General features: G+C 54.9%; 55 protein-coding genes, 1 tRNA gene, 1 other RNA gene, 3 pseudogenes and 1 other annotated feature (2 of these 61 cut by a window edge). Of the genes and pseudogenes, 30 read left to right on the top strand and 30 right to left on the bottom strand.

The window, feature by feature from the left end:
• The 5 genes and pseudogenes from QMZ30_RS07990 to QMZ30_RS07970 all read right to left on the bottom strand — a co-directional run.
• A pseudogene (locus QMZ30_RS07990) lies at nt 1-276 on the bottom strand (hypothetical protein) (its annotated part extends 2214 nt beyond the left edge of the window); the annotation flags it as partial.
• Nucleotides 270-896 (bottom strand): annotated as a pseudogene (locus QMZ30_RS07985) (DEAD/DEAH box helicase family protein); the annotation flags it as partial. The pseudogenes QMZ30_RS07985 and QMZ30_RS07990, both read right to left, overlap by 7 nt.
• A 416-nt stretch (nt 897-1312) precedes the next feature.
• Nucleotides 1313-2512: pseudogene (locus QMZ30_RS07980) on the bottom strand (tyrosine-type recombinase/integrase).
• Between the two features lie 195 nt (nt 2513-2707).
• Nucleotides 2708-2784 (bottom strand) — tRNA-Arg (locus QMZ30_RS07975).
• A 163-nt stretch (nt 2785-2947) separates the two neighbouring features.
• Nucleotides 2948-3451: a DUF1198 family protein gene (locus tag QMZ30_RS07970; protein WP_283226955.1), complete on the bottom strand. Its 504-nt coding sequence runs from the start codon at nt 3449-3451 to the stop codon at nt 2948-2950.
• 177 nt (nt 3452-3628) lie between these two features.
• On the opposite strand from QMZ30_RS07970, the gene folD reads away from it, so the two are divergent.
• Entirely contained in the window at nt 3629-4495 is an 867-nt protein-coding gene (folD, locus tag QMZ30_RS07965; RefSeq protein ID WP_058973081.1) for a bifunctional methylenetetrahydrofolate dehydrogenase/methenyltetrahydrofolate cyclohydrolase FolD, read from the top strand.
• Nucleotides 4495-4707, top strand: a complete 213-nt coding sequence (gene ybcJ, locus QMZ30_RS07960; RefSeq protein ID WP_039330567.1) for a ribosome-associated protein YbcJ — start codon at nt 4495-4497, stop codon at nt 4705-4707. The genes folD and ybcJ overlap by 1 nt, the downstream gene beginning before the upstream one ends.
• A 162-nt stretch (nt 4708-4869) precedes the next feature.
• Here ybcJ and cysS read toward each other — a convergent pair whose 3' ends face one another.
• Complete coding sequence (cysS, locus tag QMZ30_RS07955; RefSeq protein WP_039330568.1) at nt 4870-6255, bottom strand: cysteine--tRNA ligase; 1386 nt, start codon at nt 6253-6255, stop codon at nt 4870-4872.
• A 218-nt stretch (nt 6256-6473) separates the two neighbouring features.
• On the opposite strand from cysS, the gene ppiB reads away from it, so the two are divergent.
• From ppiB to purK, 4 genes are all read left to right on the top strand, one after another.
• The gene (ppiB, locus tag QMZ30_RS07950) at nt 6474-6968 is read left to right on the top strand and encodes a peptidylprolyl isomerase B (protein ID WP_034828227.1); all 495 of its coding nucleotides are present in this window, start codon (nt 6474-6476) and stop codon (nt 6966-6968) included.
• Nucleotides 6968-7684, top strand: coding sequence for a UDP-2,3-diacylglucosamine diphosphatase (gene lpxH, locus QMZ30_RS07945; RefSeq protein ID WP_283226954.1), 717 nt, complete (start codon nt 6968-6970; stop codon nt 7682-7684). The genes ppiB and lpxH overlap by 1 nt, the downstream gene beginning before the upstream one ends.
• Nucleotides 7685-7814: 130 nt before the next feature.
• Nucleotides 7815-8324 (top strand): 5-(carboxyamino)imidazole ribonucleotide mutase, encoded by a 510-nt coding sequence (gene purE, locus QMZ30_RS07940; protein WP_039330570.1) that lies wholly within the window; start codon nt 7815-7817, stop codon nt 8322-8324.
• Nucleotides 8321-9385, top strand: coding sequence for a 5-(carboxyamino)imidazole ribonucleotide synthase (gene purK / locus QMZ30_RS07935; RefSeq protein WP_283226953.1), 1065 nt, complete (start codon nt 8321-8323; stop codon nt 9383-9385). Before purE ends, purK begins: the two co-directional genes overlap by 4 nt.
• Before the next feature lie 177 nt (nt 9386-9562).
• On the opposite strand, the gene ybbP is transcribed toward purK, so the two are convergent.
• Together ybbP and ybbA are read right to left on the bottom strand one after the other, a co-directional pair.
• Nucleotides 9563-11980, bottom strand: a complete 2418-nt coding sequence (gene ybbP / locus QMZ30_RS07930) for a putative ABC transporter permease subunit YbbP (protein WP_283226952.1) — start codon at nt 11978-11980, stop codon at nt 9563-9565.
• A complete protein-coding gene (gene ybbA / locus QMZ30_RS07925; RefSeq protein ID WP_058973086.1) occupies nt 11977-12663 on the bottom strand; it encodes a putative ABC transporter ATP-binding protein YbbA in 687 nt (228 codons plus the stop codon). The genes ybbP and ybbA overlap by 4 nt, the downstream gene beginning before the upstream one ends.
• On the opposite strand from ybbA, the gene tesA reads away from it, so the two are divergent.
• From tesA to QMZ30_RS07900, 5 genes are all read left to right on the top strand, one after another.
• The gene (gene tesA, locus QMZ30_RS07920; RefSeq protein WP_283226951.1) at nt 12631-13257 is read left to right on the top strand and encodes a multifunctional acyl-CoA thioesterase I/protease I/lysophospholipase L1; all 627 of its coding nucleotides are present in this window, start codon (nt 12631-12633) and stop codon (nt 13255-13257) included. The genes ybbA and tesA overlap by 33 nt on opposite strands.
• A 31-nt stretch (nt 13258-13288) precedes the next feature.
• The gene (locus tag QMZ30_RS07915; RefSeq protein ID WP_283226950.1) at nt 13289-14062 is read left to right on the top strand and encodes an SDR family oxidoreductase; all 774 of its coding nucleotides are present in this window, start codon (nt 13289-13291) and stop codon (nt 14060-14062) included.
• A 79-nt stretch (nt 14063-14141) separates the two neighbouring features.
• The gene (locus tag QMZ30_RS07910; protein WP_283226949.1) at nt 14142-14996 is read left to right on the top strand and encodes a thioredoxin family protein; all 855 of its coding nucleotides are present in this window, start codon (nt 14142-14144) and stop codon (nt 14994-14996) included.
• A gap of 64 nt (nt 14997-15060) precedes the next feature.
• Complete coding sequence (locus QMZ30_RS07905; protein ID WP_283226948.1) at nt 15061-15975, top strand: SPFH domain-containing protein; 915 nt, start codon at nt 15061-15063, stop codon at nt 15973-15975.
• Nucleotides 15975-16433, top strand: a complete 459-nt coding sequence (locus QMZ30_RS07900; RefSeq protein WP_283227103.1) for an NfeD family protein — start codon at nt 15975-15977, stop codon at nt 16431-16433. Before QMZ30_RS07905 ends, QMZ30_RS07900 begins: the two co-directional genes overlap by 1 nt.
• On the opposite strand, the gene cueR is transcribed toward QMZ30_RS07900, so the two are convergent.
• On the bottom strand, nt 16409-16825 hold the full coding sequence (cueR, locus tag QMZ30_RS07895) for a Cu(I)-responsive transcriptional regulator (RefSeq protein WP_039330578.1): 417 nt from the start codon (nt 16823-16825) through the stop codon (nt 16409-16411). The two genes, QMZ30_RS07900 and cueR, sit on opposite strands and share 25 nt — an antisense overlap.
• 223 nt (nt 16826-17048) lie before the next feature.
• Between cueR and copA the strand changes: the two genes are divergently transcribed.
• The 3 genes from copA (at nt 17049) to ybaK (ending at nt 21174) form a co-directional block, all read left to right on the top strand.
• Nucleotides 17049-19553, top strand: a complete 2505-nt coding sequence (copA, locus tag QMZ30_RS07890) for a copper-exporting P-type ATPase CopA (RefSeq protein ID WP_283226947.1) — start codon at nt 17049-17051, stop codon at nt 19551-19553.
• 71 nt (nt 19554-19624) lie between these two features.
• Nucleotides 19625-20425 carry a TraB/GumN family protein gene (locus tag QMZ30_RS07885; RefSeq protein ID WP_283226946.1) on the top strand — a complete coding sequence of 267 codons (801 nt, stop codon included), beginning with the start codon at nt 19625-19627 and terminating at the stop codon, nt 20423-20425.
• 269 nt (nt 20426-20694) lie between these two features.
• The gene (gene ybaK / locus QMZ30_RS07880) at nt 20695-21174 is read left to right on the top strand and encodes a Cys-tRNA(Pro)/Cys-tRNA(Cys) deacylase YbaK (protein ID WP_039330581.1); all 480 of its coding nucleotides are present in this window, start codon (nt 20695-20697) and stop codon (nt 21172-21174) included.
• On the opposite strand, the gene QMZ30_RS07875 is transcribed toward ybaK, so the two are convergent.
• On the bottom strand, nt 21171-22040 hold the full coding sequence (locus tag QMZ30_RS07875) for a LysR family transcriptional regulator (RefSeq protein ID WP_283226945.1): 870 nt from the start codon (nt 22038-22040) through the stop codon (nt 21171-21173). The genes ybaK and QMZ30_RS07875 overlap by 4 nt on opposite strands.
• 90 nt (nt 22041-22130) lie before the next feature.
• Here QMZ30_RS07875 and QMZ30_RS07870 point away from each other — a divergent pair, with 90 nt between their 5' ends.
• Entirely contained in the window at nt 22131-22562 is a 432-nt protein-coding gene (locus QMZ30_RS07870; RefSeq protein ID WP_283226944.1) for a multidrug/biocide efflux PACE transporter, read from the top strand.
• A 144-nt stretch (nt 22563-22706) separates the two neighbouring features.
• Here the strand turns inward: QMZ30_RS07870 and ushA are convergent, their stop codons facing one another.
• Complete coding sequence (gene ushA, locus QMZ30_RS07865; protein ID WP_502921469.1) at nt 22707-24401, bottom strand: bifunctional UDP-sugar hydrolase/5'-nucleotidase UshA; 1695 nt, start codon at nt 24399-24401, stop codon at nt 22707-22709.
• A 220-nt stretch (nt 24402-24621) separates the two neighbouring features.
• On the opposite strand from ushA, the gene QMZ30_RS07860 reads away from it, so the two are divergent.
• Together QMZ30_RS07860 and ybaL are read left to right on the top strand one after the other, a co-directional pair.
• A complete protein-coding gene (locus QMZ30_RS07860; protein WP_283226942.1) occupies nt 24622-25818 on the top strand; it encodes an MFS transporter in 1197 nt (398 codons plus the stop codon).
• Nucleotides 25819-26038: 220 nt separating this feature from the next.
• Nucleotides 26039-27727, top strand: a complete 1689-nt coding sequence (gene ybaL, locus QMZ30_RS07855; protein WP_283226941.1) for a YbaL family putative K(+) efflux transporter — start codon at nt 26039-26041, stop codon at nt 27725-27727.
• An 81-nt stretch (nt 27728-27808) separates the two neighbouring features.
• Here ybaL and QMZ30_RS07850 read toward each other — a convergent pair whose 3' ends face one another.
• The 4 genes from QMZ30_RS07850 to QMZ30_RS07835 form a co-directional block, all read right to left on the bottom strand.
• On the bottom strand, nt 27809-29110 hold the full coding sequence (locus QMZ30_RS07850; RefSeq protein ID WP_283226940.1) for an inosine/guanosine kinase: 1302 nt from the start codon (nt 29108-29110) through the stop codon (nt 27809-27811).
• A gap of 57 nt (nt 29111-29167) precedes the next feature.
• Entirely contained in the window at nt 29168-30127 is a 960-nt protein-coding gene (hemH, locus tag QMZ30_RS07845; protein WP_283226939.1) for a ferrochelatase, read from the bottom strand.
• Nucleotides 30128-30318: 191 nt separating this feature from the next.
• Nucleotides 30319-30963: an adenylate kinase gene (gene adk, locus QMZ30_RS07840; protein WP_039330101.1), complete on the bottom strand. Its 645-nt coding sequence runs from the start codon at nt 30961-30963 to the stop codon at nt 30319-30321.
• Nucleotides 30964-31115: 152 nt separating this feature from the next.
• Nucleotides 31116-31946, bottom strand: coding sequence for a DUF6024 family protein (locus tag QMZ30_RS07835; RefSeq protein WP_283226938.1), 831 nt, complete (start codon nt 31944-31946; stop codon nt 31116-31118).
• A 190-nt stretch (nt 31947-32136) separates the two neighbouring features.
• Between QMZ30_RS07835 and QMZ30_RS07830 the strand changes: the two genes are divergently transcribed.
• Nucleotides 32137-33006 (top strand): LysR substrate-binding domain-containing protein, encoded by an 870-nt coding sequence (locus tag QMZ30_RS07830; RefSeq protein ID WP_283226937.1) that lies wholly within the window; start codon nt 32137-32139, stop codon nt 33004-33006.
• 107 nt (nt 33007-33113) lie between these two features.
• On the opposite strand, the gene htpG is transcribed toward QMZ30_RS07830, so the two are convergent.
• From htpG to QMZ30_RS07800, 6 genes are all read right to left on the bottom strand, one after another.
• Nucleotides 33114-34988 carry a molecular chaperone HtpG gene (htpG, locus tag QMZ30_RS07825; RefSeq protein WP_283226936.1) on the bottom strand — a complete coding sequence of 625 codons (1875 nt, stop codon included), beginning with the start codon at nt 34986-34988 and terminating at the stop codon, nt 33114-33116.
• A 158-nt stretch (nt 34989-35146) separates the two neighbouring features.
• Nucleotides 35147-35752: a recombination mediator RecR gene (gene recR, locus QMZ30_RS07820; protein ID WP_007886897.1), complete on the bottom strand. Its 606-nt coding sequence runs from the start codon at nt 35750-35752 to the stop codon at nt 35147-35149.
• Complete coding sequence (locus QMZ30_RS07815; RefSeq protein WP_031377860.1) at nt 35752-36081, bottom strand: YbaB/EbfC family nucleoid-associated protein; 330 nt, start codon at nt 36079-36081, stop codon at nt 35752-35754. Before QMZ30_RS07815 ends, recR begins: the two co-directional genes overlap by 1 nt.
• 52 nt (nt 36082-36133) lie before the next feature.
• Nucleotides 36134-38113 (bottom strand): DNA polymerase III subunit gamma/tau, encoded by a 1980-nt coding sequence (gene dnaX / locus QMZ30_RS07810; RefSeq protein ID WP_282996864.1) that lies wholly within the window; start codon nt 38111-38113, stop codon nt 36134-36136.
• Nucleotides 36731-36792 (bottom strand) — a sequence feature (DnaX frameshifting element). It overlaps the preceding gene by 62 nt.
• A gap of 229 nt (nt 38114-38342) precedes the next feature.
• Entirely contained in the window at nt 38343-38894 is a 552-nt protein-coding gene (apt, locus tag QMZ30_RS07805) for an adenine phosphoribosyltransferase (protein WP_283226935.1), read from the bottom strand.
• 153 nt (nt 38895-39047) lie between these two features.
• Nucleotides 39048-39428 carry a DUF454 family protein gene (locus QMZ30_RS07800; RefSeq protein WP_283226934.1) on the bottom strand — a complete coding sequence of 127 codons (381 nt, stop codon included), beginning with the start codon at nt 39426-39428 and terminating at the stop codon, nt 39048-39050.
• Nucleotides 39429-39485: 57 nt separating this feature from the next.
• On the opposite strand from QMZ30_RS07800, the gene priC reads away from it, so the two are divergent.
• The 3 genes from priC to rsmS are packed head-to-tail and all read left to right on the top strand — an operon-like array spanning nt 39486 to nt 40453.
• The gene (priC, locus tag QMZ30_RS07795) at nt 39486-39998 is read left to right on the top strand and encodes a primosomal replication protein PriC (protein WP_283226933.1); all 513 of its coding nucleotides are present in this window, start codon (nt 39486-39488) and stop codon (nt 39996-39998) included.
• Between the two features lie 51 nt (nt 39999-40049).
• Nucleotides 40050-40295, top strand: coding sequence for a GlsB/YeaQ/YmgE family stress response membrane protein (locus QMZ30_RS07790; protein WP_039330093.1), 246 nt, complete (start codon nt 40050-40052; stop codon nt 40293-40295).
• A gap of 8 nt (nt 40296-40303) precedes the next feature.
• On the top strand, nt 40304-40453 hold the full coding sequence (rsmS, locus tag QMZ30_RS07785) for a pleiotropic regulatory protein RsmS (protein WP_283226932.1): 150 nt from the start codon (nt 40304-40306) through the stop codon (nt 40451-40453).
• A 56-nt stretch (nt 40454-40509) separates the two neighbouring features.
• Here rsmS and acrR read toward each other — a convergent pair whose 3' ends face one another.
• Nucleotides 40510-41148 carry a multidrug efflux transporter transcriptional repressor AcrR gene (gene acrR / locus QMZ30_RS07780; RefSeq protein WP_283226931.1) on the bottom strand — a complete coding sequence of 213 codons (639 nt, stop codon included), beginning with the start codon at nt 41146-41148 and terminating at the stop codon, nt 40510-40512.
• 142 nt (nt 41149-41290) lie between these two features.
• Here acrR and QMZ30_RS07775 point away from each other — a divergent pair, with 142 nt between their 5' ends.
• The 4 genes from QMZ30_RS07775 (at nt 41291) to ykgO (ending at nt 46211) form a co-directional block, all read left to right on the top strand.
• A complete protein-coding gene (locus QMZ30_RS07775) occupies nt 41291-42481 on the top strand; it encodes an efflux RND transporter periplasmic adaptor subunit (RefSeq protein ID WP_039330091.1) in 1191 nt (396 codons plus the stop codon).
• 17 nt (nt 42482-42498) lie between these two features.
• Complete coding sequence (locus tag QMZ30_RS07770; protein WP_283226930.1) at nt 42499-45648, top strand: efflux RND transporter permease subunit; 3150 nt, start codon at nt 42499-42501, stop codon at nt 45646-45648.
• A 150-nt stretch (nt 45649-45798) separates the two neighbouring features.
• The gene (locus QMZ30_RS07765) at nt 45799-46056 is read left to right on the top strand and encodes a type B 50S ribosomal protein L31 (RefSeq protein ID WP_039330089.1); all 258 of its coding nucleotides are present in this window, start codon (nt 45799-45801) and stop codon (nt 46054-46056) included.
• Nucleotides 46057-46070: 14 nt separating this feature from the next.
• Nucleotides 46071-46211: a type B 50S ribosomal protein L36 gene (gene ykgO / locus QMZ30_RS07760; protein ID WP_008103894.1), complete on the top strand. Its 141-nt coding sequence runs from the start codon at nt 46071-46073 to the stop codon at nt 46209-46211.
• A gap of 44 nt (nt 46212-46255) precedes the next feature.
• On the opposite strand, the gene QMZ30_RS07755 is transcribed toward ykgO, so the two are convergent.
• From QMZ30_RS07755 to QMZ30_RS07745, 3 genes are all read right to left on the bottom strand, one after another.
• A complete protein-coding gene (locus QMZ30_RS07755; protein WP_283226929.1) occupies nt 46256-47134 on the bottom strand; it encodes a metal ABC transporter substrate-binding protein in 879 nt (292 codons plus the stop codon).
• Between the two features lie 169 nt (nt 47135-47303).
• On the bottom strand, nt 47304-48143 hold the full coding sequence (locus QMZ30_RS07750) for a metal ABC transporter permease (protein ID WP_283226928.1): 840 nt from the start codon (nt 48141-48143) through the stop codon (nt 47304-47306).
• On the bottom strand, nt 48140-48796 hold the full coding sequence (locus QMZ30_RS07745) for a metal ABC transporter ATP-binding protein (protein ID WP_039330086.1): 657 nt from the start codon (nt 48794-48796) through the stop codon (nt 48140-48142). The genes QMZ30_RS07750 and QMZ30_RS07745 overlap by 4 nt, the downstream gene beginning before the upstream one ends.
• 341 nt (nt 48797-49137) lie before the next feature.
• Here QMZ30_RS07745 and QMZ30_RS07740 point away from each other — a divergent pair, with 341 nt between their 5' ends.
• The 3 genes from QMZ30_RS07740 to hha all read left to right on the top strand — a co-directional run bounded on the left by QMZ30_RS07740 (nt 49138) and on the right by hha (nt 50258).
• A complete protein-coding gene (locus QMZ30_RS07740; RefSeq protein ID WP_283226927.1) occupies nt 49138-49491 on the top strand; it encodes a hypothetical protein in 354 nt (117 codons plus the stop codon).
• 146 nt (nt 49492-49637) lie between these two features.
• Nucleotides 49638-50015, top strand: a complete 378-nt coding sequence (tomB, locus tag QMZ30_RS07735) for an Hha toxicity modulator TomB (RefSeq protein ID WP_021185827.1) — start codon at nt 49638-49640, stop codon at nt 50013-50015.
• Between the two features lie 24 nt (nt 50016-50039).
• Nucleotides 50040-50258, top strand: coding sequence for a hemolysin expression-modulating protein Hha (hha, locus tag QMZ30_RS07730; protein WP_034828137.1), 219 nt, complete (start codon nt 50040-50042; stop codon nt 50256-50258).
• A gap of 129 nt (nt 50259-50387) precedes the next feature.
• Here the strand turns inward: hha and ffs are convergent.
• Nucleotides 50388-50484, bottom strand: an RNA gene (ffs, locus tag QMZ30_RS07725) — signal recognition particle sRNA small type.
• A gap of 178 nt (nt 50485-50662) precedes the next feature.
• Here ffs and QMZ30_RS07720 point away from each other — a divergent pair.
• Nucleotides 50663-50974: an MGMT family protein gene (locus QMZ30_RS07720; RefSeq protein WP_283226926.1), complete on the top strand. Its 312-nt coding sequence runs from the start codon at nt 50663-50665 to the stop codon at nt 50972-50974.
• Nucleotides 50975-51235: 261 nt separating this feature from the next.
• Here QMZ30_RS07720 and QMZ30_RS07715 read toward each other — a convergent pair whose 3' ends face one another.
• A complete protein-coding gene (locus QMZ30_RS07715; RefSeq protein ID WP_039330083.1) occupies nt 51236-51793 on the bottom strand; it encodes a YbaY family lipoprotein in 558 nt (185 codons plus the stop codon).
• 205 nt (nt 51794-51998) lie between these two features.
• Between QMZ30_RS07715 and tesB the strand changes: the two genes are divergently transcribed.
• Nucleotides 51999-52862 carry an acyl-CoA thioesterase II gene (gene tesB, locus QMZ30_RS07710; protein WP_283226925.1) on the top strand — a complete coding sequence of 288 codons (864 nt, stop codon included), beginning with the start codon at nt 51999-52001 and terminating at the stop codon, nt 52860-52862.
• 71 nt (nt 52863-52933) lie between these two features.
• Here tesB and amtB read toward each other — a convergent pair whose 3' ends face one another.
• The 3 genes from amtB to QMZ30_RS07695 all read right to left on the bottom strand — a co-directional run.
• Nucleotides 52934-54223: an ammonium transporter AmtB gene (amtB, locus tag QMZ30_RS07705; RefSeq protein WP_039330081.1), complete on the bottom strand. Its 1290-nt coding sequence runs from the start codon at nt 54221-54223 to the stop codon at nt 52934-52936.
• A 33-nt stretch (nt 54224-54256) separates the two neighbouring features.
• Complete coding sequence (glnK, locus tag QMZ30_RS07700) at nt 54257-54595, bottom strand: P-II family nitrogen regulator (protein WP_007886947.1); 339 nt, start codon at nt 54593-54595, stop codon at nt 54257-54259.
• A 259-nt stretch (nt 54596-54854) separates the two neighbouring features.
• Nucleotides 54855-56441, bottom strand: partial view of a SmdB family multidrug efflux ABC transporter permease/ATP-binding protein gene (locus QMZ30_RS07695; protein WP_283226924.1) — the 3' portion only. The gene runs 189 nt beyond the window's last position; 1587 of the gene's 1776 nt are visible here — the last part of the coding sequence; its start codon lies off the right edge, out of view; the stop codon is at nt 54855-54857.

Genomic DNA, 56441 nt, shown 5'->3' with positions numbered 1-56441 from the left:
ATCTCCGGTAGCCTGTTCAGCGGCTTCAGTGACCCTTTCCGTGACGACAATACCGTCAAGCAGGGTTTCCATCTCGAACAACCAGGTGCCGCGATCCGGCAACTCATCCGCTTTGTCGATCGGCCAAAACCATAGCGCACACCAGTAGTCCATCACCCAACGTAGTTTCTGATAGGTACTGTTATCTTCGAGGCGACCGCTGAAGGTTTCATCTTTACTACTTAAAGAAGAGCGGAGATGAGCCGTATTTTCCGCAGGCCATACCGGGTAATGGTCTTATCGAAATAATGGAACGGGTTGTGGTTGGTTGGGATGCGGTTACGCACCTTTTGTAAACCAGCGGAGTCAAGTCGCGTCAACGGAATAGCAAAACGACTCCAGAACTCTTTCTGGAATTGCGTGAGCATGGATTTAACCGCCAGCACCAGAATGCGTTTGCCACGTCCACGGCGAATCAGCTCTGAAACCAGGATACCGGCTTCAAGCGTTTTACCCAACCCTACCGCATCAGCAATTAATATCCGCTGGCGCGGTTGCGCCAGTGCCATGCGCGTGGGATCGAGCTGAAAGGGCATGGAATCCATCGCAGCCTGATGTCCAAAATGGACTTTGCTGTCAGTCGGGACGCGTTGGCGTAGCTGGCTCTCTATGTACAATTGAGCCGCCTGGTAATTGGCTGACTCATCTTCCACCAGATTTGTTTTTGCTGGATCAAGAATCTCGACTTTTTGCTCCAGCTTTGTCAGAAACAGCCCTTCTTTACCGCGTACCAGCTCCGAAATGCCATCACAGGTCAGCAGGATGCCACCATCTCCACTGTCATCCGCCCGGCGAATGCGCCACTCTGCATCACGAATAACCACCCGCATTCCAGGTGCATAATTTTGCTTAATCATCGGTTTTTCTGTCTGTATGTGGCAGTGGTGATAACACTATCCCGAGCGATAATTCGCTGCACACTGCGATAAAAAAGAGGGCTTTAAAGATAACATGAAGGGTGGCGTCAGGGGGATAAAATGGAATGTAATACGCAGAAAACAAGTAGAAATTTTAAACATTGACAATTAAAGTATAAGCAACCCAGTTCCTTCTACATGGGTCGGTGGGGGGATCTTCTGCTAGCCATAAGATTTTACCGGACTAGGCTGGCCCCAAGTCGCCCTCTTACAACAATTTGGTCACAACTTGCTAGCGATCCTGTTCATCAAGCCATTAGTTATAGAATGAGTCGTGAATTTCAGGCAAAAAAAAGACGTCCGTCGACGTCTATTGATGTTTCGGTAGTGCGAAGACCCGTGTCAAACCGGCTTTGTTAACTTACTCTGGCAAAGTTTACATTCAATCGCAATCCATCAATATAATCCCCATACCACTGTAACATCTCCCTTCTCTGCTCAAGATACTGCGCATGATTATAGGTTCCGCGAATCGTATTCTTATCCACATGAGCCAACTGCAACTCAATCCGTGCCGTGTTGTACCCTTGCTCATGCAAGATGGTACTCATCGTGTGCCGAAACCCATGTCCTGTCGCTTTGCCATGATATCCAATCCGCTTTAACACCTGATTGATGCTCGCCTCACTCATCGGCTTAGTCGCATCGTTCCGACCCGGAAATACTAATGAATAACGCCCTGTAACAGCCCGTATCTCTCGCAACGCCTCAACGACCTGAGTAGACAAAGGAACAATGTGTGGCCGCCGCATCTTCATGCGCTCCTTTGGCACTTCCCAAATCCCTTTATCCAGATCAAACTCTCTCCACTCAGCTAACCTCAGCTCAATGGTTCGAACTCCAGTTAGCATCAGAATACGCGTAGCAAGTCGAGTAATTGGACTACCGGTGTAATTCTCCAATGCCTGTAAAAACGCTGGCAACTCATCAGCGAGTAAAAGAGGGAAGTGTTGAGGTTTTGGCGTTGCTAATGCACTTGCGAGGTCCGCGACTGGATTAATCTCAGCCCTGCCCGTCACGATGGCATAGGTAAACACCTGCTTGCAGGCTTGCCGAATTTTACGCAGCTTATCCAGCACACCGCGTCTCTCTAGCTTGCGCAATGTCGTCAACATCTCTAGTGGTTTGATTTCCGCTATGGGACGTTTGCCAAGATCCGGAAAGATGTCATTCTCAAACGCTTCCATCAGGTCATCAGCATAGCCTTTTGACCAGTTGGGACGCTTGTATTCATGCCACTCCAGAGCAAGGGCTTTGAAATTGTTCTCAATAGCAATTTTACGGGTTTGCTTATCAACCTTCTTCTGCTCACCCGGATCGATGCCGTTGGCAATCTTTCTCTTAGCTTCATCACGACGTTGTCTGGCTTCGGAAAGCGAGACCTCAGGATAAACACCTAGCGCCAACGTTTTCTGTTTGCCATCGAAGCGATACTGCAGCCGCCAGTATTTAGAACCATTCGGATGCACCATCAAATGCATCCCTTCTCCATCGGTAATTTTGAAAGCCTTGTTGCCAGGCTTCGCACTTCTGACTTATACATCTGTTAGCGCCATTAGCTGTTCTCCATCACTGAATGTTGGTACAAAAAGCCATTGAACGGGGTTGTACCAACACATATACCAACAAAGATTACTTGATGTGGGTTTATGTCGATAGACTCAGGTTGAATTTGAATGCTTACTGTAGTGCTAATTTACTGAATTTCCGGCATAAAAAAAGACGTCAGTTGACGTCTCTTGATATGAATTTGGCACGCCCTACAGGATTCGAACCTGTGACCTACGGCTTAGAAGGCCGGTGCTCTATCCAGCTGAGCTAAGGGCGCATAGTGGTTGCGTCGGATTATACGTTTGCACGCTCTGCCGTCAACGTTTTTGCCGTGCTGCGGCTCCAGAGTGTTGAATCATTGAACAATTCGTCCTGAATGTCTAACAGCAGGCTCCCTATGTCGAGCCATCCGTCCTCAATGCCCACCAATCCCTATGCCCTCAGTGCCGCTTACGCCACTCGCTCATCGACACCAGATTACTCGCCTCACCGGACTCCCCTTCAAGCTCAATCCCTTGCTGCGTAAACCGCGCATTGTACTGCTCACGCAACGCGTGCAGCTCGGCACTCTCTGGCTCCAGTTGCCTTAAGAATCCCAACGCCAGCAACAGCTGCTGCCGCGAAATCAGCCCGGAAAACCCGGCCTTGGTCAGAATGCCGTGCCAGCGCACCGCGTTCTCGTCACTGCCATCGACAATCAACACCTGCCAGATCAGCATCACCGCTGCGCCGTTCTGCAGATGGGTTTCATTGTCGCCCGCGATGTAATCGGTGAACTCTTTGGCCGCGTCTTTACCCATCAGTGACAGCATCGATTCGATATGCACCGGCGGCAGTTGCAGCCTTTTACTCAGCCCTTGCGCGGCATGGCGTGAACCGGCCGTCAGCAGTTGAAACCCTACAACAAACACCACCGCCAGCGTGGCGAGTATTAACCAAATCATCACGGCATCCACATAATTTCCTGAGTGGCATAATACGCGCTAAGGCGGGTTGCCGTCACTGCGAAAAAATCGCGAAACGCCCTGCCCGAACGAATCTCTACCTGACAGCCGCACGCGCTTCTGACAGAATAGGCGCCATTCCCCGATTTAACTTTCTACAGATGGATTTCCTCTCTGATGGCAGCAAAAATTATTGACGGTAAAACGATTGCGCAGCAGGTGCGCTCTGAGGTTGCCGAAAAAGTACAGCAGCGTTTAGCAGCCGGTAAACGTGCACCCGGTTTGGCCGTGGTTCTGGTGGGTGAAAACCCCGCGTCGCAAATCTATGTCGCCAGCAAGCGTCGTGCGTGTGATGAAGTGGGGTTCATCTCCCGCTCATACGATCTGCCTGCAACCACCAGCGAAGCCGAACTGCTGGAACTGATCGATACACTGAACAATGACAATGAGATCGATGGGATTCTGGTTCAGCTGCCGCTGCCAGCGGGCATCGATAATGTCAAAGTGCTGGAACGCATCGTGCCGGACAAAGACGTTGATGGCTTCCATCCTTACAACGTTGGTCGCCTGTGCCAGCGCGCACCTAAGCTGCGCCCTTGTACGCCGCGCGGTATCGTGACGCTACTGGAGCGCTATAACATCGACACCTACGGCCTGAACGCCGTGGTGGTGGGCGCATCGAATATCGTTGGACGCCCGATGAGCATGGAACTGCTGTTGGCCGGTTGCACCACCACCGTCACGCACCGTTTCACCAAAGATTTGCGTCATCATGTTGAGCACGCGGACCTGCTGGTGGTTGCGGTTGGTAAGCCGGGCTTTATTCCGGGTGACTGGATTAAACCAGGCGCAGTGGTGATTGATGTGGGTATCAATCGCCTGGAAAGCGGCAAAGTGGTGGGCGATGTGGAATTTGAGACGGCCTCTGAGCGCGCGTCTTACATTACGCCAGTGCCGGGCGGCGTTGGCCCGATGACCGTAGCCACACTGATTCAAAATACATTAGTCGCGTGTGAAGAGTATCACGACGCAGAGGAGGCATAATGGCCACGTTCTCTTTAGGTAAACATGCCCACGTTGATCTGTGTGACCTGCTGAAGCTCGAAGGTTGGGTGGAGAGCGGCGCGCAGGCGAAAGCCTTTATCGCTGACGGCGAAGTGCGTGTGGATGGCGCGGTTGAAACGCGTAAGCGTTGCAAGATTGTGCAAGGCCAGACGGTTGAGTTTGCCGGACAGCGTATTACCGTTGTCGCGTAAACGTTCAAGCAAATAAAAAGGGGCGAACATCGGTTCGCCCCTTTTTGCATTCTGCGGCCGGGGAATTCAGGTACGCATTAATGCGTACCCTACAATCGCAGGCTGAGATTCAAGTGCGCATCAATGCGCACCCTACGAGCAACAGCAAGCGCACCCGTTGATTTATTTACGACGCCAGCTCGAACCCTGCGGGCCGTCTTCGACGATCACGCCCAGCTCATTCAGTTTGTCACGCGCGACATCCGCCTGCGCCCAGTCTTTGGCTGCACGCGCATCGGCACGGGTTTTCACCCAATGCTCGATCTCTGCCACTTCTTCGTCATCCACCTGCGCACCACTCTGCAGGAACTGCTCTGGATCTTGCTGCAGAATCCCCAGCACGTTGGCTAACTGACGCAGTTTTGCTGCCAGCGCATCGGCTGCCGCGCTGTCTTCGGTTTTCAGACGATTCACTTCACGCGCCATATCGAAGAACACCGAGTAAGCTTCCGGCGTGTTGAAGTCGTCATCCATCGCGGTACGGAAGCGGGCTTCAAACTCTTCGCCGCCCGCTGCGGTCGCGTTGGCATCGGTGTGACGCAACGCGGTGTAGAGACGCTCCAGCGCCGCACGCGCCTGGTTCAGGTTATCCTCGCCGTAGTTGAGCTGGCTGCGATAGTGCCCAGACATCAGGAAGTAGCGCACGGTTTCAGCATCGTAATGCTTGAGGACGTCACGCACGGTGAAGAAGTTGCCAAGTGATTTCGACATCTTCTCGCGATCGATCATCACCATGCCGGAGTGCATCCAGTAGTTAACGTAATCGCCGTCGTGCGCACAAGTTGACTGCGCCACTTCGTTTTCATGGTGCGGGAACATCAGATCCGATCCGCCGCCGTGGATATCGAAATGCGAGCCCAACTGTTTGCAGTTCATCGCTGAACATTCGATGTGCCAGCCCGGACGACCGTTGCCCCACGGTGAATTCCAGGCTGGCTCATCCGGCTTGGACATTTTCCACAGCACGAAATCCATCGGGTTGCGTTTGATTTCAGTGATTTCGACGCGCGCGCCCGCCTGCAGCTGATCCAGATCCTGACGTGACAGCACGCCGTAACCTTTATCACTCAGCACATCGAACATCACGTCGCCGTTCGCCGCCACGTAAGCGTGCTTACGTTCGATCAAACGCTCAACCATTTCGATAATCTCAGGGATATGGCGTGTTGCGCGCGGCTCCAGGTCCGGCGGCAAAATGCCCAGCGCGTCAAAATCTTTGTGCATTTCGCCGATCATACGGTTGGTCAGCGTTTCGATGCTTTCGCCGTTCTCGTTTGCACGTTTGATAATCTTGTCATCAATATCGGTGATGTTACGCACATACTTGAGCTGATAGCCCACATAGCGCAGATAACGCGACACCACATCAAATGCCACGAAGGTACGCCCATGACCGATATGACAGAGGTCGTAAACCGTAATTCCACAGACATACATGCCGATCTGACCAGCGTGGATCGGTTTAAATTCCTCTTTCTGACGGCTCAGGGTGTTATAGATCTTCAGCATTGAACGATTCCGTTATTGACGTTTGCGGGATACGCCTTTCCAGCGTAGCTCGACATTGTGCCGTATTTTTCTCAGTTGTGCATCGCTCGCTTAGCTTCTGTGGCTGCCTTACTGACGAGCCATCGGAAATTGTGATATAAGAGGCGTCTACAAAAATGCCTCGCCGCTATGCAGGCGTGGCAGTTGATACTGACGACACCCGTAACAGGACGAATATAATGGTCACTTTCCAGACGAACCATGGCGACATCGTAATCAAAACCTTCGATGACAAAGCGCCGGCTACCGTGAAAAACTTCCTGGACTACTGCCGTGAAGGTTTCTACGACAACACCATTTTCCACCGTGTTATCAACGGTTTCATGATCCAGGGCGGCGGTTTTGAGCCAGGCATGAAGCAGAAAGACACCAAAGAAGATATTCGTAACGAAGCCAACAACGGCCTGAAGAACACTAAAGGTACGCTGGCGATGGCCCGTACTCAGGCACCACACTCCGCGACTGCTCAGTTCTTTATCAACGTAGCAGACAACGACTTCCTGAACTTCCGTGACGAAAGCCTGCAGGGCTGGGGTTACTGCGTGTTCGCTGAAGTGGTTGAAGGCATGGACGTGGTAGAAAAAATCAAAGCGGTGAAGACTGGCCGCAGCGGCATGCACCAGGACGTTCCGGTTGACGACGTTGTCATCCAGAAAGTGACTGTTAGCGAGTAATGTCGCGCACGCTGTTTATCGCAGATTTGCATCTGTGCACAGAAGAACCGGCAATTACTGCCGGTTTTCTGCATTTTTTGCAGGGTGAAGCGCAGCAGTGTGATGCGCTTTACATCCTCGGCGACCTGTTCGAGGCCTGGATTGGCGATGACGATCCCAATCCGCTGCATCAGCAAATTGCCGCAGCGTTACAAGCGCTGCCGGTGCCGAAATTCTTCATCCATGGCAATCGTGACTTCCTGCTCGGTAAACGTTTTGCTCGCGCAAGCGGCATGACGCTGCTGCCAGAAGAACAGGTGCTGACGCTTTACGGCCATCGCGTGCTGATTATGCACGGCGATACCTTATGTATCGACGATGAAGGCTATCAACGCTTCCGCGCGAAGGTGCATCAGCGCTGGTTGCAACGCCTGTTCCTTGCCCTGCCGCTACGCATCCGTATGCGCATCGCCGCACGTATGCGCGCGGACAGTAAAAACGCGAATCAGCATAAGTCGTTAAGCATCATGGATGTCAATCCGCAGGCCGTGGAAGCCGCGATGACACGTCAGCAGGTGCGGATTTTGATTCACGGGCATACCCATCGTCCGGCTGTGCATCAGCTATCCGTGCAAGGTGAAAGCGCCCAGCGCGTGGTGCTCGGTGCCTGGCATGAAAACGGTTCGATGATTCAGGTCGATGCCGATGGCGTGCAGCTGATCGAATTCCCCTTCTAATTTCGGGCATCATTGCCCGTTTTCCCCGTACGCAACCGTTTTCCTTGCTGCCATCTCATGCTATTCTCTGTGCCCTTCTTTACCTGCCCGCCCGGCCAGGTTCGTTCGACTATTCACAGGAGTTGACCACATGTCATCCAACGCCACCCCGGCTCGTATCGCCATCGTCATGGGTTCCAAAAGTGACTGGGCTACCATGCAGTTCGCCGAGGAAATTCTTAACAGCCTGGATGTTCCGTTCCACGTTGAAGTGGTCTCTGCTCACCGTACGCCAGATAAGCTGTTCAGCTTTGCCGAAACTGCCGCAGATAACGGTTTCCATGTGATCATCGCCGGTGCGGGCGGTGCAGCGCATTTGCCGGGCATGATCGCCGCCAAAACCCTGGTGCCGGTGCTGGGCGTGCCGGTACAAAGCGCCGCGCTGAGTGGTGTTGATAGCCTCTACTCTATCGTGCAGATGCCGCGTGGCATTCCTGTGGGTACGCTGGCAATTGGTAAAGCCGGTGCTGCCAACGCCGCCCTGCTGGCCGCGCAGATTCTGGCGGTGCATGACAAAGATCTGGCCGCGCGTCTCGCGACCTGGCGTCAAACGCAGACTGATGAAGTGCTGAACAACCCAGATCCGCGGGGGGATGCATGAAACCGGTTTGCGTACTCGGCAACGGTCAGTTAGGCCGTATGTTGCGCCAGGCGGGTGAACCGCTGGGCATCGCTGTCTATCCTGTGGGTCTGGATGCTGAACCTTCAGCGCTGCCTATCGCCCAAAGCGTGATCACTGCAGAGATCGAACGCTGGCCGGAAACCGCGTTAACGCGCGAACTGGCGAGCCATCCTGCTTTTGTGAACCGCGATATTTTCCCGCGTCTGGCCGATCGCCTGACGCAAAAACAGCTGCTCGATCAGCTGAACCTGGCGACCGCGCCGTGGCAGTTGCTGGCGGATAAAAGCGAATGGCCGCAGGTGTTCAACACGCTAGGTGAACTGGCGATTGTGAAACGTCGCACCGGCGGCTATGACGGCCGTGGTCAGTGGCGTTTACGCGCCAATGAAACCGATGCGCTGCCGGATGAGTGCTATGGCGAATGCATCGTTGAGCAGGGCATCAACTTCAGCGGTGAAGTGTCGCTGGTGGGTGCGCGCGGTCAGGATGGCACCACGGTGTTCTATCCGCTGACGCATAACCTGCATCAGGACGGCATTTTGCGCACCAGCGTGGCCTTCCCGCAGGCGGATGCGGCGCAGCAGCAGCAGGCTGAAGCGATGCTTAGCGCGATCATGCATGAGCTGAACTATGTTGGCGTGATGGCGATGGAGTGTTTTGTCACGCCAGAAGGTTTGCTGATCAACGAACTGGCACCTCGCGTGCATAACAGCGGTCACTGGACGCAGAATGGCGCGTCTATCAGCCAGTTTGAACTGCATCTGCGTGCGGTGCTCGGTTTAGCGCTGCCAAAACCGGTGGTGTTTGCGCCGTCGGTGATGGTGAATCTGATTGGCACCGATGTGAATGTCGCCTGGCTGCAACAGCCGCTGGTGCATCTGCACTGGTACGACAAAGAAGTGCGTCCGGGCCGTAAGGTTGGGCACTTGAATCTGACCGATAGCGATCAGACGCGCCTTGCGGCGGCGCTGAATGCGCTGGTGCCGCTGCTGCCGGAAGATTACGCCAGCGGGATTGCGTGGGCGGTTGAGAAGTTTTAGTTCTGAGTGGTTTTGGCCCTCACCCTGGCCCTCTCCCGCAAGCGGGAGAGGGGACTGATCGAGAGAGTTTGTCGGTTTAGGTTTGCCCTAAGCCTCGCTCGGGCAGCTCCTTCTCCCTGTGGGAGAAGGTTGGGATGAGGGCATCAGTCCGCAGAGCCCCCCATCAGGCCGCAGAAATCACGCCGCCTCAAATCGTCTGAACAGCGCCTTACCCTTCAGCAGCCGCACGCCCAACCAGCCACCGCACACTGACAGCAGCAGCGCCCCGCAGATCGGCAACGCGATCCACAACGTCCAGTCTGGCTCCCAAGGGAAATCAAAGATCTTGCGCTGTAAGCCCCACAACGCTGCTTCGGCACCCAACGCCGCCGCAATCCCCGACACCACGCCCAGCAACGCAAACTCACACCACAGCGTTCCGCGCAGCAGCCGTTTGCTGGCGCCCAAGGTGCGATACACCACCAGCTCCTGTCTGCGCTGGCGCATACCGACCTGAATCTGCGCCAGCAACAGCAGCACGCCGCAGGCAGTGACCAGCACCACCATGATCTCCAGCGCCTGGCTCACCTGCGCCAGCACCTGACCGATCTGCTTCAGCATGCTACCCACATCCAGCAAACTGAGCGTTGGGAATGCGCGGTTAAGCTGCGCCAGTAGCACCGGATTGTTATCCATGCGGAAGCTGGTGAGCCAGGTTTGCGGCTGTTGATCCAGCGCGCCCGGCGGGAAAATAAAGAAGAAATTCGGGCGCAGGCTTTCCCAGTCGACTTTACGCAGGCTGGTGATTTTAGCGCTGAACTGCTGCGTATCGCCGCTGAAAGTCAGAGTATCGCCCAGCTTCAGGCCCAGTCGGTCTGCCAGCTCTCCCTCCATCGACACTTCCCCCGCTTTCGGTGGCCAGGCACCGGCAAGCAACGGGTTGTGATCCGGGCGATCCGCCTGCCACGTCAGATTCAGCTCACGGTTAAGGGCATTATCCATTTTCGGATCGGCTTCTTTACCGTTCAGCTCAGTGAGACGCGCCCGCACAATCGGGTAGAAGGTTTCGGCTTTGACCTGATGCTGGCTGAGGAAATCGCGTACCTGCGGCACTTGCTCCTGCGTCATATTCAGCAGGAAGTAGTTTGGCGCATCCGGCGGCAACTGTTGTTGCCAGCGATCCAGCAGATCGCCACGCATGACCAGCAGAAGTGCCAGTAACATAAACGACAGCGAAAACGCCGACAGCTGGCTCAACGTCATGACGGGTTGCCGTAACAGACGATTGATCGCCAGCCGCATCGCGAGATTGCGCACCACCAGCTTACGCAGCAGCAAGAGCGTGCCCCAGCCGAGCAGTGACAGCAGCAGCGCCAGCATCACCACACCGGCCAGCAGCGCCCACAGCATTTTGCTGCCGCCCATCAGCAACGCCAGCAGCGCAATCACCACTAACGCCATGGCAGGCAGATAAATGCGCAGCGGCCAGACATTCGCCACCGCATCACGGCGCAGCACGCGCAACGGCTGCGTTGCCATCAACAAACGGTAGGGGCGCAATCCCACCAGCAGCGAAATCACAAACATCGCGCCAATCGCCCACAGCCACGGCCAGAAGCTGGCGGCGGGCAGCGCAGCGGGTAGCACCGGTTTGAGCATCACCAACAGGATGATTTCAATCCCCTGCCCCAGCACGCTGCCCGCAATCGCAGCCAGTAACAACACTGCCAGCCACTGGCCGATGATCAACCGCTGCAAGGCCTGGCGCGTGGCACCCAATGTTTTCAGCACCGCCACCAGATCATAGCGGCTTCGGCAGTAGTGGCTCATCGCCACCGCCACGGCAGCGATCGCCAGCATCAAGGTCAGCAGCGCCGAGAGCAGCAAGAATTGCTGTGCACGCTGCATCGAACGCCCGAGCGCATCCTCTGAGTTCTCTACGCTGATCCAGCGTTCACCGGCTTTTAACTGTGGCTGAATCCAGCTGTCATAGCGCGCCAGCGGGGCCGGATCGCCCGAGAATTTGTAGCGCCAGCTGAGTCGGCTACCGGGCTGGATCGCACCGGTTTTTTCCACGTCGGCCAGGTTCATCAGCAGGCGCGGTGCGGTCTGGAAGGGATTGAAGCCGCCATCTGGTTCCTGAATCACCTCACCGGCGATACGCAAGGTGGTGTCACCGACATCGACATTGTCACCGACTTTCAGATTGAGTAAGGCCAGCAAACGTGGCGCGGCTAATACCGTGCCCGCCTGAGGTTTTAAGCCTGGTGGATCGGTCTGCAAGGTGCCGAACATCGGATAGGCGTCATCAACGGCTTTGATGTCCGCCAACTGCGGCGTTTGATCGGCGAAGGTCATGGTCATAAAACTGAGCTGGCGGCTCACAGAGAGCCCCTCATCGCGCGCTTTATTCAGCCAGGCTTCCGGCGCGGGCGCACTGCTGCGTAAGGTGCGGTCTCCCGCCATAAAGTCACGGCTTTGCTGGCTGAGTCCCTTCTCCATACGATCGCTGATTGAACCCAGCGCCAGCACACAGGCCACCGCCAGCGTTAACGCCAGCCAGACAATCAGTAATGATGGCGAGCGCCATTCACGCCAGAACCAGCGCCAAATCATGACTCCTCCCACAGCTTGCCGTCACGCAATCGCAGCCGACGATCGCAGCGCGCCGCCAGCTGTTCATCGTGCGTCACCAGAATCAAGGTGGTGGCGAAATCGCGGTTGAGGGAGAAGAGGAGATCGGCAATGCGATCCCCGGTTTTACGATCGAGGTTACCGGTGGGTTCATCGGCAAACAGCAGGCCGGGGCGTCCGCTAAAGGCACGAGCCAGCGCCACACGCTGCTGCTCTCCCCCCGAAAGTTGCGCGGGCAGATGGTGTAATCGATCCTTGAGCCCCAGCTGCGTCAGCAGTTCCACCGCCTGGCTGCGGCTATCGCGATCGCTGTCGCCACGCAACAGCGCGGGCAGCTGCACGTTTTCCAGTGCATTGAGGGTCGGCACCAGCATAAAGGATTGAAACACAAAGCCCACTTCACGCGCGCGCAACGCGGCACGCTGCTCTTCGTTCATGCTGTGCAGTGGCTGGCCCAGCAGGTTCACTTCGCCGCTGCTGCCATCATCCAGCCCCGCCAGAATGCCCAACAGCGTAGACTTACCCGAGCCCGACTCACCAATCAACGCAATGGTCTCGGCTGGTTTGACAACCAGCTCAACTCCGGTAAGGATGGTCAGCTGATGCTCTCCTTGACCGACGGACTTAGTAAGATGATGAACTGCAACAATGTTTTCCGCTGGCATTATCCCTTCCTGTTGTTATTGCTTCTGCTGGTGTCTCGCATCGCCGCCGCCGATACCTTGCTGGTACTGGGCGACAGCCTGAGCGCCGGGTATCGCATGTCCGCTACCGCAGCATGGCCCAGCCTGCTCGATAAAACCTGGCAACAGCAGCCCAGAATTATCAACGCCAGCATCAGCGGAGATACCGCCGGACAAGGGCTGGCGCGTTTGCCGGGCCTATTAAAACAGCATCAACCCCGTTGGGTGTTAATCGAATTGGGCGGTAACGACGGTTTGCGCGGCTTCCCGCCACAGAACATCGCCCATGATCTGAGCAAAGTGATCGACGAGGTGAAAGCCGCCAAGGCACAGCCGCTGCTGATGCAAATTCGTCTACCCGCTAATTATGGACGTCGTTATACCGAGGCGTTCAGTGCGATCTATCCACACCTGGCACAGCAGTACAACATTCCTCTGGTGCCCTTCTTTATGGAGCAGGTCTATCTGAAGCCGGAGTGGATGCAGCAGGACGGTATTCACCCCAATCCGGATGCGCAGCCGTTTATTGCCAACCTGATGGCGAACGAACTGGCTCCGCTAGTAAAGCAGAATTAATGCAGGCGTGTGATTTTTAACAGGTAAAGAAATGCAAAAAACGATTCTTATCACCGGCTGCTCCAGCGGCATTGGCTTAGTGGCCGCGAACGATCTGCTGTCACGCGGGTATCGCGTAATGGCCGCCTGCCGACGTCCTGAGGATGTCGCACACATGGAAGCGCTGGGCTTTATTGGCATACAGCTCGATCTTGATGATGCGGAGAGCGTAGATGCCGCGGCGGATCGCGTGCTGGCATTATGCGACCACCGCCTGTACGGCCTGTTTAACAATGGCGGATTTGGTCAGTACGGGCCGCTCACCAGCGTGTCACGTGCACAGCTGGAGAAGCAGTTCTCCACCAACCTGTTTGGCACCCATCAACTAACGATGCGCCTGCTGCCCGCACTGCAAGCCAGCGGAAATGGGCGTATCATCAACACCAGCTCGGTGCTGGGGCTGATCTCCACGCCGGGTCGCGGCGCCTATGCCGCCAGTAAATGGGCATTGGAAGCCTGGAGCGATGCGCTGCGTATGGAAGTACGCGATTCTGGCGTGCGGGTGAGCCTGATCGAACCGGGCCCGATTGCCACGCGCTTCACCGACAATGTGCATCAGGGCGAGCAGGATAAACCGGTACGCAACCCTGGCATTGCCGCGCGCTTTACCCTGCCGCCGGAAGCCATTCTGCCGAAGCTGCGCCATGCGCTGGAGAGCAACCATCCGCGCCTGCGCTATCCCGTGACTCTGGTCGCGTGGATGATGAGCGTGCTGAAACGCCTGCTGCCGGGTTGGATGTTGGATCGCATATTGCGCAGCAACTAGGCGGCATGCCAGATTTAAACTTGAAGCGGGGCCGCTTGCCCCCATATCCTCAACACACTTTCTGCAAAGAGACGTATTCATGTCACAGGCTTTGATTATCGACATCAACGAATCCAACCTGCAACAGACGCTGGAGCAATCCATGCAGTTGCCGGTGCTGTTTTATTTCTGGTCCGATCGCAGCCAACACTGCCAGGAACTGACGCCGGTTCTGGAGCGTCTGGCGCAGGAATATGCCGGTCAGTTCATTCTGGCCTCACTGGATTGCGATAAAGAGCAGCGAGTGGCAGCACAGTTTGGTCTGCGTTCCATTCCCACCGTATACCTGTTCCAGAACGGCCAGCCGGTTGATGGCTTCCAGGGTCCACAGCCGGAAGAGGCGATCCGCGCTCTGCTGCAGAAAGTTCTGCCGCGTGAGGAAGAGCTAAAAGCGCAGCAGGCGATGCAACTGCTCGACGAAGGTAAACCCTTAGATGCCCTGCCACTGCTAAAAGATGCCTGGCAGCTCAGCAACCAGAACAGCGAAATCGGTTTCCTGCTGGCTGAAGTGCTTATCACCCTCAACCGCAGTGAAGAGGCCGAAACCGTGCTGGCGGTGGTGCCGTTGCAGGATCAAGACACGCGCTATCAAAGCCTGGTGTCACAAATTGAATTGCTGAAACAAGCTGCTGATACACCGGAGATCCAACAACTGCAGGAACAGCTGACCAGTGAGCCCGCGAATGCTGAGTTGGCTGCTAAACTTGCATTACAGCTGCACCAGGTAGGCCGCAATGAAGAAGCGTTGGATCTGCTGTTCAGCTTCCTGAAAAGCGATCTCAGCGCGGGTGAAGGTCAGGTTCGTAAGATGTTCCAGGAGATTTTAGCTGCCCTCGGCACTGGCGATGCCCTCGCGACTCGTTACCGCCGCCAGCTTTACTCGCTGCTGTACTGATCGGTACCGCGCGTTAAACGGGCCGAAGCGACTCGGCCCGAAAATCTGACAACCAGGAGGTTATATGTTGACTGTGATTCCCGTCATTATCGTGCTCGCGTTAGTGACAGTCTGGGCAGGCGTAAAAATTGTGCCACAAGGTTTTCAGTGGACGGTAGAGCGATTTGGTCGCTACACCAAAACCCTTCCGCCCGGTCTGAGTTTAGTGGTGCCCTTCATGGACCGTATTGGTCGTAAGATCAACATGATGGAGCAAGTCCTCGATATCCCTTCGCAAGAAATTATCTCCAAAGACAACGCCAACGTCACCATTGATGCCGTGTGCTTTATTCAGGTGGTGGACTCGGCGCGCGCCGCCTATGAGGTCAGCAATCTTGAGCTGGCGATCCTCAATCTCACCATGACCAACATCCGTACCGTGCTGGGTGGCATGGAGTTGGATGAGATGCTGTCGCAGCGCGATAACATTAATACCCGCCTGCTGCACATTGTGGATGAAGCCACCAATCCATGGGGCGTCAAAATCACCCGTATCGAAATTCGCGATGTGCGACCACCGCAGGAGTTGATTGCGGCGATGAACGCGCAAATGAAGGCGGAACGTACCAAACGCGCTGACATCCTGACGGCAGAAGGCGTGCGTCAGGCGGCCATTCTGCGTGCCGAAGGGGATAAGCAGTCGCAAATTCTTAAAGCGGAAGGTGAACGAACCTCAGCCTTCCTGCAGGCTGAAGCGCGTGAACGTCAGGCGCAGGCGGAAGCCAACGCAACACGCGTGGTGTCCGAAGCGATTGCCGCCGGGAACATTCAGGCGGTGAACTACTTCGTGGCACAAAAATATACCGATGCCCTGCAAAAAATTGGCGAGTCCCACAACAGTAAAGTGGTGATGATGCCACTGGATGCCAGCAGCCTGCTCGGTTCGATTGGTGGTATCAGTGAACTGCTGAAGGAGAGCCGTCAGGAGCGTAAACCGTGATCCTGATGGAACTGATTGCCCATCCACACTGGTTCTGGCTCACTCTCGGCGGCCTGCTGCTGGCGGCTGAGATGCTCGGCACCAGCGGTTACCTGCTGTGGAGCGGACTGGCAGCGGTGTTGGTCGGTCTGATCGAGTGGTTATTCCCCTTCTCGTGGACCAGCCAAGGGGCGCTGTTTGCCGTACTCACACTACTGTGCGTGTTTTTCTGGTATCGCTGGATGCGTTATCGGGAAGTATCGCAACAGCCAAATACCCTTAATCAACGCGGTTCTCAGCTGATCGGAATGCAGCTGACGCTGGATAACGCCCTGAAAGATGGCTTAGGCCATGTGCGCATTGGTGACAGCAGTTGGCGCGTACAGGCCAAGGAAGATCTTCCCGCCGGTACGCCGGTGATCGTGACCGGTGTGGTGGGCATTACGCTGCTGATTCAGCCACGTTTTCCTTCGGCCTGATGACAGCATCCCGCCAGATGATTGATGATTGGGCACTCGGCACTGTCATCACCCGGGCATGCCTCCGCCAGTTCCAGCAGCCGCGCGCGCATCGCATGCAGCTCTTCGATATGCGCGGCGATTTCATCGGCTTTCTTCAAGGTGCGGGCTTTCACATCCGCACTGTGGCGGGCAGGATTATTAAACAGCGTCACCAGCTCGCGGCACTCCTCCAGCGTAAACCCGACCTGACGCGCCTGGCGTAGTAGATTGAGTTCATCAATATGGTGCGCTGCATAGCTGCGATAACCGTTGTCACTGCGTAACGGGGCCGTCACCACGCCCTTCTCTTCATAAAATCGAATGGCTTTACTGCTCAGCCCGGTCTTTTTTGCTACATCGCTGATGTTCATTTTTCACCTCTTGACCTTCCCCTGAATGGAAGGTTTACGCTTATCTCCATCATAATTCAAGCCCCCTCATGGGGCCTACTCTTGGTACAGGTGCGTTAGCCGCGTGGCTTCACCTCAGTCACTTACATAAGTAAGCGCCTGGGGATTTATCCACTTGCTGCCCTCCTGCAACCCAAATATATGCAGGATGTAAATTTATCACCGACAGATGAAGAGGTTACCTATGTCACACACTCAATTACTGGCGCTGGACGGCTTGTCTTGCGGCCACTGTGTCAAACGGGTCAAAGAAGCGCTGGAGCAGCGCGACGATGTCGAACAGGCTGAAGTCACCCAGCAGGAAGCGCGCGTCATCGGTGCGGCCAGCGCTGACGATCTGATTGCAACTGTTGAACAGGCAGGCTATCACGCCACAGCGGTAGACAGCCCAAAGCCTAAACCGTTGCCAGCCGTAGCGCCGCCGCCGGAGGCACTGGCAACGGAGCCACATACCCAACCGGCAGCTGAAAACCTTCCTGTCCACCATATGCTGATTGGCGGCATGAGCTGTGCCAGTTGCGTCAGCCGGGTGGAACAGGCGTTACAAAAAGTGCCCGGTGTCAGTCAGGCACGCGTCAACCTCGGTGAGCGCAGCGCGCTGGTGCTGGGCGAGGCACCCGCTGATGCGCTGATGAGCGCGGTGACGTCGGCGGGATACTCTGCCGAAGTGATCGATGATGAACAAACGCGGCGTGAACGTCAGCAAGTGAGTGCGCAGCAAGCCATGCGCCGCTTTAGCTGGCAGGCCGCGTTGGCTCTGCTGTTTGGTGTGCCGCTGATGATCTGGGGCATGCTCGGCGACAACATGATGCTGAGCGACGCCAATCAAACCTTGTGGCGCTCGCTCGGCCTCATCACTCTGCTGGTAATGGTGATCGCCGGCGGCCATTTTTATCGCAGCGCCTGGCGCAGTTTGCGTCACGGCACGGCAACCATGGATACCTTAGTCGCCTTGGGCACCGGTGCGGCCTGGCTCTATTCCATGAGCGTGGCGCTGTGGCCCGAGTTTTTCCCGATGCAGGCGCGACACCTCTATTTTGAAGCCAGCGTAATGATTGTTGGTTTAATTAACCTCGGACATGCGTTGGAGCAGCGTGCACGCCAGCGGGCATCAAAAGCGCTGGAACGTCTGCTGGATCTGACGCCCGCGCAAGCTCGCGTCATTAGCGATCAGGGCGAAACCTTACTGCCCTTGAGCGAAGTCCAGCCCGGCATGCTGTTGAAACTGGTAACGGGCGATCGCGTACCGGTGGATGGTGAAGTCGAAAGCGGCGAAGCCTGGTTTGATGAAGCGATGCTGACGGGTGAAGCCGTACCGCAAGCTAAACAGCCGGGTGATAAAGTCTATGCCGGAACGCTGGTGCAAGATGGCACGCTGCGCTTTGTGGCGCGCGCTACTGGCAGCCATACCACTCTGGCGCGCATCATTAATCTGGTGCGTCAGGCACAAAGCAGCAAGCCAGAAATTGGCCGACTGGCGGACCGCATTTCGGCGGTGTTTGTGCCCGTGGTGGTCGCCATCGCCCTGTTGAGCGGTCTGGTGTGGTATCTGGTCGGCCCGCAGCCACAACTCGCCTACACCCTGGTGATCGTCACCACGGTGCTGATCATCGCCTGCCCCTGCGCCTTGGGCTTAGCCACGCCGATGTCAGTGATTGCAGGCGTCGGTCGCGCTGCGGAACTTGGCGTGTTAGTGCGGGACGCGGATGCGCTGCAGCGCGCCAGCGAAGTCGACACTATCGTGTTTGATAAAACCGGGACTCTGACGCGCGGCACACCAGAGGTCAGTGATGTGCTGTTGTATGGCGACTGGAACCGCCAGCAGGTGCTGAGCGCTGCCGCACAGTTAGAACAAGGCTCAAGCCATCCGCTGGCAAAAGCGATTCTGGCGGCAGCACCAGACATCAACGCGGAGCCATCAAAGCAATTTCGTACAATACGCGGCAAAGGCATTAGCGCTAAAGTCGCAGGCAGAACACTGTGGCTCGGCAATCAGGTGCTGCTGGACGAACAGCAGATCGATTATTCGGCCGCGCAGGCCGATATCGAACGCTTCGCGCAGCAAGGTGCTACGCCGGTGCTGCTGGCGGATAATCGTCAACTGCTGGGTCTTATCGCCCTGCGTGACAGTTTGCGCCCAGAGAGCAAAGCCGCGTTGCAGCGCCTGCATCAGTTGGGGTATCGGCTGATTATGTTGACCGGCGATCACCCGAAAACTGCGCAGGCGATTGCCGCAGAAGCCGGGATTGATGAAGTGATTGCCGGCGTGTTGCCCGAAGGTAAAGCGCAGGCGATTAGCCAGCTGCAGCAGCAAGGGCGCAAAGTGGTGATGGTTGGCGATGGCATCAATGATGCGCCCGCTTTGGCACAAGCCGATGTGGGGATCGCCATGGGCGGCGGCAGTGATGTGGCCGTTGAGACCGCCGCTATGACGCTGATGCGCAATGATTTGCACTGCGTGGCCGACGCGCTGGCGATGTCGAGCGCCACGCTGCGGAATATGCGTCAGAATCTGCTGGGGGCGTTTATTTACAACAGCTTTGGCATTCCGATTGCCGCTGGCGTGCTGTATCCCTTTACCGGAATGTTGCTCAGCCCGATTGTTGCAGGTGCGGCCATGGCGCTGTCGTCGATTACGGTGGTGAGCAACGCTAACCGTTTGTTGCGGTTTAAACCTTCACAACGGTAATCGCCCTCTCTGCCCTGTTTTTCAGCGAGTGAAATCGCTAGCATGGATTTTTGACTCTAAAAGGGCAGGGCATGAGACGCAGTCTGTGGCAAAGCCTTCAGCAACTGGCCGCTACCCTTTTCCCGGCGCGTTACAGCTGGCCGGCGATGGATATGCAATTAGGTGACCGCCGCCTGCATCTGGCTGGCAGCATTCACATGGGTACGCGCGATATGCAGCCGCTGCCCGAGGGGTTATTGCGGCAGCTCAACAAAGCCGATGCGCTGATTGTGGAAGCGGATATCACCCAAGGGGCATCGCCCTTCACCAATGACGATATGCATCCCCCGCTGGCCCTGCGCCTTGATGCAGACGTCCTGCAACGGCTGGATGCCCTGTGTGATGAGCTTTCACTGTCGATGGGCATGTTTGACATCCTGCCCTTTTGGCAAATCGCCTTGATGCTGCAAGCTCAGCAGGCGCAGCGCCTTGGATTACGCCCGCAATACGGCATTGATTATCAGCTGTTGATAGCGGCGAAAGCGGCCAATAAGCGCATTATCGAACTGGAAGGCCCAGAAACGCAGATCGCGTTGTTGAAATCATTGCCGCAGGATGGCTTGCCGCTGCTGCTGGATACGCTGGAACACTGGCATACCAATGCGCGGTTGCTGCAAACCATGATCAGCTGGTGGCTGGACGCCCCGCCCAGTCAGCAGCCGGTGGCGCTGCCCACAACTTTTAGCAGCGACCTTAATGACACTTTAATGCGTCATCGCAATCAGCACTGGCGTGAATTGCTGCTGGCGCTGCCAAAAGGCCGTTATGTGGTGGCCGTGGGAGCACTGCATCTGTACGGCGAAGACAATTTGCCGGGATTATTGAAATCGTAGCGACGTTGATAATAAGTGCGCATAAATGCGCACCCTACGACTCGCACGGATGTAGGGTTGCCATTTATGGCGACCTTCATAGCGAATGCTTCAGCTTGATGACAAAAAAAGAAGGCCAATATCGCTATTGGCCCGTCAAAGAGGAATTTGTTTATGATTTTGGTTATCACCAGGGTTACTGGCGCGGGCCAATTCTCGCGCAAAGTTCAGAATTTCGCCAGTAATTTTCGTCCAATCTGAATTAAGAATTTTTGTCGCAAGGAACGAATATGACACCCGCTGTAAAACTGCTGGAAAAACAAAAGGTCGCATTTACGCTGCATCCTTACGACCATGACAGCCATGAAACCAACTTTGGCGACGAAGCGGTGCGCAAGCTCAATCTGGATGCGCGACAGGTGTTTAAGACCCTGTTGGTGGCGCTAAACGGTGATGCTAAAGCGCTGGCGGTGGCCGTGACTCCGGTTTCTTCCCAGCTCGATCTCAAAAAAGTGGCGAAAGCGCTGGGAGCGAAAAAAGCCGATATGGCCGATCCACAGCTGGCACAGCGCGTAACCGGTTATCTGGTGGGTGGCATCAGTCCTTTAGGGCAGAAAAAGCGTCTTCCGACGGTGATCGATCATCAGGCGAGCGAGTTTGCCACCATCTTTATCTCCGGTGGCAAGCGCGGGCTGGATATTGAACTGGCCGCACAGGATCTGGCGCGTCTGCTGGATGCGAGTCTGGCGGATGTCGCACGTCGCGATTAACTGGGCTGCTGCGCGCACAGTTGATCGATCATCCAGCGTCCGGCCGGTCCGGGCGGATTGCGGCGCGACCAGATGACATCCACCGCAATGCGCTGCGGCCAGCCAGGTATCGGCAACTCTTTCAATACCTGATGACCAAACTGCTCCACCAGCCAACGCGGCAACACACTCCAGCCGAAGCCCTGCTCTGCCATTTCCAGCAACAGCAAATAGGAAGGGGCTGACCATACGCGCCCGGCAGGCAACGGTTCACGATTTTGCACCCAGGTATTCAGCCGCAGATGGCGTAACTCGCCCAGTTGCGCTTCACTAACCTGCTTTAACTGCGACAGCGCGTGATCCTGATGCAGATAGATCGCCATCTGCGCCCCCACCTGTAAACGTGCCACCGCCAAATCGGGCGGGAGCTGTGGTTGCGCCCGCACCACGCCCAAATGGACGCGCCCAGCCTGCAGCAGGTCGAGCGCATCGGCATCTTCAGCGATCATGCACTCAAATTCGATGTCCGGATAACGAGATTCGAAGCGGTTCAGCAGATTTTCATGATGATCCGCCTGCCAGAAATCTGAGATCGCCAGACTCAGCCGTGGCTCAACCCCTTGTGACAATCGCGCGGCCAGTTCATCCAGCCGCTGGCTGGCCGCCAGAATCTGCTGTACTTGAGCCAGCGCACGTTGCCCCTGTTCCGTCAGTACCGGCTGACGCCCGCTGCGATCAAACAGGGTGAAACCTAAGTCATCTTCCAGATTCGCCACCGCACTGCTGATGGTGGACTGACTTTTCGCCAGTGCGCGTGCCGCCGCAGAAAAAGATCCGCTGGCCACCGTCTGCACAAAGGCCTCAAGGGATTCTGGGGAGTATTTCATGGTGAACCATCGCTTTTATCGATAGGTAATCATTTTATCTTAGCATTTCACGGTGAGAAAATACGCGGCGTAACCAGAAAGGAGGTTTTTATGCGTACCCGTTCGCTGAAAGAACGTTTTTGTCATGCCGCAGGATTTGAAGTGCTGGCGATTTTAACTGTTGCACCGCTGGCTGCCTGGGTGATGGATAAACCGCTGTTTCAGATGGGCGCGTTGGCGATTATGTTATCCACCGTCGCTATGCTGTGGAACATGATCTATAACAGCGGTTTTGATCGCATCTGGCCGCCGCACGTGAAACGCGGTCTGGGTCTGCGTGCGGTGCACGCGCTGGGCTTCGAGGGGGGCTTTATCGTGATTGGCCTGCCGATTGCGGCATGGATGCTGAATATTACGCTGCTGGAAGCGTTCGTGCTGGAAGTGGCGTTCTTTCTGTTCTTCCTGCCTTATACCATGGCGTATAACTGGATGTGGGATAAGATGCGCCAGCGCTGGGTTGGGCAAAAGTCCTGCCAGGCATAATCCATCGGTGCGCATAAATGCGCACCGTACAATGGCACGGCGTTAACTGTTACCCATGTGCCCGGTTTGCCAATCAATGATCCCACGCCGAATCCGTATGACGTTGTCGGGTCGCCATTTATGGCGACCAGACGGCTTAGCGGTTTAATTATGCGCCGCGCGCGGCCAGATCCACGCCAGGATGGCCTGCGGATAGCTGCGCTTCCTTGGCTTCTCCTGCGCTTTATCTCGTTCCTGCACCTGCGCTTCCGTCAGATGCGTGATCCCTGTGGGTGCATAATCAGCCACTTTAAGCGGTGAGTGCTGGCTGACGTAATCACGCAGCACGTCAGCATCACGCAGCCCGGTGTTATTAAATCCTGGATGGCTCTCAATCTGCGGATATCCATCGCCGCCGCTGGCGTTAAAACTGTTGGTGGCCATGCGATAGGTTTTGTCCTTTTGCAGCGGTTCGCCATTGATCTTCACATCGCTGACCGCTTTACCATCCGCCACCAGACTGATGTTGCTGAACTGCGCAAAGCCGCCGGAGTTGGGTTTGATATTCGCCACGGTCGCGAGATAACTCAGCAGCTCGTTGCCGGTTAAGGTGACGGAAACCACCTGATTACCAAACGGCTGTACCTGTAACAGATCGCGCCAGCTCAATTTGCCTTCCGCTAATGAGGTGCGAATGCCGCCCCCGCTCATCACCGCAAAATCCGCTTGGGTCGCGGCCATCTGCGCACGCAAAATCAGCTGACCGAGATTGGTTTGTTCAAAGCGCACCTTGTCGCGCTCACCGACAAATACCCCATCGCTGCTGCCCACGCTGACATCCAGCTTCTTAGCGGCGCGCAGTTGATACGGCGTCAGCAGTTTCATCATGGCGCTGTTAGGCGGGATCTCTTCCTGCCAGGTCAGCCAGGAAACGCTGCCATCGAGGTTTTTCACCTCATGCTTGAGATTCACCGGGATCAGCTGATAGCTGTCCAGCGTCAGCTCACCGTTACGGAAAGTGAAGTCGCCACGCCCGACATACTTGCCCCACTCTTTCGCCTGCATGATCCACACGCCATTTTGCCGATCGGGTTGGCAAGGCTGGCCCGGCTGATAATCTTTGACGCTGACGTTCTCTTTTTCCATGCACACCGCATCTTGCGAGTGTCCGCCGATGATCACATTGATGGTGCCCGGCGGCAGGCTGCGCGCTAACTCCACATCGCCCGGCGCATTGCTACCATGCTGGCCATCGTCATAATGACCCATGTGGGTTAAGGCCACGATGACATCGGGTTTCTCGCTGGCGCGCAATTCTGCCACCGCTTTTTCTGTCTCTTTGACCGGATCGCGAATATCGATCTCAGCAATGTTTTCCGGGTTGGAGATTTTTAAGGTGTCGGTGGTGGTCAGTCCAATCACCGCAATTTTCAAACCCATGCGGTTAAAGATTGCCCACGGCTTGAACAAACGCTGATCGGTGCCTTTTTGATAGATATTGGCGGAGAGGAACGGAAATTTCGCCCACTTCTGCTGCTTTTGCAGCACGCTGAGCGGCTTGTCGAATTCATGATTACCGAGCGCCATGGCATCGTAACCAATCAAGTTCATGCCACGGATATCGGGTTCTGCGTTTAATAAATCAGACTCCGGCACTCCGGTATTCACATCCCCGGCGGAAAGGATCAATGCGCCACCGCCCCGCGCCTGCACATCATAACGCTGTTTATCCATCAGCGTTTTCTGCGCGGCCAGGCCGTATTCGCCCTGCGCATTTGGCCAGTAGCGACCATGATGATCGTTGGTGTGCAGAATACTAAAACGATAAGTTCGATCCGTTTGCCAGGCCTGCGCCAGCATCGGCAGTAACAGCACGATCAGCGCTAACCAGCGCCCTTTCCGCGGTAATGACAACAAAGCCGATCTCCTTATTCTGCGTTTTTCCACTTAGCCGTGGACTTAATGTGCTTTATCACTCATCTGTGTCGCACAGATGGCACTTTAACTCAAGACCAAAGGCTTATAGAGTCACTCAGGTATTAACAAACTGATAACGATAAACGCACTCTCAGGATTTTTTATGGCAAGTGAAATCGCAACCCCAGCGCGTGCGCCGGGACGCACTGCTTTTGGCATTTTAGGTGCCATCAGCCTCGCGCATCTGCTTAACGATATGCTGCAATCGCTGCTGCTGGCGATCTACCCAATGCTGCAAAAGGATTTTAGCCTTAACTTCGTGCAGATTGGTCTGATCACGCTGACTTTCCAGGTCACCGCGTCATTACTGCAACCGCTAATTGGCTACTACACGGATAAATACCCTAAGCCCTGGTCGCTACCGGTCGGCATGGGTTTTACCCTGTGTGGACTGGTGTTATTGACCTTCTCCTCAACCTATCCGCAGGTGTTGCTGGCGGCCGCGCTGGTGGGCAGCGGTTCCTCCGTGTTTCACCCGGAATCTTCTCGCGTGGCGCGTATGGCCTCTGGTGGACGTCACGGACTGGCGCAGTCGCTGTTCCAGGTGGGCGGTAACTTTGGAAGCGCATTAGGGCCACTGCTGGCGGCGATGATCGTCGCGCCTTACGGCAAAGGTCATTTGGGCTGGTTTGTGCTGGTGGCACTGCTCGGCATTATTGTGTTGTTGCAGGTGAGCCGCTGGTACAGCCACCAGCATCGTGCCAGCAAGGCGAAACCCGCCGTTGCACCGGTCAGTGTACTGCCGCGTAAGAAAGTCGCTTTTGCCATTAGCATCCTGCTGCTGCTGATTTTCTCCAAATACTTCTATCTCACCAGCCTGAGCAGCTATTACACCTTCTATTTAATGCAGAAATTTGGACTTTCGGTGCAAGCGTCCCAATTCCACCTGTTTGCTTTTCTCGGTGCAGTGGCGGCCGGCACCATTATTGGCGGGCCGATTGGCGATAAGATTGGGCGTAAATACGTGATTTGGTGTTCGATTCTGGGTGTCGCGCCCTTTACGTTGCTGCTGCCGCACGCCAACTTGATGTGGACCAGCGTATTAAGCGTCATCATTGGTTTGATTCTGGCATCGGCGTTTTCCGCTATCCTGGTCTACGCGCAAGAGTTGATGCCGGGACGTATCGGCATGGTTTCAGGGCTGTTTTTCGGTTTTGCCTTTGGAATGGGCGGCCTGGGTGCCGCCGTTCTTGGCGTGGTAGCTGACCACACCAGCATCGAATGGGTATATCAAATCTGTGCCTGGCTGCCTTTGATTGGCCTTTTGACCGCTTTCCTGCCTGATAACCGCCACGCCTGAACCGCTTTTGGGGGGCAACTTTTTTCCATCGCCCCCCCTTACTCTGCGTAAATCCTGCCGATAGCTTGAGATAACTGAGGAAAATGCTGCTTCAGCTGCGTTTTCTTCTCATTTTTTCAATTTTTTCGCTTTTCACCGCTCAAATGTTTAAACGCGGTGGAGGATTGTGCATTACACTAGGTTGTTACAAGCGGATACATTTGCATACAAGGAGACAGGCATGCATCACACCACACCGTTGATCACCACCATTGTCGGGGGCCTGGTCCTCGCCTTTCTCCTTGGTATGCTGGCGAATCGTCTGCGTATTTCTCCGCTGGTGGGCTATTTAATGGCTGGCGTGCTCGCCGGTCCTTTCACGCCAGGTTTTGTCGCCGATACCAATCTTGCCCCTGAGTTAGCCGAACTGGGCGTTATTCTGCTGATGTTTGGCGTTGGTCTGCACTTTTCCCTGAAAGATTTAATGTCGGTAAAGTCGATCGCCATTCCCGGTGCTGTCGCGCAGATTGCGGTCGCTACGCTGCTGGGGATGGGGCTTTCCTGGGCCATGGGCTGGTCCTGGATGACCGGCTTAGTGTTTGGTCTGTGCCTCTCGACCGCCAGTACCGTGGTGTTACTGCGTGCGTTGGAAGAGCGCCAACTGATTGACAGCCAGCGCGGACAAATCGCCATCGGCTGGCTGATTGTCGAAGATTTAGTGATGGTGCTGACGCTGGTGCTGCTGCCCGCGATTGCAGGCATGCTGGAGGAAGGGAACGCCAGCCCGTCGCTGCTGCTGTGGGATTTGATGCTGACCATCGGCAAAGTCGTCGCCTTTATGGTGTTGATGATGGTAGTTGGCCGCCGCGTGGTGCCGTGGATTCTGGCCAAAAGTGCCGCCACCGGCTCGCGTGAACTCTTTACCCTGTCGGTGTTGGCGCTGGCGCTGGGCATCGCCTTTGGCGCAGTGGAATTCTTCGATGTCTCCTTTGCGCTCGGCGCCTTCTTCGCCGGTATGGTGCTGAACGAATCTGAACTCAGCCATCGCGCCGCCCACGATACGCTCCCGCTACGCGATGCGTTCGCGGTGCTGTTCTTTGTCTCCGTCGGCATGCTGTTCGACCCGATGATTTTGGTCGAACAGCCACTCGCCGTGCTGGGTGCGCTGGCGATCATTGTGCTGGGTAAATCCATCGCCGCCTGGCTGCTGGTCACCCTGCTCGGTCACTCACGCCGCACTGCTATGACCATTTCCGTGAGCCTGGCTCAGATTGGTGAGTTCGCCTTTATCCTGGCAGGTCTGGGGATTTCGCTCGGCATGCTGAGTGATGAGGGCCGCAATCTGGTACTGGCTGCCGCGATTCTCTCCATTATGCTGAACCCGATTCTGTTCACCCTGTTGGAACGTTATCTCGAGAAGACTGAAACCATCGAAGAGCAGACGCTGGAAGAAGCCATTGAAGATGAGAAGCAGATTCCGGTGGATATCTGCAACCATGCGGTGATCGTCGGTTACGGACGCGTGGGAAGCTTGCTGGGGCAGAAATTATTGGAAGCGGATGTGCCGTTAGTGGTGGTGGAAAACTCTCGACCACGCGTCGAAGCGCTGCGCGAGCAAGGTATCAAAGCGGTGCTGGGCAATGCGGCACGTGTTGATACCATGGAATTAGCCCGACTCGATTGCGCCCGCTGGCTGCTGCTGACCATCCCGAATGGCTATGAAGCGGGTGAGATCGTCACCGCCGCCCGCGAGAAACGCCCGGATATCGAGATCATTGCGCGCGCGCATTATGACGATGAAGTGAATTACATCATTGAACGCGGAGCCAATCGCGTGGTGATGGGCGAACGTGAAATTGCCAACAGTATGCTGAACGTGTTGCAGGAAGAGATTGCCGAGCAACCGATTGTGCGTGAGTGCCCGATTTAACCAGCCAAATTTGGCGTGTAGCGGCGCGATTTATCGCGCGGTTTTAAAAGATACGCAATGAATTGCGCCGCTACACCAAGGTTATCGATCCCAATACGACTCTTCTAAACTGTCTTCCCTTTCCGGCAGGCCGCGCGTCAGGCGTGGAGAGTGCTGATTAAGCACCTGATAACTCACCCGGTTCGCATACTTACACACCTGCGCCAGCGACGAATAAGTGAGATATTCGCGCGCATGCTTGCTGGAGTTCGGAACTTTCTGGCGGTGGAAATTGTTGGCGGTGATATCGTGCAGCAGCGCCGCTAACGCACCATCACCCGCGCCGTTGGTGTTCATGATCTTCTCGGGTCCGCCCATGTATGGCGCGATATGCGAGAAAATACGCAGCGGCTGCTGGCAATCCTGGTGCCGCATCGCACGGCTGAATTCAAACTGGTTAAACTCAGCAATCGCTCCCGGCAGCAGCGGATGGTTGGTTTTACGCTTGAATGCTTCCTCGGTGAAACCCGCCATATACAAGCCGGTTGGTCCGGCGGTACACAGCACCAGATCCACCCAATCCAGCGCCATGTTCGACGCCAGCAGCGGATCTTGTTCACCGGTTAAGGCAAAGGCCTCCTCTTCGTTCATCGCCACAATCGAGACATGGTCGCGCAGGAAATCACGCCAGAACTCAGGGTTATCCTGAATCACGTATTTGGTGCCCAGCGTCAACACCACCGGCACGTTATACTTTTTCGCGTATTCAATGGCGCGCAGCGTCGCGTCAGGCATCGGTTCGCCGGGTTGGCAACGCACCAGATATGAGGTCAGTACCAGTGCTGAAGCACCGGCAATCATCGCTTCTGGAATGCTGTCAGCCTTGAGTTGGTTCATCAAGCCGGGGCTGATGGCAAAGGTGCGTTCGCCCTGCTCGCCAATCAGCGTAAAGCAGCGGCCAATCGCGCCATCGACGCCTTGCAGATAGTTGAGATCCATACGGCTGGAGGTATTGCACAGATAGCGATAGGCGTAGCCGCCAATCTGGATGTTATTACACATCACGCCAAGCAGCACCGAACGATCGTCCGCGAGAACAGAGTAGTTGTGTAGCGTATTGCCGATGGTGCCACCGGCAAATTGATGGCTGATCAGCCCTTCACGCATCAGTTCGTCATACAAGGCTTCGGCGGTGGCATCGTCAATCACCAATGAATGACCGGCGCTCAAGCCATAGCGCTGTAAGAAAGCGTCATCGACTTTAGCCTCAATATCCACCAGCGTTTGGTCGATACCGACCACCCAACTGCCCTCTTCCTGCTCTTGAGGCGTGGCTTGCAGCAGCGGGTCGCGCGCGTTGACGGGGAAATAGTGTTTGGATTTGCGTTTGCCGGGAAATTTCATCGTGGCTGCCGTAAGGGAAATCTGACAGAGAATGATATCACACTCTCTGTCATCACTTTATCGGCGTGCGTTAACCAGTTGCACCATCATCTCGATATGCTCGTCATCGGCGTTGAGCGCAGGGATATATTCAAACTTCTCGCCGCCCGCATGCAGGAAGAACTCACAGTTCTGCTCGCTGATCTCTTCCAGTGTTTCCAGACAGTCTGCGGCAAAACCTGGACTCATCACCTGCACATGCTTGATGCCTTTGGCTGGCAAACCTTGCATGGTTTCATCGGTATACGGCGTTAACCACGGCTCGCGGCCAAAGCGTGACTGGAACGTCATCATAATTTTATGCGGCGCAATGCCTAACGCGGCGGCCAGCGCATCCGTGGTGTCTTTGCAACGCAACGGATAATCATCGCCTTCGTCCGCAAAGCGCTGCGGAATGCCGTGATAAGAGAGCACCAACAGATCGGGTTCGCCGTGCAGCGCAAAGGAGCGCTGTACCGAGGCTTTCAGTGCCGCGATGTAGGCCGGATGCTCCGCATAATCGCGGATAAAGGCAACGCTAGGCAACGAACGCAGCGGCTTGAAGCTGGCGGCCAGGCCATCCCACACTGCAGCGACCGTTGAGCAGGAGAACTGCGGATAGAGCGGCAGCACAATCAGCTGTGTGACGCCTTGCGCCAGCAAACGCTGCACCGCACCGTCAAGGCTCGGTTGCCCGTAGCTCATTCCCAACTCAACCGGCATATCCAGCCGCTGGGCGAGCGCATCTCGCTGACGTTTACTGAACACCATCAGCGGTGAGCCCTCTTCCATCCAGACGGACGCGTAGAGTTTCGAGACGCGCGGCGATCGGAACGGCAAGATGGCAAAATTCAGGATCGGCCACCACAACCAACGTGGCGTATCCACCACGCGCGGGTCGCCAAGGAATTGTTTCAGGTAGCGCTTAACCGCTGGTGTAGTGGGTGCATCTGGTGTGCCTAAATTAACCAGCAAAACCCCGGGCTTTTCTTGCCTCATTGTATTTCCTTGATGTCGAAACGAATGGGTCAAAATCGAGGGAAATTGTAGCGGAAATCGTGGGAGGGGAAAGCAATTGCTGCAAAAGGGCCGGACAACCGACCCTTTATAGCACAACCCTTAATCATTCAAATGGCAGGAAGGTGGCAAACGAGAGCAGCCAACGCGCCTGCACATTGAAGTATGTCGGGTTAACCGAGAATACCGGCCAGTTGCGTGCTCACTTCAGCAACCTTACGGGTGCCATCGATCTTGTGATACTGGGTGTTACCGTCTGCTGCTTCTTTGCTGTAGTAAGCAATCAGCGGTGCAGTCAGCTGATGGTATTCCACCAGACGCTTACGCACGGTTTCTTCCTGGTCGTCTTTACGCGTGGTCAGCTCTTCGCCGGTCACATCATCTTTACCTTCCACTTTTGGTGGGTTGTAAGTGACGTGATAAACGCGGCCAGACGGCGTATGTACGCGACGTCCCACAATACGATCCACAATCAGTTCGTCCGGTACAGCAAACTCCAGCACGAAATCCACGTTGATGCCTGCTTCTTTCATGGCGTCAGCCTGCGGGATAGTGCGTGGGAAGCCATCGAGCAGGAAACCGTTTTTGCAGTCTTCCTGCGCGATACGCTCTTTAACCAGCGCAATCACCAGCTCGTCAGTCACCAGTTTACCGGCATCCATGATGGCTTTCGCCTGTTGGCCCAGTTCGGTGCCTGCTTTTACTGCCGCACGCAACATGTCACCGGTAGAGATTTGCGGAATACCGTATTTCTCCATGATGAATTGAGCCTGAGTGCCTTTACCTGCGCCCGGTGCCCCGAGCAGAATAATACGCATTGCGTAATTCCCCTTGCGAATCGCATTGATCAATCTGAGAAGGCCAAGAACATACCATTATGACCCGCGCACCACAAGGAAACGGGCGCGCTTCCGATGAAAGGTTTCACTTTGACCTGCTTTGACGGCCAACACCAGCGGAGCGCCCATTTTTAGGAATTGCGGCTAACGCTTAACACTTCTTTTAGGCGTTTTTTCAGTGTCGGCGTCATATTTTGGTTCTTATTAACGCTGCCGCGTACGCTGGCATGCAGCCGCAGACGCTGCTGAGTCGGCAACAGCTGCATATCCTGCGGTAACTCGGCCAGCTTCAGGCCTGCAGGTAGCGGGAACAGCGCGAACGGCAGCCCGTGTTGCTGAATCGATTGCAGCTCAACGGGGGCATCAAGTGTGATGTTATCCACGCTTGCGATGTTAAACGGCCGCCAGTCGCTATTTTCCATCAATATCAGCGCCTGATCCAACGCCTCACCGAACGCCAGTCCCTGCTCAAACAAGCGCAGCTCACTGCGTACCAGCGTACTGAAATCATTGGTTTTCAGGGCGATAAGCACCAGGTCACTGCTCAATGCCGCGTGGCGGTCAAGACGTGTTACAAACAAACGCGCATCGCTCACTAAACGTTTGTGCAGCAAGGTAGCAAAGGATTCGGATGCATCCGTCACGCCCTGGCTTTGGCACTCAGCCAGTGTCCGCACGCGACCCTGTTGCATATCTACGTGCTCAACAAAGGCGATATTGCCCGCCATCATGGGTAATGAAGGCAGAACACTGAGTTCGCTTACGGGATAGTGCGAGGCATAGCGTGTTTGGTTGCGTGCTTGTTCCTGACGCAGGAATAGCTGTGAGAGAAGCACCCGTGCAATATGCAGAGAGGGTGCAAAAAAGAGGTCGTAATTTTCCAGCCGGTAATGACGGGATAGCAAGCCGCGAAGTCGATCGCGCGCTGCCGCCGCCCTGGCAGTAGCATGTTGGTGATCCATCGCGAGAGGTTTCTCTATTATTATGATGCTGTGTGTGGTCGCGAATTGAGGGGCACATTAGCCGCGTTAAACACAGAGAAGGCCTTCCGTCAACCCGCCAGAATCTGGGGGAAAGGTTAGGCCAATGCGGCTGGACATTAAAATGATATAAACTGACAATCCCTGTTAGGTTTTTACACAGGGGATGAGTATGACCGCGCTTCCGTCGTTACGTGCACTGCACTATTTTCACCAGGCAGCCCTGCACAGCAGTTTTAGCGTTGCGGCCGAGCGTCTGCATGTGACTCATAGCGCCATCAGTCATCAGATTCGACAGCTGGAAAGCTGGATGGGTAAGCCTCTGTTTGTGCGCACCAATGGACGCGTCAAATTAACCTCACACGGCGAACGTTTGCTGGTGAGCTGTCAGAAAGCCTTTAGTGAACTCTCGACGACCTGCGAAAGCATTCGCACCGGCATGCGCCACCACCTCAGCGTCTCTTGCGCACCGAGTTTTCTCGCGCAATGGCTGATCCCACGTATTAGCAGTTTTTATCAACGCTATCCGGATATCGAAGTCCAGTTTCAGCCGCTGGGCGAGATTGATCATCTACGCAGCGAACATACCGATTTGCTGATTCTCAGCTATGAGCAAACGCCGGATGAGGATATCGATGCCACGCTGATCAGCGATGACTACATTGGCCCGCTCTGCGCGCCTCAGTTCGCGGCACGTTTTCAAAACGAGCAGGATTTGGCCTCACTGCCGTTACTGCATGCCGATACGCGCCTGCATGCCTGGGCGGAATGGGCGAAGACCAGCGGCGCACGCGGCAATTTCTGGGTTGGCAAGCATTTCGATAATCTGACGTTAGGGATTCAGGCGGCGAGAAATGGCCTGGGGGTGATCATGGCACCGCGCTTGCTGGTTCGACAGGAGTTGAGTGACGGGACGCTGATTGCGCCTTTGGGCTTTGTGCGCGCGGATCGTGCCACCTGGATGATGACCAAGCTGTCGCGGCAGCATGATGCCGAGATCACCTTGTTTAGGGATTGGTTGCGGGACCAGGCACTGCATTAAAAAAAAAGGTCGTCATAAATGACGACCCTACGAATTTATTTCATACCAAACGCACTGGCTTGTGTAAGGTCGGCATTTATGCCGACCTGGTCAACCATCGCGCCCGACTACGCCGTCAGCAACTGGTTCATACGACGGATAAACTGGTTCGGATCGTCCAGCGTGCCGCGTTCTGCCAGCAACGCCTGATCCAGCAACAGCTCAACCCATTCAGCAAAGTGCGTCTCATCGTGGGTATCCGCCACACGTTTCACCAGCGTATGCTCTGGGTTGATCTCGAAGATGTACTTCACATCCGGCACTTCCTGACCCGCCGCCGCAAACAGCTTCGCCATCTGGGTGGTCATTTCGTTGGCATCAGTGGTGACAATTGCTGGAGTGTCGGTCAGACGATGCGTCAGACGCACCTCTTTCACGCGTTCACCGAGCAACGTTTTCACACGCTCAACAAAGGGCTCCAGCGCTTTTTCCGCTTCTTTCTGCTCTTCGGTCTCTTCATCTGCCAGTTTGCTCAGCGATTCATCCGCCTTGCTCACAGACTGGAAGGACTTGCCGTCGAACTCGGTCAGGTAGCTCATCATCCACTCGTCGATACGATCGGACAGCAGCAATACCTCGATGCCTTTTTTGCGGAACAGTTCCAGATGTGGACTGCTCTTCGCGGCGGCATAGCTGTCCGCGGTGATGTAGTAAATCTTCTCCTGCCCTTCCACCATACGGCTCAGGTAATCTTCGAGCGAAATGGTCTGCTCTGCGCCTTCACTCTGGGTGGTGGCAAAACGCAACAGCTTGGCAATCGCCTGCTGGTTGGTGTTGTCTTCTGCTGGGCCTTCTTTCAGCACCAGGCCGAACTCTTTCCAGAACTGCTGATATTTCTCAGCATCATCCTTCGCCAGTTTTTCCAGCATCTGCAGGCTACGCTTGGTCAGTGCGGCTCGCAGGCTTTGTGTCACGCGGCTGTCCTGCAGGATTTCACGGGAGACGTTGAGTGGCAGATCGTTGGAATCGATCAGGCCACGCACGAAGCGCAGATAGTTCGGCATGAACTGCTCGGCATCGTCCATGATAAATACGCGCTGCACGTAGAGTTTCAGGCCGTGCTTGCTGTCGCGGTTAAACATGTCGAACGGCGCACGCTGCGGAATATAAAGCAGGCTGGTGTACTCCTGCTTACCTTCTACGCGGTTGTGGCTCCAGATCGCCGGGTCGCTGAAATCATGGGCGATGTGCTTGTAGAACTCGTTGTACTCTTCATCGCTGATTTCTGACTTGTTACGCGTCCACAGCGCCTGGGCTTTGTTGATCTTCTCCCAGGTGGTGGTGTCGTTCTCTTCGTCTTTGGTCTCGATCTCGACCGGCAAGGCGATGTGATCGGAGTATTTGCTGATCACATTACGCACGCGCCATGCATCAAGGAAATCATCCTCGCCTGCGCGGAAGTGCAGCGTAATTTCGGTACCGCGATCGGCCTTCTCGATTTCAGCCAGGGTATATTCACCCTCACCCGCTGATTCCCAGAATACCGCTTCATCAGCTTTAGCACCGGCAGCACGGGTGCGCACGGTAACTTTATCGGCCACGATGAAGGCCGAGTAGAAGCCCACGCCAAACTGACCGATCAACTGGCTGTCTTTCGCCTGATCGGAGCCCATGGATTCGAGGAACGCTTTGGTGCCCGATTTAGCAATGGTGCCGAGGTTCTCAATCACCTCATCACGACGCATACCGATGCCGTTGTCGCTCAGCGTCAGGGTGCGATTGTCCTTATCGACCGAGATACGCACGCGCAGGTCGCCATCACCTTCATACAGATCTGGCGTAGACAGTGCGCGGAAGCGCAATTTGTCGGCGGCATCGGAGGCGTTGGAGATCAGCTCACGCAGGAAAATCTCTTTGTTTGAATAGAGGGAGTGGATCATCAGGTGCAGAAGTTGTTTTACCTCTGACTGGAAGCCACGCGTCTCTTGTCCTTTCATGGTCATTGCTACCTCAACTAAATCAGGGTTGATCATACCCCCTTCATACTTCAAGCCGCAGGCGCTTTGGCTGCATCTTGAATTATTTTGGGTATAGGTTGAGAAGGAAATGGGGATGATGAGGAGAAATTCAAGCCGATGTCCTTGAAGACATCGGCAAGTGATTAGAATTTAATCTTGTGACGTCCGGCAAGCGAGTGCGACAGCGTGGTGCCATCGACCATTTCCAACTCACCGCCCACCGGCACACCGTGCGCGATGCGGCTGGCATCGACACCATATTGTCCGCACAGTTCAGCGATGTAGTTAGCCGTGGCTTCCCCTTCCACCGTCGGGTTGGTGGCGAGGATCACTTCCGTCAGGGTTTCACGCTCTAGCCGCTGCTCCAGCCGATCCAGGCCAATGTCCTGCGGACCGATGCCATCCAAGGGTGACAAATGGCCCATCAGCACAAAGTAGCGGCCGCCAAACTGGCCGGTCTGCTCAATGGCGTGGATATCGGCAGGGCTTTCCACCACGCAAATCTGGCCGTTTTGTTGACGACGAGGATTGGCGCAAATGGTGCAGATTTCCTGCTCGGTGAAGGTGCGGCAATCGGCGCAGTGGCCGATTTCCGACATGGCACGGGTCAACGCCTGCGCCAGACGCATGCCACCGCTACGATCGCGCTGCAATAGCTGAAAAGCCATGCGCTGCGCCGACTTCGGGCCAACGCCCGGCAAGCAGCGCAGTGACTCCATCAAAGATTCAAGCAGTGGACTGGTTTGCATCAGAACGGCATCTTGAAGCCAGGTGGCAGCTGCATGCCAGAAGAGACTGACGCCATCTTCTCTTTCTGCGTTTCATCAATACGACGTGCCGCATCGTTAAACGCAGCCGCGATCAAATCTTCCAGCATGTCTTTGTCATCTTCAAGCAAGCTAGGATCGACTTCGACACGGCGGCAGTTGTGTGCGCCATTGATGGTCACTTTCACCAAGCCAGCACCTGATTCACCGGTCACTTCCAGCGCGGCGATCTCTTCCTGAACTTTGGCCATTTTGTCTTGCATCTGCTGGGCCTGCTTCATCAGGTTGCCCAATCCGCCTTTACCAAACATAGTCTTCTCTCTCTGCTGGGGCTGCGCGCAAACAAGCTGCGACAGCGGGTGTTCAAACGGGTCGAATACTCTCTTCATCCAGGTCGGCATCGAAGAATCGACGCAGGGTCTGAATATGAGTATCGCTTTCGATCGACTGGCGCGCCTGCACCAGCTTCTCTTCATAAATGGCCTGACGCCATTCCAGTGGCGTCAATACCGCGGGATTATCATCTTCAACGATGGTCAGTTCAACCGTTTGTCCGGCCGACTGACTGAGCGCCTCGGCCAGCGACTGTCGGGCAGACGCCGAATTCAAATGACGCTGGCTGCTGCGCAGATGCAGTGTGACGCTGTTTTCGCCCACTTCCTTCCACGCATTTAACGCCACTTGCTGCACCAGTTTGGGCAGCGTCAGTGCGGCAATTTCTGCTGCCCAGGCATCGCGCTGCTGGGCTTCTTCTGCCAGACGCAGCGCCAGCTCAGGCGTTTTCTCATGCTCCAGCGCGGAACGCAAGGCTTTTGGCGTAGCGACCGGCTCAGCTTTCACTTCCACCGTCTGCTGTGCTTTCCAGCGATAAGCTTCCGGTTTGGCCGGGGTTTTTACTGCCGGTTCTGCAGCACGCTGCTGCACACGTTCAGTGACACTGGCGAGACGTTCCAGCGCCGGATTCGCCGGCCGCGCGGAACGCGCTGCCGGCTCACTCTTTTTTGCTTTGCCGGCTCCCTGACGCAGCAACTGCGTTCGCGCCTGAAGTAGCTGACTGGTGGAGTCGGACAGATGTTCGGGTGCCGGTGGCATATCCGGGTAGTCATCGGCCATCGGCGGCACATCGTGCATGGGCGGCGCCATCTGCGGCTGTGCAGCAGGCGCGGCTTTCGCGGCCGGAGCCGATGGCGCTACCGGCGCTTGTGGCGCGGCCTGCGGAATCAAGCTGGGGCGGGCGACCGGTTCGGCAATGGTGGCCTGCGGGTGGAAAGCCAGCGCACGCAGCAGCGTCATCTCAACGCCTAAACGACGATCCGGCGCCAGCGGCAGGTCTTTACGCCCCATCAGCAGGGTCTGGTAATAGAGCTGAACATCGGCAGGCGGTAAGACGCGGGCTAAGTCGCGCAGGCGCTGTGCCTGAGTAAGATCATCTTCGCCCAGCGAACTCGGCAAAAGTTGCACCATCGCCACGCGGTGCAGCAGACGCAGCATCTCCACCAGCAGCGCTTCCCACTCAACACCACGCGAGGCCGCCTGGTTCAGTAGCGCCATCACCTGCTCGCCCTGGCCATCAATCAAGGCTTCAATCAACGCCAGCGGCTGCTCATCATCCAGCGTGCCCAGCATCTGCGCCACGGTTTCACGCGTCACGCTCCCCTGCCCCATGGCAATCGCCTGGTCGGTCAGGCTGAGCGCATCGCGCATACTGCCGTCTGCGGCACGCGCCAGCAGATGCAGTGCGCGCGGCTCGGCGGCAATCTGCTCCTGCTGCAACACGTGCGCCAACTGCTGCTGAATTTGCTCGACATCCAGCGCTTTCAGATGGAATTGCAGGCAGCGAGACAGAATGGTGACCGGCAGTTTCTGCGGATCGGTGGTCGCCAGCAGGAATTTAACGTGCGAAGGCGGCTCTTCCAGCGTTTTCAACAGTGCGTTGAAGCTGTGACGCGAGAGCATGTGCACTTCATCGATCAGGTAAACCTTGAAGCGTCCACGTGCCGGTGCGTATTGCACGTTATCCAGTAAATCTCGCGTGTCCTCGACCTTGGTGCGTGAGGCGGCGTCGATTTCAATCAGATCGACAAAACGGCCCTGCTCGATTTCACGGCAGTTGTCGCATTGACCACAAGGCGTGGAGGTAATGCCGGTTTCGCAGTTAAGGCCTTTCGCCAGCAGACGCGCGATCGAGGTCTTCCCTACGCCGCGAGTACCGGAAAAGAGATAAGCATGATGGATTCGTCCCAGTGACAGCCCGTTGGCCAGCGCAGTCAGCACATGTTCCTGACCGACTACGTCAGCGAAAGCCTGGGGACGCCATTTTCGCGCAAGTACCTGATAGCTCATGTGGATTCAATCACTGGATTTTATTGAGTTGGCACAGCGGTGCGGCTAAGTGAACCGGGTTCCGCCACAGACAAAGGGGGAAAATGCAGCTTCGCAAAACCCTGTTTATATGGGCAGTAGTCTAACAGCCACAACAGGATATGCCTATACCCGTGATACGTTGAGTGAGAGGAGAGACTGGCGGTTTGACGTAGGGGCGGCCATCAGGCCGCCCAAGGGCGCACGGGCCTTAGTGGCCGGGGAAATTCACCAGGCTGAAGCAGTCGATGCCCATCGCCGTCAGGCGTGCTTCACCGCTCAGATCGAACAAATTGATCACGAACGCGGCATCTTTCACTTCACCACCGGCACGGCGGATCAGCTTCACCGTGGCTTCCAGCGTACCGCCGGTCGCCAGCAGATCATCAACCACCAGCACCACATCACCCGGCTTGATCGCGTCTTTATGCAACTCAAGCGCATCAGAGCCATACTCCAGCTCATAGCTTTCACTGAAGGTCTCACGCGGCAGTTTGCCTGGCTTACGTACCGGCACAAAACCCACGCCCAAACCTAACGCGACGGGTGCACCGAACAGGAATCCACGCGCTTCGGTACCCACCACTTTGGTGATGCCTTTACCACGATAGCGCTCAACCAGAATGGCGATCGACGCGGCATACGCCTGAGGGTCTTCCATCAAACTGGTGACGTCGCGGAACAGGATGCCCGGCTTAGGGTAGTCAGGAATGCTTTTGATGCTGTTTTTGATGAGTTCAAGCTGCTGAGCAGTTGCGGTCATAAGTGTTACGCCTGGAAAAATATCTAATACGCGTAGCTTCTGGCAGCGCCAATACCCGGAGACCGGGTTAAGCGAAGACATTTAAACAGGGAAGCCACGCACGAAGATGCCCAAATCTATGCAAATACCCGGTTAAATGCAACCCTGACGCGCTTATTCGCGCGTGTCAGCATTTTCTGCCACTACCGGGATGCGCCACATAAACAGTAGCAGCGCGCACAACATGACGCCGAGCATAATCCGCACCCACAACATGTCGACGACATAGATTGAGACGGCAAAGGTGACGATAATCAGCAACATGGCACGACCTTTCGCGCCCGGTGGCATCGCGCGATGCTGCTGCCAGTGGCGAATGTAACGGCCAAACGGTGAGCGCCACAGCAGCCAGTGATGAAAACGCGGCGAGGAACGGGCAAAACACCAGGCCGCCAGCAACACAAATGGCGTGGTGGGCAGTAAAGGTAATACAATGCCCAGCGTACCCAGCACAATCGCTAGCCAACCGAGGCAGATGAGTAAAATTCGCTGCATGCCTGATGCCTGATAAAGTCGGAACTGCGCTACGTTAACACAGTCGGAATCAGAGTGATGCCCCAACCGCCCGCACAACAGCGCTTACTTAACCTTGTCGATCAACTGCGCCAGCAGATTGCGCAGCAGCGTGATGGCGCATGCCGTCAGCCGCGTTTCGACGCACAGTTGTTCCGATGTAAAGGTACACGTTTAGCCGACTATCTTCTTGAGCTGGAACAAAATGTCGCGCAACTGTTCGCGGTGGACACTGATGTCGCCCGTCGCCAATGGCTGGCGGAGAAGGTGCTGGACCAAATTGCCGCGTTACAGCGCGAATGCCAAAGCCAACAGCTACGCACCTCACGTGAACGCCCACGCGTCGATCCGCGCCAGCAGAAGCGTGAAGAGTATCTGGGCTATGAAACCCGGCTGTTAGCGATGATTCAACAGCGGGAACAGCATCTGGCAAAAGCCGAAACGCTGAGCGTGCAGCAGCAACTCATTCGCGAAGTCGAGGTGCTGCACGAGCGTTTAGCACGCTGTCGTTCGGCGCTGCATAAGCTGGAATTATCATCCTCAACACGATAATCAGCGTTCGCTTTCCTCTATACTTTCCCCAACCTTAAAAGGAGGAAAATCATGACGCTTATCTTCTGGGTTGCGATTGGCATTGCCGCTGGCGGGTTAAAACGCATGATGTTTCCCGGTCGGCCTGGCGGCTTTGTGCCGACGCTGGTGCTGGCGGTGATTGGCGCACTTATCGGTGGCTATATAGCGACTTACTTTACCACCGGCGATCTCGGCACCCTGCATCCTGCGGGCTTTGCAGTGGCGCTGATTGGGTCAATATTGATGCTGCTGGTGGCGGCAAAATTACGCATTTAGGAGAGAGAATGTCACTGGAAACAGCATCAGACGAGATCAAACTGGCGGTGGATTTGATCCAACTGCTGGAAGAGAACCAGGTGCCAACCGCTACCGTGCTAGCGGCACTGGCGATCGTACAGCGTGATTATCAACAGAAGCTGGCGGCAGAAGTATAACCGCGCCTGACAGTGTGCGGCCTGAAGGCCGCCCCTACAACACGGAATCCAACCCATCAACGGGCAGTAGAAAGCGTTGAACTCAACCGCAGCATATCAATAAAGGCATCCACCAGCTGCGGCGCATCCGCGGCCAGATCAAATGCCTGCGGGTTGAACAGCCAGTTTTCCATCATGCCATTGATGTATCCGCACATCAGCCGAGCTGACTGCAGCGTATTCAGACCGGCCGGTAACTGCCCGACTTCAATACAATCACGTAGCACTAATTCAATTCGGTCGTAACACTCCAACAGTAAACTTTGACGCATATCCTGTAACGTCGACATTTCGCCAACAAATTCACATTTATGGAAGATAATCTCCATTAATGCGCGTCTTTGTGGATCCTTTGCTGTGGCTTCAAGGATATAGATCAACATCGAACGGATAACAGAAAGTGGATCGCCCGGGTATTTTGTCTGATACTCAAGTTCCACATCATCAAGCCCAGCGTCACAGCGCAGCCAGATTTCATGCAAGAGATCGGCTTTATTTTTGAAATGCCAGTAGATAGCACCGCGCGTTACGCCGGCCGCTGTTGCGATATCTGCCAGGGATGTGGCAGCCACACCGTGTTCAGAGAAGTGTGCTAAAGCGGCATCCAGAATTTGATGCCGAGTTTCAAGTGCTTGCGCTTTGGTTTTTCGTGCCATAGAGGACTTTTTTTACAAACTGGCAAGTTTACATACATTTGTGAATGTATGTACCATAGCACGACCCGTGTTTTAACGCAGCAATGGGTTTATCGGTTTGTGATCCATTGATCATTTGATATCGGACACTAGAGGTTTATTTATGAATAAAAACAGAGGATTAGCCCCTCTGGCGGCCGTCCTGATGCTTTCAGGCAGCTTTGTGTTAACAGGATGTGATGATAATAAATCCCAGCAAGCCGCCCAGCAGCAGCCCCCAGAAGTGGGTGTTGTGACGTTAAAAAACGAGCCCTTGAAGATCACTACCGAATTGCCTGGCCGCACGTCGGCTTTCCGAGTGGCAGAAGTACGCCCTCAGGTCTCAGGCATTATTCTGAAGCGTAATTTTGAGGAAGGTACGGATATCAAAGCAGGCGTTTCCCTGTATCAGATCGATCCCGCTACCTATCAGGCCGCTTACGACAGCGCCAAAGGCGATTTAGCGCAGGCACAAGCCAACGCGCACGTCGCGCAGTTAACCATCAAGCGTTATAAGCCGCTGCTGGGTACCAAGTACATCAGCCAGCAGGACTATGACACCGCCGCCGCAACCGCTGCACAGACCGCCGCTGCTGTTCAGGCTGCACAAGCGAATGTTGAGACCGCGCGTATCAATCTGGCCTATACCAAAGTGACCTCGCCTATCAGCGGACGCATTGGTAAGTCTTCAGTGACTGAAGGTGCTTTAGTTTCCAGCGGACAAACCACCGCCCTGGCGACCGTGCAACAGCTTGATCCAATGTATGTCGATGTGACCCAATCCAGTGATGATTTCCTGCGTTTGCGCGCAGAACTGGAAGCCGGTCAGCTGAAACAGAATGACGGCAAAGCCAACGTCACCCTGCTCATGCAAAACGGTAGCGCATACACGCAGCCAGGCACATTGGAATTCTCTGATGTGACCGTGGATGAAACCACTGGCTCGATCACGCTGCGTGCCATCTTCCCGAACCCGGACCACCGCCTGCTGCCAGGGATGTTTGTGCGTGCGCGTCTGGATGAAGGGACCAACCCAAGCGCACTGCTGGTTCCGCAACAAGGTGTTACCCGCACCCCAACCGGTCAGGCAACGGCGATGGTCGTCGGTGCAGATAATAAAGTTGAAGTGCGTAATATTACGGCGAATCAGGCATTTGGTGACAAGTGGCTGGTGACGGATGGCCTGAAAGAAGGCGATCGCGTGATCACCGTCGGTCTTCAGCGTGCCAAGCCAGGTGCGCAGGTGACACCACAAGAAGTCAAAGATGATGCTAAAGCAGCACCGGAAACACAGTCTGCTAAATCATCGTCCTAAACAGGAGCCACTGATACATGGCTAAGTTCTTTATTGATCGCCCCATTTTTGCCTGGGTGCTCGCCATCATCATTATGCTGGCGGGTACGTTAGCCATTATCAACTTGCCGATTGAGCAATATCCCAATGTTGCGCCACCGGCCGTTGAAATTCAGGCGACTTATCCGGGTGCGGATGCGAAAACGCTGCAGGATTCGGTAACCCAGGTTATCGAACAAAACATGAACGGTATCGATGGCCTGATGTACATGGCGTCGAGCAGTGACTCGTCAGGTACTCTGACGTTGACGCTGACGTTCCAGTCGGGCACAGATGCTGATATCGCGCAGGTTCAGGTACAGAACAAACTGCAACTGGCGATGCCGTTACTGCCGCAGGAAGTTCAGCAACAGGGGATTCAGGTAAAAAAATCCTCCAGCAGCTTCTTGATGGTGGCCGGTTTTGTTAGCGATAACGACAACATGACGCAGAATGACATCTCTGACTATGTTGCCTCTAACATCAAAGACCCGATCAGCCGTACGCCTGGCGTCGGTGATACTCAGGTATTTGGTGCGCAATATGCGATGCGTATCTGGCTTGATCCGCACAAACTGAATAATTATCAACTGACTCCGGTTGATGTCATCAGTGCATTGCAGACCCAGAACACCCAGATTGCTGCGGGCCAGTTAGGGGGTACGCCGCCGGTTCCAGGCCAGCAGCTGAATGCCTCGATCATTGCGCAAACACGTCTGACATCCACGGATGAATTCGGCAATATTTTGCTGAAGGTTAATCAGGATGGCTCACAGGTGCGCCTGCGTGACGTTGCGAAAATCGAACTGGGTGGTGAAAACTACGAGATCATCGCACGCTACAACGGTAAACCTGCATCCGGTATCGGTATTAAGCTGGCCACCGGTGCTAACGCGCTGGATACCGCCAAAGCAGTAAAAGATGAGCTAGGTAAACTGCAGCCCTTCTTCCCTGCCGGTATGAAAACCGTTTATCCGTATGACACTACGCCATTTGTGAAGATCTCTATCTTCGAAGTGGTGAAAACGCTGTTTGAAGCAATCGTGCTGGTGTTCCTGGTGATGTATCTGTTCCTGCAGAACTTCCGCGCGACCTTGATTCCAACCATCGCGGTACCCGTGGTGCTGTTGGGTACCTTTGCCATCATCAGCGCCTTCGGTTACTCGATAAACACCCTGACGATGTTCGGGATGGTGCTCGCCATCGGCTTGCTGGTGGATGACGCCATCGTGGTGGTCGAGAACGTTGAGCGCGTCATGGTCGAAGAGGGCTTACCGCCTAAAGAAGCCACCAAGCGTTCGATGGAGCAGATTCAGGGTGCATTGGTGGGTATTGCCCTGGTGCTGTCAGCGGTATTTATCCCGATGGCCTTCTTCGGCGGTTCAACCGGGGTTATCTATCGTCAGTTCTCAATCACTATCGTTTCGGCCATGGCGCTGTCAGTCCTGGTGGCGTTGATTCTGACGCCTGCACTCTGTGCCACCATGCTGAAACCGGTTAAGAAAGGCGATCACGGTAAAACCACCGGTTTCTTCGGTTGGTTTAACCGTCTGTTCGATAAGAGCACCAACCACTATGTTGATAGTGTGGGTCATATCGTTCGCAGCACCGGTCGCTATCTGGTGATTTACCTGGTGATCGTGGTCGGTATGGCGTACCTGTTCCTGAAACTGCCGACCTCCTTCCTGCCGGAAGAGGATCAGGGTCTGTTGCTGGCGCAGGCGCAGTTGCCTGCTGGTGCAACACAGGAACGTACCCAGAAAGTGTTGGATCAGGTCACGGATTACTTCCTGAACAAAGAGAAAGACAGCGTTAACTCGGTGTTTACCGTAAACGGCTTTGGTTTTGCCGGTCGTGGTCAGAACACGGGTATTGCGTTCGTCAGCCTCAAGCCTTGGGATGAGCGTGGTGACGCCAGCCTGAAAGTGCCCGCCATTGCCGGACGTGCGATGCAGGCGCTGGGTCAGATCAAAGATGCGATGGTCTTCCCGTTCAACCTGCCAGCGATTATCGAACTGGGTAACGCCACTGGCTTCGACTTTATGCTGACTGACCAGGGTAACCTGGGGCACGAGAAGTTGACCGCTGCGCGTAATCAGTTGTTTGGCATGATTGCCCAACATCCGGATACGCTGGTGGGTGTGCGTCCGAACGGTATGGAAGATACTCCGCAGTACAAACTGATTATCGATCAGGAAAAAGCACAGGCCTTAGGCGTGTCGCTGTCTGACATCAACACCACGCTGGCCGCGGGTTGGGGTGGCTCTTACGTCAACGACTTTATTGACCGCGGTCGTGTGAAGAAAGTGTACGTAATGGGCCAGGCCGATTCGCGCATGCTGCCAGACGACATCAGCAAATGGTTCGTGCGCAACAGCGCAGGCACCATGGTGCCGTTCTCCGCCTTCTCTTCGGCGAAGTGGCAGTATGGTTCGCCACGTCTGGAGCGCTATAACGGCTTGCCATCAATGGAAATCCTCGGCCAGGCTGCACCAGGCAAGAGTTCCGGTGATGCCATGAACCTGATGGAAGAGCTGGCAGGTAAACTGCCAGCCGGTATTGGCTATGACTGGACCGGTATGTCCTATCAGGAACGTCTGTCCGGTAATCAGGCCCCTGCCCTGTATGCTATCTCACTGATTGTGGTGTTCCTGTGTCTGGCGGCGCTGTATGAGAGCTGGTCGATTCCGTTCTCGGTTATGCTGGTGGTTCCGCTCGGTGTGGTCGGTGCGTTGATCTTCACCACCTTGCGCGGACTCAGTAACGACGTCTACTTCGTGGTGGGGCTGTTAACCACTATCGGCTTGTCGGCGAAGAACGCCATCCTGATCGTTGAATTCGCTAAGGATTTGATGGAGAAGGAAGGGAAAGGATTGGTGGAGTCAACGCTGGAAGCCGCGCGTATGCGTCTGCGTCCAATTCTGATGACCTCACTGGCCTTTATCCTCGGTGTACTGCCGCTGGCGATCAGCACCGGTGCCGGTTCTGGCGCACAGAACGCCGTCGGTACCGGCGTAATGGGCGGTATGGTCACGGCAACAGCATTGGCCATCTTCTTCGTTCCGGTGTTCTTCGTGGTGGTGCGTCGCCGCTTCGGTAAGAACAAAGCGGATATCGAACAAGGCCATCCGGTCGAACACAAGCACTAAGTTCTAACCTGTTGAAAAGGCCGCGTAAGCGGCCTTTTTTTTATGGCTACAATCCCAGCCAGGCTAAACCCGCACTGCTTTCACTGTTGCAATCAATTCTCTGCAGGTTCATACTATTGTTATAGTATAACATTACATTAGACCGCAGTTATGAAACCGAATATCCATCCGCTTTACCGTCCTGTGGTGTTCCATGACACCTCGGTAGACGAGTACTTCAAAATCGGCTCCACCATTAAAACCGAACGCACCATTGAGTTCGAAGGTGAAGTGCTGCCTTACGTGACGCTGGATGTCTCATCCAAGTCGCACGTTCATTACACCGGTAAGCAAAAAGATCTCACCAAAGAGGGCAGCGCTGCACGCTTCAACAAGCGTTTTGGTAGCTTCCTGACGCGCGGCAACTAATCGGGGTTACATCCATGCAAGTATTAAGTTCATTACGGTCTGCCAAGACTCGTCACAAAGATTGCAAAGTCGTGCGCCGTAAAGGCCGCATTTACGTGATCTGCAAAACGAATCCGCGCTTTAAGGCGGTTCAGGGAAGAAAGAAAAAAAGGTAGGAAAGTGTCGTGATAATTGGCCGGGATGCTCCCCGGCCTTTTTTTTACTTCATGCTTTTGGCAATGGTTTCAACGTTATGTTTAAACGCATCAACATACGTTGCCGCTGGACCATTCGCTTCTGACAGCGCTTCTGGATACAGCTCACCACCTGGTTGTGCACCGGTCTCGCTGGCAATCTGTTTCACCAGACGTGGGTCAGTCTGATTCTCCATGAAGTAGGTATTGATGTGCTCTGCTTTCAACTGTTTGATGATGGAGGCCACATCGCTGGCGCTGGCTTCTGCTTCCGTTGAGAAACCAACCGGTGCCATAAAGCTCACGCCATAGCGCTGACCAAAGTATCCAAAGGCATCGTGGCTGGTCAGGACTTTACGCTTGCTTTTCGGTACGGAAGCAAATTCGCTTTTCGCCCAGCTATCCAGCTTCTGCAACTGCTGAATATAACTTTCACCACTTTTACGGATATCAGCCGCATCTTCTGGGTCGGCTTTAATCAATGCGTTCATGACGTTGGTCGCGTAGATCACGCCGTTCTGCATGCTGTTCCATGCATGGGGATCGGTAATGGTTTTTCCGTCCTCCTCCATTTTACGCGTATTCACGCCTTTTGAAGCCACCACGATATTGCCTTTATAACCTGATGCGCTAATCAGACGATCCATCCAGCCTTCCAGGCCAAGACCACTGACAAACACCACGTTAGCTTTGGACAACGCCTGGCTATCTTGCGGTGTCGGTTCAAAGGTATGCGGATCGCCGTTCGGCCCCACCAGTGATTTCACGTTGACGTGATCGCCACCGACTTGCTTAACGATATCCGCCAGCACGGTGAAGCTCGCCACCACATCGACCGTTTTCGCCATGGTCAGTGGGCTGATAAACAATGTGCCAATGGCCAGGCTTAACGTTAACTTCTTCATTCATATCCCCTTATATACCCTTCATACTTCAAATCCCCTCATGGGGCCTACTTTTGGTTCAGGTGCGTTGGCTACGTGCATTCACCTCAGTCACTTACTTCAGTAAGCTCCTGAGGATTCATCCACTTGCCGCCTTCCTGAAATTCGAATTATTTTGGGTATCGTTTGATTATCGGCGGCGCAGCAGGCCACCACATGGTCCTGTCAAAACAGAAAGCAAAAACAGTACAGCCGCACTCAGCACCACTGCCGGTCCGGCGGGCAACGAGAAGTGCCAGGAAAGTATCAGTCCTACCAGCGCGGCAACCATTGCCAGCAGCATGGCGATACCGAGCGTGCAGGCCAGATGACGGCTCCAGAAACGGGCACTGGTTGCGGGTAACATCATTAAGCCCACCGACATCAGCGTGCCCAGCACCTGAAAACCGGCCACCAGATTGAGCACCACCAGCATCAGAAAGATGCCGTGTACCACCGGCGCGCTCCACTTGCCCTGCGCGCGCAGGAAATCAGGATCGAAGGCGTCGATCACCAGTGGACGAAAAATGACTGCAAGCATCAGTAAGGTGAAAGCCGCGATACCGCCAACTAACAGGATTGCCGCATTGTCGACCGCCAGCAGCGAACCAAACAGCACGTGCAGCAGGTCGACGCTTGAACCACGCAGCGAAACCAGCGTGACGCCCAACGCCAACGAGCCGAGATAGAAGCCCGAGAAGCTGGCATCCTCTTTCAGCGGGGTGTAGCGGCTGACGGCGCCAGAGAGCAGCGCCACCGCCAGGCCAGCAATCAGTCCACCGATGCCCATCGCCACCAGCGACAATCCAGACACCAGGTAGCCAATCGCCGCGCCAGGTAACACCGCATGGGATAGCGCATCCCCCACCAGACTCATGCGACGTAATGAAAGAAAGACGCCGAGCGGTGTGGCGCTCAGCGCTAAAGCCACACAGGCCACCAGGGCGCGGCGCATAAAACCAAATTCGATAAAAGGTTGAATCAAGGTCACGAAGCCACCCTACGCAGCAGTGGAGTTTGAGCGGAGGTTGCGTCGTCGAGGGACAACACATCGTTAAAATGGCGCGCCACTAACGGGCGATCGTGTAGCACCACCAGCAAGGTCGTGCCGAGTTTCTGTTGCTGTTCGAGGATGGACATCAGTAACGCCACGGTCTGCGTATCAATGCCATTGAAGGGTTCATCCAGCAGCCAGACTTTGCTCTGCTGCAACATCAAACGGGCGAACAGCACGCGCTGTAGTTGACCGCCAGAAAGTGTCGAGGGCTGCGCGTCAGCAAACTCACGCATCATCACTGCATCCAGCGCGGCATCAATTTCCAGGCGTAAAGCACGATTGATGCCGCCGAACCAACCACAGCGTGGCCAACAGCCCATCGCCACTAATTCATAGACGGTGAGAGGAAAGCGCGTTTCTAACTCGCTACGTTGCGGCAACCAACCCAATGCTTTGCGCGGAACCTGAACTTCACAGGTTCCAGCAACCGGCGGCAGCAGACCCGCAATGGTTTTTAATAGCGTGGATTTTCCGGTGCCATTGGCACCCACCAGCGCCGTCATACTGCCCGCGGCCAGTTCGCCGGTCACGACCGGTGTCACGGCCTGCCCTTGGTAGCCGGCCTGCAATCGGTTGAAATGCATCATTTTTGCATTCCCCAATAGATAGCCACGGCTAAAAAGGCGATGAGCATTAAAGCGACCATCAGGCGACCGCCGAGCGAGAAGAGTAATCCGCTGTGATTCATGGGTGACAACCAAAATGTTATAACATAACAAACATCATATCCGATCGTCCTATCGCTGCGCCCGGTCGAAAGTGTTTCAAAAGTTAACCATTCCCCTGCTTGTCTGCGCTAATCCGTGGCCCTGAATTGATTAAGTGAAAAAACCCATCGCAACGATTGCGTATTCTTTTTATTGATGTATTGCAAAGTTAGCGCGGAACCCCAATGATAGAATCATGTTTCTTTTTTACTGGATGCAGAATGCAGTCTATTATTCATTGTAATATTGCTGTGGATGAGGACGATTGCGAGAAGTTACAGGCCATTATCCAGGGGAATATTCTCAAAATAGCCGAAGCACTGGCAGGTGATTTACAGTGGTATTCTCAAAATGCGCAATTAGTTCCTGACAGTTTTAAGATTATTTCTATTCAACCGCATGACCAGAATCGATTTAAAATGCTTTACGATTTTTCGTGGGATTTATTTAATCCTTGCCTGGATTTAAAAGAAACCTCAACCCAACGTGAAGAAGTTTTGTTCCACATAGCGCCCGGCGCGCTGGTGTTTTCAGTGATTGACAATACGCGCCCCTCGCCTGCCGACGAATTGTAATATTTGGTAATTGAGGTGAGCAAAACTAATGAATGTGGATTATATTTAAGGAGTCGCTGAATTCATTTTATTCGTGATCGCTTCCTGATAGCTTTTCCAAATCTCGCCGCGCTGCGGTAACTGTGCAAGCTCTGGAGGGGAAAAAGATGGACGAATACTCACCAAAACGGCATGATATTGCCCAGCTTAAATTCCTGTGTGAGAACCTGTTTGACGAAAGTATGGCGACCCTGACCGACAGCCACCACGGCTGGGTTAATGATCCTACTTCGGAGAGCAATTTACAGCTCAACGATTTGATTGAGCATATCGCGTCTTTCACGATGAATTACAAAATTAAGCACGTTGAAGATGAAGCGCTGATTACGCAAATCGATGAATATCTTGACGATACCTTTATGCTGTTTAGTAGCTATGGAATCAATACTCAGGATCTTCAACGGTGGCAACGTTCAGCAAGACGCTTATTTAATCTGTTTGCCGAAGAGTGCGCTTTTCTCCAACAACCCAGCCATTCCTTTTAGCATCAGAGTGAGACCGGTTTATTTATGAGCAACCAAGCCCTAACCAAAACAGATTATTTGATGCGACTACGCCGTTGTCGCTCAATCGACACCCTCGAACGGGTGATCGAAAAAAACAAGTACGAATTATCTGACAACGAACTCGCGGTATTTTATTCAGCAGCCGATCATCGTTTAGCCGAGCTGACCATGAATAAGCTTTACGATAAAGTGCCGGTCTCTGTCTGGAAGTTCGTCCGCTAACCTTTTACTGCCACTCGTTACATTACGCTTTCGTTTTATTCAGGGAGAGATCCCCAGGCAAAGGAGTGCCAGCGTAATGCTGTGCGCTGTAATTGTTGGGATTTTTTCGGGGAGCAGAAATGGTGGAGGCCCTGCCAGCTACATCCCGGCACACGCGTCGCCTGCTGCGGCTGCTTCCTTCCGGACCTGACCGAGTTCACAAGTTAGCGTTGCGGGAGAACCAACAGGGCCCCCATTGACGAGCCCTCATTTCGAGAGCGCAGGCATTATCAAGTAAGCCCCCGGCAATTGCAAGCGCAGGTCGGGTGACCGTTGTTTTCTTGAACAACCGCGCAGTAATACCCCTGCTTGCCTCACCTTGTGCATGATAAAGTCAGCCTTTCCTCGCTTAAACAGGTATGCGCATGAGCGATACAAGCAATTTTTCTGAACGCGTCTGGCAAATCATTGCCGCGATTCCTGAAGGCAAAGTCGCGACTTATGGCGATATCGCGCTATTGGCAGGTTCCCCGCGCGCCGCACGACAAGTCGGAGGCGTGCTCCGCCGTTTGCCCAAGGGCAGCAAATTGCCCTGGTTTCGGGTGATTAATCGCCACGGCCGTATTTCCCTGCAGGGCGATGATTTGTTCCGTCAGCGTGATGCATTAGAAGCCGAAGGCATTGAAGTCAGCGATGCGGGTGAAGTCGAGCTGGGTAAGTATCGTTGGGAGTATTAGTTCAACCACGTGCACAATTTCTGAAGTGCGGGCAGGCAATGCCAGGAGTGTTAAGAGTAGCGGTGCAATATGCGGCTCCCAAGTCCGCAGCCGTTGCGATATTGATTCAACAACGCGCACAATTTCTGAAGTGCGGTCAGGCAACACTGTGGAGTAAAGCGTCACACGCCATGGATGGCGTGTGCCGAGCGATCAGGGACGAGACAGCGTCTTTACGTAACAGTGTTACCTGTCCGCACACTCTCACGTCCCAATCGGTTTTTACATACTGGTTGGCGCAGGCACCGAGGCTGATGGCACCACCTGCGTCGGCGACGTGGATGGCACTGTGGTTGCCGCGCCAGGCTGCGTCTGCATCGCCATATTGGTCACTGGCACCAGTAACAGTTCTGCTTTAGTCCCGCCCTGATTAATCACCGGCTTCACGGTATCCGTGATAAACGCCAGCTTGCCGTCAATGGCGATGGCCGCACTCAACAGAATGCGTGCGTTCGGCTGAATATCTGCCGGATTAAATGGCAGCACGAACTGGAATGGCGCCTGTTTCCCTTCGGTACGCACCACATGCTGTGCCAACACTTTCGATGGCGCGTCAGCCAGTGATGCATCAGACAGCGTCACCGTCAGGACCGCATCCGGCGGCAGCGCAATACGTTGGCGAATATACACCGAACCACTAACGTTAGGCTGCGCAATGGCGGCCTGCTGTCCCGCAACGGCGGAGCCCAGTGTTGGGGTCGCTACTGGCTTACTGTGATCGGCACAGCCCGTGATTGCTGCAGCCAGGGTAATGCCGCTAATAACATGCCAGAGTTTCATCGATGTCGTCTCCTTGTGAACACTATGATTGTCGGCGCTAAATTTGTTGGGTAGCTTTTCAACCGCCGATTGACCTTAATTCTGGCACAAAAATCCGCATTGCGCCTAAATGCACCGCCAGCCCGCTGAAATCACGGCAAAATCATTGACGGAAACTGGTCGGATCTTTCAAACTGGCGCGATCGGGAATATTGAGGAATCGACTATGAGCCAGGCACTGCACAACCTGCTTAATTTACTAAATCTGGAAAAACTCGAAGAGGGTCTGTTCCGCGGCCAGAGCGAAGACCTCGGTCTACGCCAGGTGTTTGGCGGTCAGGTCGTCGGACAGGCGCTGTATGCGGCAAAACAAACCGTGCCAGAAGAACGCATCATCCACTCGTTCCACAGCTACTTCCTGCGCCCCGGTGACAGTCAGAAAGCCATCATCTATGACGTTGAAACCCTGCGTGACGGCAAAAGCTTCAGTGCTCGCCGTGTCAGCGCGGTGCAAAATGGCCACCCGATTTTCTACATGACCGCTTCATTCCAGGCACCAGAGCAGGGTTTTGAACATCAAAACACCATGCCGCAGGTGCCCGGCCCGGATAACTTGCCTTCTGAGCAAGATCTGGCGCAAAAACTGGCCGCGCATTTGCCGCTTAAACTCAAAGAGAAGTTTCTTGCTGAGCGCCCACTCGATATTCGCCCGGTGCAAATTCACAACCCGTTAAAAGGCCGGATCGATGAGCCGCTGCGTCAGGTGTGGGTTCGTGCCAATGGTCAGATGCCGAGTGATCAACGCATTCACCAATATGTGCTGGGTTATGCTTCAGACCTCAACTTCCTGCCGGTGGCGCTGCAACCGCATGGCAAAGGCTTCCTGGAGCCGGATATGCAAGTGGCGACCATTGACCACTCCATGTGGTTCCATCGCCCCTTCGATCTCTCAGAATGGCTGCTGTACAGCGTGGTGAGCACCTCCGCATCCGGTGCGCGCGGTTTTGTGCGAGGGGAGTTCTATACGCAAGATGGCACCCTGGTCGCTACTACGGTGCAAGAGGGCGTGATGCGCCAGCGCGAGGCATAAAAAAAGGGGCGATATTATCGCCCCTTATGCTTTTTATTGTTTTAGCGCACTGCTCTTCAGCAGCCCGGCACTTACTGGTTGTAAGCGTTTTCGCCGTGGCTGTTCACATCCAGACCTTCACGTTCCTGATCTTCTGGAACACGCAGGCCAACAATCATATCTGCCAGTTTGAAGCCGATGAAGGCAACCACACCAGACCAGACGATGGTCACGCCGCAGCTGAACAGCTGTACCCAAACCTGATGGCCCATGGTCACGCCTTCAGCGTAGCCCACACCACCCAGTGAAGAAGAGGCGAACACACCGGTCAGGATACAACCCAGGATACCGCACACGCCGTGTACACCGAACACATCACATGGGTCATCCACACGCAGCCATTTTTTCAGGGTAGTTACGCCCCAGATACCTGCCAGGCCACCGGCCAGACCGATAATCAGCGCGCCGCCAACACCGACATAACCACAAGCTGGGGTGATAGCAACCAGACCCGCGATGAAACCAGAACACGCCCCCAGCAGAGAAGGCTTGCCACGCATTGCCCACTCACCGAACACCCATGACAGCACCGCACCTGCAGTCGCTACAACGGTATTCAGGAAGGCCAGTGCAGCAATTTCGTTCGCTGAAGAGGCTGAACCGGCGTTGAAACCAAACCAGCCAACATACAGAATCGCTGTACCGGTGAAGACCATTGGCAGGTTGTGTGGTTTGAAGGCTTCTTTACCAAAGCCAGCACGTTTGCCCACCAGGTAAGCACCCACCAGACCGGCTACCGCGGCGTTGATGTGTACAACGGTACCGCCTGCGAAGTCCAGCGCACCATCTTGAGCCAGCAGACCGCCTGCCCAGACCATGTGTGCGATTGGCAGATAAGAGAGCGTCAGCCACACCACCACGAAAATCAGTACCGCAGAGAAGCGAATACGTTCCGCCAGTGCGCCCACAATCAGGCCCACAGTAATACAGGCGAATGAAGCCTGGAACGCAACGTGGATATACTGATAGAAGCTACCCATCACCGCTTTCAGCTCGATATTTTTCAACATCGCCCACTGGAAGTTACCGAAGAAGGCGTTGCCCTCGCTGAAGGCCAGCGAATAACCGTAGATTACCCAGAGTACGCACACCAGTGAGAAAGTCACTGCGACCTGAGTCAGCATTGAAAGTACGTTCTTACCGCGAATTAAACCGCCGTAGAACAGGGCAATGCCCGGAATCGACATGAACAATACCAGAGCGGTACAGATCATCATAAAGGCGTTATCCGCTTTGTCCGCAACGGCAGGAGCTGCCGCCATGGCCAGAGACGGTAACAGTGCCAGGCTGGTGAGGCCTAACTTAGTCATCAGTTTATTCATTTCTTTCCATCCCATCACAATTCAGAGCCCCAGTTACAGTGCTGCTTCGTCGGTCTCGCCGGTACGAATACGAATAACGCGCTGCAGTTCTGCGACGAAGATTTTGCCGTCGCCAATTTTGCCGGTGTAAGCGGCTTTGCTGATGACATCCACCACTTCATCGAGTTGATCGTCCGCAATCGCGATATCAATTTTTACTTTTGGCAGGAAGTTCACGCTGTACTCGGCACCGCGATAAAGCTCTGCGTGACCTTTCTGGCGACCAAAACCCTTCACTTCGGTAACAGTCAATCCCTGAATGCCAATGGAGGATAAGGCTTCACGCACGTCCTCCAGCTTAAATGGTTTGATTACCACGGTAACCAGCTTCATACGTTCCCCTCCGGATAATAAATTGAGTGAGTCTCGCGGACACGCAGAGATATAAGCAAACGCTGTGCCATAAATGAAAAAAGTGCGGAAGTCAGTGGCATAGAGGCGCTGGATAGCGCTTCGTTATGTGATGGGTAGCTCAATCTGGAGGATGGGGTAAAGAAAGGTGTTGCAATATTGCACTCCTTTGGTGCTTTCAGCCTCAAAGGAGTGCATCAATACAGAACAATCTGATAAATCTGCGCAAAAAAGGTGCAAATCACCCTTCAGCTTGTACGGGGATGCTCGCCGCGAGTTCATCACCCGCTTGTTGCAATTGATACATCTGCCAATAACGACCTTGTTGTGCCAGCAATTGCGCATGCGTACCGCGCTCGGCAACCTGGCCGCGATGCAGCACCAGGATTTGATCCGCTTCGGTAATGGTGGAGAGACGGTGCGCAATCACCACCAGCGTGCTGTGCTGACGCAGTGCACGCAAAGCATGCTGAATCGCCTGCTCGGTACCGGAATCAATGTTGGCGGTGGCTTCATCCAGAATCAAAATCTGCGGCAACGACACCAGCACGCGCGCCAGCGCCAGCAACTGTTTCTGTCCCACCGACAAATTATTGCCCTGCTCCCCTAAGCGCGTGTGAATGCCCTCTGACATTGCACGTGCTAAAGGGGCAAGCTGCACGGTTTCCAGCGCCTGCCACACCTGCTCTTCAGGAATATCGCGTCCCAGACGTACATTCGCCAACAGCGTATCAGCCAGTACCACCGGATCCTGTTGCACCATGGCGATACTTTGTCGCAGTGCCTCATGGGAGAGTTGCGGTAATGGGCGGCCATCCAGCTCAATACTGCCGCGCGTCACCGGGTAGTAGCCCATTAACAGATTCGCCAGGGTACTCTTACCGCTACCGGTATGCCCGACCAGGGCGATAAAGCCCCGCGCCGGTACGTCCAGATTAATATGGCTTAGCACATCGCGGTCATCACGGTAGGCAAAGCTGACATCGTGCAGCTTGATACTTCCCGAAGCCAGCGGCTGGTTATCGGCCCCGTAACCTTGTTGTGCAGCATCCATCAGCTCAAAAATACGCTCGCCGGACACCACCGCCTGCTGCAGCATCGACTGCTGCGTCGTCAACTCAATCAAAGGTTCATTCAGGCGGCCAAGATAAGTAATAAAGGCGTAAAGCACACCAACTTCAAACACGCCCGGCGTGGCAAAGCTGAACAGCATCAGCAACCCGCACAGGATCATCGCTGAAAACAGGCTCAGCAGCGGGCGCAGCAGGAAGCCATCCAGACGCAGCGTTTCCATCCGCGCCAGATAGTGCGACCGGCTCGCCTCCCCCATACGCTCGCCGAAGCGCGCCTGCTGGCGGAACTGCTGGATCACACTCATACCGTTGATCACTTCGTTGAAGCCGTTATTGATGTCGGCGAGATAGCTGCGCACCCGGCGCGCGATCGGCGTACTGTAGCGCTGGTAGATCAGCATCACCGTTAACACCAGCGGGAAGATCACGATCGCTACCAACGCCATGCGCCAGTCGAGTGAGAACATCGCCACCAGCATTGCACCAATTAACGCGGCGCTGCGTAACACAGTGGCCACCACCGTGACGTAGAGATCTTTGATCACCTCAGTATCATTGGTGACGCGGGAAATGATTTGCCCTACCGGTTGGGTATCAAAGGCGCTTAAGGGCTGACGCAGTGCGGCGTTCATCACATCGACGCGCAGTTGTTGCACCACGCCAATCGCGGCACGGTTAAACAGCAGCGCCTGAAAATAGTGTAAGCCCGCCGCCAGCAGTTGCAGCAACACAAAGCACACCAACAAACCGATGGT

The sequence above is a fragment of the Pantoea sp. EA-12 genome, from assembly GCF_030053355.1.
GTDB lineage: Bacteria > Pseudomonadota > Gammaproteobacteria > Enterobacterales > Enterobacteriaceae > Pantoea > Pantoea vagans_C.
Note: the sequence above shows the minus strand (reverse complement) of the source record. Positions and strands in the feature narration are given on the sequence as shown.

Coding starts and splice junctions, on each gene's coding strand:
- QMZ30_RS07970 (WP_283226955.1), bottom strand. CDS start 3,451: ATGATTTGGTTAATACTCGCCACGCTGGCGGTGGTGTTTGTTGTAGGG.
- folD (WP_058973081.1), top strand. CDS start 3,629: ATGGCAGCAAAAATTATTGACGGTAAAACGATTGCGCAGCAGGTGCGC.
- ybcJ (WP_039330567.1), top strand. CDS start 4,495: ATGGCCACGTTCTCTTTAGGTAAACATGCCCACGTTGATCTGTGTGAC.
- cysS (WP_039330568.1), bottom strand. CDS start 6,255: ATGCTGAAGATCTATAACACCCTGAGCCGTCAGAAAGAGGAATTTAAA.
- ppiB (WP_034828227.1), top strand. CDS start 6,474: ATGGTCACTTTCCAGACGAACCATGGCGACATCGTAATCAAAACCTTC.
- lpxH (WP_283226954.1), top strand. CDS start 6,968: ATGTCGCGCACGCTGTTTATCGCAGATTTGCATCTGTGCACAGAAGAA.
- purE (WP_039330570.1), top strand. CDS start 7,815: ATGTCATCCAACGCCACCCCGGCTCGTATCGCCATCGTCATGGGTTCC.
- purK (WP_283226953.1), top strand. CDS start 8,321: ATGAAACCGGTTTGCGTACTCGGCAACGGTCAGTTAGGCCGTATGTTG.
- ybbP (WP_283226952.1), bottom strand. CDS start 11,980: ATGATTTGGCGCTGGTTCTGGCGTGAATGGCGCTCGCCATCATTACTG.
- tesA (WP_283226951.1), top strand. CDS start 12,631: ATGATGAACTGCAACAATGTTTTCCGCTGGCATTATCCCTTCCTGTTG.
- ybbA (WP_058973086.1), bottom strand. CDS start 12,663: ATGCCAGCGGAAAACATTGTTGCAGTTCATCATCTTACTAAGTCCGTC.
- QMZ30_RS07915 (WP_283226950.1), top strand. CDS start 13,289: ATGCAAAAAACGATTCTTATCACCGGCTGCTCCAGCGGCATTGGCTTA.
- QMZ30_RS07910 (WP_283226949.1), top strand. CDS start 14,142: ATGTCACAGGCTTTGATTATCGACATCAACGAATCCAACCTGCAACAG.
- QMZ30_RS07905 (WP_283226948.1), top strand. CDS start 15,061: ATGTTGACTGTGATTCCCGTCATTATCGTGCTCGCGTTAGTGACAGTC.
- cueR (WP_039330578.1), bottom strand. CDS start 16,825: ATGAACATCAGCGATGTAGCAAAAAAGACCGGGCTGAGCAGTAAAGCC.
- copA (WP_283226947.1), top strand. CDS start 17,049: ATGTCACACACTCAATTACTGGCGCTGGACGGCTTGTCTTGCGGCCAC.
- QMZ30_RS07885 (WP_283226946.1), top strand. CDS start 19,625: ATGAGACGCAGTCTGTGGCAAAGCCTTCAGCAACTGGCCGCTACCCTT.
- ybaK (WP_039330581.1), top strand. CDS start 20,695: ATGACACCCGCTGTAAAACTGCTGGAAAAACAAAAGGTCGCATTTACG.
- QMZ30_RS07875 (WP_283226945.1), bottom strand. CDS start 22,040: ATGAAATACTCCCCAGAATCCCTTGAGGCCTTTGTGCAGACGGTGGCC.
- QMZ30_RS07870 (WP_283226944.1), top strand. CDS start 22,131: ATGCGTACCCGTTCGCTGAAAGAACGTTTTTGTCATGCCGCAGGATTT.
- ushA (WP_502921469.1), bottom strand. CDS start 24,401: ATGCTGGCGCAGGCCTGGCAAACGGATCGAACTTATCGTTTTAGTATT.
- QMZ30_RS07860 (WP_283226942.1), top strand. CDS start 24,622: ATGGCAAGTGAAATCGCAACCCCAGCGCGTGCGCCGGGACGCACTGCT.
- ybaL (WP_283226941.1), top strand. CDS start 26,039: ATGCATCACACCACACCGTTGATCACCACCATTGTCGGGGGCCTGGTC.
- QMZ30_RS07850 (WP_283226940.1), bottom strand. CDS start 29,110: ATGAAATTTCCCGGCAAACGCAAATCCAAACACTATTTCCCCGTCAAC.
- hemH (WP_283226939.1), bottom strand. CDS start 30,127: ATGAGGCAAGAAAAGCCCGGGGTTTTGCTGGTTAATTTAGGCACACCA.
- adk (WP_039330101.1), bottom strand. CDS start 30,963: ATGCGTATTATTCTGCTCGGGGCACCGGGCGCAGGTAAAGGCACTCAG.
- QMZ30_RS07835 (WP_283226938.1), bottom strand. CDS start 31,946: ATGGATCACCAACATGCTACTGCCAGGGCGGCGGCAGCGCGCGATCGA.
- QMZ30_RS07830 (WP_283226937.1), top strand. CDS start 32,137: ATGACCGCGCTTCCGTCGTTACGTGCACTGCACTATTTTCACCAGGCA.
- htpG (WP_283226936.1), bottom strand. CDS start 34,988: ATGACCATGAAAGGACAAGAGACGCGTGGCTTCCAGTCAGAGGTAAAA.
- recR (WP_007886897.1), bottom strand. CDS start 35,752: ATGCAAACCAGTCCACTGCTTGAATCTTTGATGGAGTCACTGCGCTGC.
- QMZ30_RS07815 (WP_031377860.1), bottom strand. CDS start 36,081: ATGTTTGGTAAAGGCGGATTGGGCAACCTGATGAAGCAGGCCCAGCAG.
- dnaX (WP_282996864.1), bottom strand. CDS start 38,113: ATGAGCTATCAGGTACTTGCGCGAAAATGGCGTCCCCAGGCTTTCGCT.
- apt (WP_283226935.1), bottom strand. CDS start 38,894: ATGACCGCAACTGCTCAGCAGCTTGAACTCATCAAAAACAGCATCAAA.
- QMZ30_RS07800 (WP_283226934.1), bottom strand. CDS start 39,428: ATGCAGCGAATTTTACTCATCTGCCTCGGTTGGCTAGCGATTGTGCTG.
- priC (WP_283226933.1), top strand. CDS start 39,486: ATGCCCCAACCGCCCGCACAACAGCGCTTACTTAACCTTGTCGATCAA.
- QMZ30_RS07790 (WP_039330093.1), top strand. CDS start 40,050: ATGACGCTTATCTTCTGGGTTGCGATTGGCATTGCCGCTGGCGGGTTA.
- rsmS (WP_283226932.1), top strand. CDS start 40,304: ATGTCACTGGAAACAGCATCAGACGAGATCAAACTGGCGGTGGATTTG.
- acrR (WP_283226931.1), bottom strand. CDS start 41,148: ATGGCACGAAAAACCAAAGCGCAAGCACTTGAAACTCGGCATCAAATT.
- QMZ30_RS07775 (WP_039330091.1), top strand. CDS start 41,291: ATGAATAAAAACAGAGGATTAGCCCCTCTGGCGGCCGTCCTGATGCTT.
- QMZ30_RS07770 (WP_283226930.1), top strand. CDS start 42,499: ATGGCTAAGTTCTTTATTGATCGCCCCATTTTTGCCTGGGTGCTCGCC.
- QMZ30_RS07765 (WP_039330089.1), top strand. CDS start 45,799: ATGAAACCGAATATCCATCCGCTTTACCGTCCTGTGGTGTTCCATGAC.
- ykgO (WP_008103894.1), top strand. CDS start 46,071: ATGCAAGTATTAAGTTCATTACGGTCTGCCAAGACTCGTCACAAAGAT.
- QMZ30_RS07755 (WP_283226929.1), bottom strand. CDS start 47,134: ATGAAGAAGTTAACGTTAAGCCTGGCCATTGGCACATTGTTTATCAGC.
- QMZ30_RS07745 (WP_039330086.1), bottom strand. CDS start 48,796: ATGATGCATTTCAACCGATTGCAGGCCGGCTACCAAGGGCAGGCCGTG.
- QMZ30_RS07740 (WP_283226927.1), top strand. CDS start 49,138: ATGCAGTCTATTATTCATTGTAATATTGCTGTGGATGAGGACGATTGC.
- tomB (WP_021185827.1), top strand. CDS start 49,638: ATGGACGAATACTCACCAAAACGGCATGATATTGCCCAGCTTAAATTC.
- hha (WP_034828137.1), top strand. CDS start 50,040: ATGAGCAACCAAGCCCTAACCAAAACAGATTATTTGATGCGACTACGC.
- QMZ30_RS07720 (WP_283226926.1), top strand. CDS start 50,663: ATGAGCGATACAAGCAATTTTTCTGAACGCGTCTGGCAAATCATTGCC.
- QMZ30_RS07715 (WP_039330083.1), bottom strand. CDS start 51,793: ATGAAACTCTGGCATGTTATTAGCGGCATTACCCTGGCTGCAGCAATC.
- tesB (WP_283226925.1), top strand. CDS start 51,999: ATGAGCCAGGCACTGCACAACCTGCTTAATTTACTAAATCTGGAAAAA.
- amtB (WP_039330081.1), bottom strand. CDS start 54,223: ATGAATAAACTGATGACTAAGTTAGGCCTCACCAGCCTGGCACTGTTA.
- glnK (WP_007886947.1), bottom strand. CDS start 54,595: ATGAAGCTGGTTACCGTGGTAATCAAACCATTTAAGCTGGAGGACGTG.